This is a genomic window from Pseudomonas sp. DF5 (assembly GCF_058148225.1).
The window spans coordinates 114,237-159,676 of the sequence record NZ_JBYVYM010000014.1 but is presented as its reverse complement, the minus strand read 5'-3'; the positions used below and the strand labels follow the sequence as shown (position 1 = coordinate 159,676).

Genomic DNA, 45,440 nt, shown 5'->3' with positions numbered 1-45,440 from the left:
AGTCACTTTGGAAAAGCCCCAAAGTAACCAAAAGGCTCTTGCCCCTTTCGTTCGGTGCCTCGCTTAGGCTCGGCATGCCCTCGCTCCGGTCCTGCTCCGTGGGCCCGCCGCCATCGGCCATCCATGGCCGGGGGCGGCTAACCCGGCATCCATGCCGGGTTGCCCACTGCGCAGAACCTCCACTCGGCCTCACGAGGGGGCGTGCACCGCAAAAGCAAAAGCGAGGCGGCCTACCGGCCGGCCTGACTTCAAGTGAACGTGTCCCCTATAGAATCTGCCGAAGGCTGCGATCTTTTGATCTTGCTTTTGCTTTTGCTTTTGCTTTGCTTTGGTTTTTGATCTTGATCTGAACGCCCCTTTCCCAGAGGCCGAACGCAGGCGTTGCGCAGGGGGCACCGCGGCATGGATGCCGCGGTAGCCGCCCCCGGCCATGGATGGCCGATGGCGGCGGGCCCCCGGAGCAATGCCGGAGTGAGGGCATGCCGAGCCTAGGCGAGGCACCGAATGGCGGGGCAAAAGCGCTTTGGTTACTTTCGCGCTTTTCGAAAGTGACTCGCTGTAAGAGCGAAACCATAAGTCGCCGTTACCGCAGAAACGGATATGTACACTACACAATCAAAACCGGGCCCTTAAGGCCGATACATGAGATACGCCTCGCCCGTCACCCGAATCATCGGATGGGGAACAACCTGACAGGTTTTGACGATCCCAAAACCATGGCGCTCATAAAAACGCCGAGCCCCGGTATTCGCCGCATAGTCGATCAGGCTCAGGCCGTTGAGTTCCATTTGATCGGCGCGATGCTGAGCGTGCTCCAGAAAGCGCACACCCAGCCCCTTGTTTCGCCACCCCTCATGCAGGGCCAGGCTCGAAATATAGAGGGTATCGGGGACTTCCATGTCGGCGTAAGGCGCCAGCACCGGATCAGTCACGGGAGCCGCCGACGGATCGTGACGCATCACATAGCTGTGCATCATGCCGATGACCTGTCCGTCAGCCTCTGCGACAAGGCAGTTCTGATAGGAGAAATCGACATCTTCACGGGCGTAACGAATGGCCCCCACATCCAGCAGATCCTGCCCGGGCTCCGCCAGCTGGCTCCAGATGTAATCCGAAGCACCCTCTGACGAAATCTGGAACAAACGAGCAATCTCTCGCGCATCCGTGCGCAGAGCCGGACGAAATTCAACTTCCATTGGTGTAACTCCCCAGAATACGAGCGACCTTCTTAGCGTGCAGGTTGATGCGTCACAACCGGCCAGGCCAACGGTTTTATGACCGGTTGTCGCTGTCGCTCAACCCTGACGAACCACGCCTTCTTCAATCAGCAACTTGAGGATGGCTTCAGCGCCCGCCTGCGCGGTCACGCCCTTGAGCACTTGCCCACCGCCGCCACTGGCCTTGGCCGTCGCGGCCTTCATGCGGTCTGCACCGCTCTTGGCCTTGATCACTTTCAGGCGCTTGGGTCGTGGCTTGGCCGGTTGCAGCGTGGCCACCGCCAGCAGTTCATCGTCAACCACTTCCACTTCATCCGCCTGCAACACTCCGCGTCGCGCCGGGCCGTAGGCACTTTGCCGAGGCTTGGGCGCTGCGTTATCCACAGTCGCCAGAAACGGCAGGCGCACTTTCAAGCGACGGCGCTGACCACGCGGCAAGGCCTGCAGCACCAGCGCCGAACCACCGTCGATGGATTCGACTTGCGCCAAGCCCACCACCAGCGGCCAGCCGAGGCTTTCGGCGAGCAAGAACGGCAACATGCCCGAGCCTTCACCGGTTTCCGCCTGGCTGCCGGTCAGTACCACCTGCGCCCCGGCGTCACGCAAATAAGCGGTCAATGCCGGCAGCGCATCTGCGCCGACCGGTTGTTCCAGCACATGCAACTGTTCCAGGCCCATGCCCAGATAGGCACGCAGCGCCGGTTCCGCAACGTCGCCGGCGTGCAGCACTTGCAGGTTATCCCCAGCCAACTGCAGACCCAGCTCAACGGCCCGCGCGTCCTGCTCGGCGCGGCGTGGCCGGCCGGAGGTCGGGTGGGCGCCGATGGACACCAGGCTGATGATTTTCGTGCTCATAACCCTTTCCTTCCCTTAAGCCGCATCGCGCTTGGCGTCGTTGCGGTAAGCCTCTACCGCATCGATCAAGGCTTGAAGAATCTCGGCGCTCTCGCCGATCACCGACAGGTCGGCCCGTTTGATCATGTCGCAACCCGGATCGAGGTTGATTGCCACCACCTTGTCGCAGGCACCAATGCCTTGAAGGTGCTGGATCGCCCCGGAAATCCCCACCGCCACGTAAACCCGCGCGGTTACCCAGGTGCCAGACGCGCCGACCTGACGGTCACGCGCCATGAAACCATCGTCCACCGCCACCCGCGACGCACCTTCGGTCGCGCCCAACGCCTCGGCCGTCCTGTGGAAAAGTCCCCAGTCCTTGACCCCGTTGCCGCCAGAGAAGATGAACTCGGCTTCGGCCATCGGAATCGCCGCCGGGTCCACCGCCACCGCGCCCAGATCTTCGATCCGCGACAAGCTGCGAGCGACCGCTGTGGATAACTCCACCGGCAACGCTTCGTGACGGGTTTCGCTGACCGGTTCGGCGCATTCGGCAGCTGCCAGAATCAAGCGGGCCACCGGCCGCGCAAGGTCCTGCAAACCGGCACCGGCACGGCCGATGCATTCCTGATCCTTGACCTGCCAGACCCGTGTGGCCGGACGTTCGCCCAGTGCGGCAGCAAAGCGTCGACCCAGTTCGCCGCCACCACTGCGGCTGTCCGGCAGCAGCCAGTGACGCGGGCTGAACTGGTTATCCACAGCCCGCAGGCCCTGGACGCGTTGTTCCGGTGCATAACCGCTGAATTCGTCACCTTCCAGTACCAGCAAGCGGTCAACGCCCGCCGTGGCGAAGGCGTTTTCCTTGTGCTCACCGAAGACCACCGCCAGTACCGCGCCGTCCTTGCCGGCCAACTGATGGGCCAGGCCGAGCAAATCGCGGTCGTGGCTGCTCAAGCGGCCACCGACCATGTCCGGCACCACGCTGATGTAGAACGCGGGTGCAGCCACTTGATGCAGCGGCAATTGCACTTCAACCGCGGCCGAGCGTTTCGTCGCCCCGCCCTGCTGAGCGCCACTGCGGTCGATCCGTTTGATCCCGTTGGGACCGATAAAACCGATCCCGTGGGGATTCTTGCGGATGACGCCGTTAGGCCCCATCCAGCTGTGTTGCACCGGTTGCATGGCCGCGTGCAGCGGGTGCAGACGGTTGCGGGCGATCCATTCAGCGCGAGGGTCGCGGCGGATAATGTCGCTCATCAATGCACCTCCGCAGGTTCACGTTTGGCCGGTGCCGAAGGCTTTCCCGGCGCGGCGTCTTCAAGCAGCGCATCAGCCACCAGTTCGGCGATGTCCTTGATCAACGGCCGTGGTTCGACCACGCCTTCAAGCATCGCGGTGCACTGTGGACAACCCACGGCCACCAGTTCGGCGCCGGTTTCGCGGATGTCTTCCATGCGCATGTCGGGGATCCGTTGCTTGCCCGGAATGTCGGTGATCGGCGCACCGCCACCGCCGCCGCAGCAGCGCGAACGGAAGCCGGAGCGTTGCATTTCCTTGATCTCGATGCCCAGGGCGCGCAGCACTTCACGCGGCGCCTCGTATTCGCCGTTATAGCGACCGAGGTAGCACGGGTCGTGATAAGTCACGCTGCTGCCTTTGTGCTGACCGAGATTCAGAGCGCCTTCGCCAATGATCTCCGCCATGTAAGTGCTGTGGTGCTGCACGAGGTAGTTGCCATCGAAAGCGCCATACTCGTTTTTCAGCACATGGAAGCTGTGCGGGTCGCAGGTGACGATGCGGTTGAAGCGGTATTTGGCCAGGGTCTGGATGTTGCGTTTGGCCAACAGCTGGAACGTCGCCTCGTCGCCCAGACGCCGGGCCACGTCACCGCTGTCGCGCTCTTCTAGGCCCAGCACTGCGAAGTCGACCTTGGCCGCTTTCAGCACTTTGACGAAGGCACGCAGGGTGCGCTGGTTGCGCATGTCGAAGGCACCGTCGCCGACCCAGAACAGCACGTCGGTGGATTTCTTCTCGCTGAGCAGGTTCAGGTTCAAATCCGCCGCCCAGTTCATCCGCCCGCCCGGAGCAAAGCCGCCCGGGTTGTCGGTGGCGATCAGGTTTTCCAGGACTTCGGCGCCCTTGTTCGGGGTCGCGCCTTTTTCCAGGGTCAGATGGCGGCGCATGTCGACGATGGCATCGACGTGCTCGATCATCATCGGGCATTCCTCGACGCAGGCGCGGCACGTGGTGCAAGACCACAAGGTTTCAGCGTCCACCAGACCGTTGACGATCGGTTGATGCGGATTACCAGCGTGCTCACCGATCGGCTTGCCTGGGTAAGGGCTGCCGGCAAATTTGGCATCCGTACCACCGGCCAGGCCGACGACCATGTCCTGAATCAGTTTTTTCGGGTTCAGTGGCTGCCCGGCGGCGAATGCCGGGCACGCAGCTTCACATTTACCGCACTGCACGCAGGCGTCGAAGCCGAGCAGTTGGTTCCAGGTGAAATCCTTGGGTTTTTCCACGCCCAGTGGCGCGTTCGGATCATTCAGATCCAGCGGCTTCAAACCGGTGGAACGACCGCCGCCAAAACGTTCGGAGCGACGGTGCCAGGCCAGGTGCAGGGCACCGGCGAAGGCGTGCTTCATCGGCCCGCCCCAGGTCATGCCGAAGAACAGTTCCGACACGCCCCACAGCACACCGACGCAGAGAATCGCCGCCAGCACCCAGCCACCGAAGTTTTCCGGAAGAATGCCCGCCACCGGCAGGGTCAACAGGAAGAACGACGCCGAGAACGCCAGCAGGCTTTTCGGCAGGCGCATCCACGGACCTTTGGACAGCCGGGCCGGCGGATTGCGGCGGCGCAGGAAGACAAAGATCGCACCGACGAACATCACTGCCGTCATCAACAGCAGTGCATAACCGAGAATGCGGTTATGCAGGCCGAAACCGTGAACCAGAATCGCCAGCACAATGGACGCCACCGCACCACCGGCCGTGGCGACGTGAGTATTGGCGATGTATTTGTCCCGCGCGACGACGTGGTGCAAATCGACCATGTAACGCTTGGGCATGGCGAACAGACCGCCGATCAGGTCGACTTTCGAAGCCCGGCCCTGACGCCACATAGCCACCCGCCGCAATGCGCCCAGGACAGCCAGGCCCAGGGCAGCGAACAACAGGATTGGAAGAAGGGTGTTCAACATGGTGGAGCTCCCAAAGACCTCGGGGTCTTGCAGGTCGAGATGCCTTACTCGGTTCCTGTGGGAGCGGGCTTGCCCGCGATTGCATTTTGTCAGTCACATCTGCATTGACTGATCCACCGCTATCGCGGGCAAGCCCGCTCCCACAGGGTCATGTGCAAGCCGTTAGAAGTCTTTGCACAACCGCAGCGCGTCGTAGATCGCCGCGTGGGTGTTGCGCTGGGCCACGCAGTCGCCGATGCGGAACAGCAAATAGCCGTCGCCCGCCTGGCTCAGCGAAGGTTGTGGCTTGATCGCGAACAGGGCTTCGATGTCCATCTGGCCTTTGTTGCGCGAGCCTTCCTTCATGGCGTAGTAGATTTCTTCGTCCGGACGCACGCCGTTCTCGACGACCACCTGGTCAACCACCCGCTCCTCTTTGGCGCCGGTGTATTCGTTTTCCAGCACCGCCACCAGCTTGTCGCCTTCGCGATAGACCTTTTCCAGCATCATGTCGCCGGTCATGATCACTTCTTTCGGGTACATGCTGCGGTAGTAGGTCGGGAACGACGTACCGCCAATGGCCACGCCCGGCTTGATGTCGTCAGTGACGATCTCGACCTGGCTGCCCTTGTCGGCGAGGAAGTCGGCCGTCGACATCCCGGTGAACTCGCAAATGGTGTCGTAGACCAGCACGTTCTTGCCCGGCGCCACTTTGCCATCGAGGATGTCCCAGCTGCTGACCACCAGGCCTTCAGCCGCACCCCAGTGCTCGTTCTGCTCCAGGAACGGATGACCGCCGACAGCGAGCACCACCACGTCCGGACGCAGGTCGAGAATGGTCGCCGCATCCGCCGCCACGCCCAGGCGCAGGTCGACTTTCAAACGCGCCAGCTCCAGCTGGAACCAACGAGTGATACCGGCAATCTGGTCCCGTTGCGGGGCTTTCGAGGCGGTAGTGATCTGCCCGCCGATGAATTCTTTCTTCTCGAACAGGGTCACGTCGTGGCCACGTTCGGCGGATACACGAGCGGCTTCCATCCCGGCAGGGCCGGCACCGACCACCACGACTTTGCGTTTCGGCCCGGTGGATTTCTCGATGATGTGCGGCACGCCCATGTATTCACGGGAGGTCGCGGCGTTCTGGATGCACAAGACGTCCAGGCCCTGGTACTGACGGTCGATGCAGTAGTTGGCGCCCACGCACTGTTTGATCTGGTCGACCTGGCCCATCTTGATCTTGGCGATCAGGTGCGGGTCGGCGATGTGAGCACGGGTCATGCCGACCATGTCGACGTAACCGCCTTCCAGAATACGGGTCGCCTGGTTCGGGTCCTTGATGTTCTGCGCGTGCAGCACAGGAGCCTTCACCACTTCCTTGATACCGGCGGCCAGGTGCAGGAACGGCTCCGGTGGATAACTCATGTTCGGAATAACGTTGGCCAGGGTGTTGTGGGTGTCGCAACCCGAGCCCACGACACCGATGAAGTCGATCATGCCGGTGTCGTCGTAGTACTTGGCGATCTGCTTCATATCCTCATGGCTCAGGCCATCAGGGTGGAATTCGTCACCACAGATACGGATGCCGACACAGAAATCCGGGCCGACTTCCTTGCGCACAGCCTTGATCACTTCCAGGCCGAAACGCATGCGATTCTCGAAGCTGCCGCCCCATTCGTCGGTACGCTTGTTGACTCGCGGGCTCCAGAACTGGTCGATCATGTGCTGGTGCACGGCAGACAGCTCGACGCCATCCAGGCCACCGGCCTTGGCACGCGCCGCGGCGCTGGCATAGTTGCCGATCACCCGCCAGATTTCTTCCGGCTCGATGGTTTTGCAGGTCGCGCGGTGCACCGGTTCACGGATGCCCGACGGCGACAGCAGGGTTGGCCAGTGCTCGCCGTCCCAGCGGGAACGACGGCCCATGTGGGTAATCTGGATCATGATCTTGGCGCCATGCTTGTGCATGGCATCGGCCAGATTCTGGAAGTGCGGAATAATCCGGTCGTCGGCCAGGTTGACCGACTTCCACCAGCCTTGCGGGCTGTCGATGGCCACGCTGGAGGAACCGCCGCAAATCGCCAGGCCGATCCCGCCCTTGGCTTTCTCTTCGTAATACTTGACGTACCGATCGGTGGTCATGCCACCGTCGGTGGCGTAGACCTCAGCGTGCGCGGTGCTGAGCACGCGGTTGCGGATGGTCAGTTTGCCGATCTGGATCGGCTGGAACATTGCTTCGAAAGCCATGGCGGGTTCCTCGACTTACAACGGCTTGACGGTGAACAAACCGTCGTCGTGGCCTTCTTCGGAGCCACCGTAAACTTGTTCGGCGACGGTGCGGATCTTGCTGCCGCGAGCAGCCAGGATCTGGTCCATGGCGCCGGCGAACCAGCCAGTGAACATGTAGTCGACCTTGCGTCCGACCTTGCCATACACGTAGACGAATGCGGAGTGTTCGAGCTTGACGCTGGCGGTGCCTTTGTCGAGGTCGATGTCCTGGATCTTGAACAGGCCCCAGCCGCGCTGCGACAGGCGCTTCATGTAGTGCTCGAACACCGCGACGCCTTCCAGGCCGTGGCACTCAGCTTCTTTTTCACACCAGTGCCAGGCGGACTTGTAGCCGGCCTTGTAGAGGATTTCGGCGTAGGCGTCGGCGCCCAGCACTTCCTCGATGCCCATGTGGTTATTGACGAAGAAGTGACGCGGCACATACAGCATCGGCAGGGCATCAGAGGTCCAGATACCGGTTTCGCTGTCGACTTCGATTGGCAATTGTGGGGCGATCTTGGCCATGGAAACTTAACTCCAGAAAATTCGTTGTGTTGCCCCCGGCACGGACGGCCGGGGGAAAGGATTCTTCAGATGCGGCGGCTTATTCGCCCCAAACGTCTTTCAAAACGTTGACCCAGTTTTCGCCCATGATCTTGCGCACCACACGCTCGGAATGGCCGCGCTTGAGCAGGGTTTCGGTCAGGTTCGGGAACTCGCCCACGGTGCGGATGCCCAGCGGGTTGATGATCTTGCCGAAGCTGGTCAGACGGCGGGCGTAGCCCTTGTCATGGGTCAGGTATTCGAAGAAGTCCTGGCCATGGCCCTGGGTGAAGTCGGTACCGATGCCGATGGCGTCTTCGCCGACGATGTTCATGGTGTATTCAATGGCTTCGGCGTAGTCGTCGATGGTCGAATCGATACCCTTGGCCAGGAACGGCGCGAACATGGTCACGCCGACGAAACCGCCGTGATCGGCGATGAACTTCAGTTCTTCATCGGACTTGTTGCGCGGGTGCACTTTCAGGCCCGACGGCAGGCAATGGGAGTAGCAAACCGGCTTCTTGGATTCGAGGATGACTTCTTCGGAGGTCTTCGAGCCGACGTGGGACAGGTCGCACATGACACCGACGCGGTTCATCTCGGCAACGATTTCACGACCGAAACCCGACAGGCCGCCATCGCGTTCATAGCAACCGGTACCGACCAGGTTCTGGGTGTTGTAGCACATCTGCACAATACCGACGCCCAGCTGCTTGAAGACCTCGACATAGCCGATCTGGTCTTCGAAAGCGTGAGCATTCTGGAAGCCGAACAGGATGCCGGTCTTGCCCTGCTCCTTGGCCTTGCGGATGTCGGCGGTGGTACGCACCGGGATCACCAGATCGCTGTTCTCGCGAATCAGCTTCTGACTGGCAGCGATGTTGTTGACGGTGGCCTGGAAGCCCTCCCACACCGACACGGTGCAGTTGGCTGCGGTCAGGCCACCTTTGCGCATGTCTTCGAACAGCTCACGATTCCATTTGGCAATAATCAGGCCGTCGATAACGATGCTGTCGGCGTGCAATTCGGCTGGGCTCATCAGGCTGTCCCCTATTAGCGATTCATGCGCCGAATCGTCTGCCGGCGCTTTGGGGCCAGCATATGCCTGAGGGACGGGGCAGCCGGGTGCAAAAACGACAGGGGAATTGCCGAAAGCGTCAATCCACGACAAAGGGTCATCAACCGAGGTGATTACCCACCTGTTCAAGCCCGTCCGCATGGGCCAGAATTCTCCGCATCACCGGATGTTTCACTGAATTAAGGGCGGCGACGCAATGAAATCCATCTTCCTGGCTTTGGCACTGATAGCGACTGGCGTACAGGCTGCCGAAGAGGCCGACGACAACCCCTGCGACGCCGTCGAAAACGAAGTCCAGACCCTGGAATGCTCGGCCTACAGCAGAAACACCGCCGAAAAGCTGCTGAGCGAAAACTACCAAAGCCTGAACGAGCGCATGCAAACGCGCTACGGCAGCAACAAGGCGCAATTGGCCGACATCACCGCCAAAATCAAAACCGCGCAACAACAATGGCTGAAGACCCGTGATGCCGATTGCGCGGTGGAAGCGTTCCCGGCGACGAGCGGCAGCAAAGCGTTCAACATTGCGCAAAATGATTGCGTGGCACGGATGAGTGACGAGCGGTCGGAGTTTTTGGAGTCGATTGGGCAGGAGTGATCCTGAATCGTCCGTCGAAAGCTGGTAGCCCTACCAGCTTTTACCCTCAATAAAGACCTTTCCCACAAGCCTCACTGAGCAAGCCTACAATTCCCCGCCGAGCAAGGCTTAACGCAGTTTTTTCGAGCAACATGCTGACAAATTTCATTTGTTGGCCACCTGAAAAATATAAGCAAAGATTCGAAAATCTTATAAAAGACTTATAGTAGCTCGATCAAAGTGATCTGCATTCAGAGGTCAAATAACGCAATGAACGCACCTACTGACATTCAAATCATCAACGACGCCGAGGGAAAACCGGCCTTCGTGGTCATTCCATACGCGCAGTATGTGGCGCAGAAGGTCGAGCCCGATCTGATTCCCCATGAAGTGGTCAGTCGCATCGTCGATGGCGCGACGCCCATTCGCGCCTGGCGCGAACACCTGAACCTTACACAGGATGAAGTTGCCAAACGCATGGGTATCTCTCAACCGGCTTTCGCCCAGCAAGAAACGGTCTCCCAGCCCCGCAAGGCAACCCGTGAAAAAATTGCCGCAGCTTTTGGCATCACCGCCGACCAGCTTTAGGATAGGACTGCCCGTATATCGCCCGAGGTTGGCGGTAATTCTGCTTCCCCCCAGCCCAAGTGCACAGCCATCGTTTGTCACTCAACGAATACCAAGGTTGTTCATGACACTCTGGGCATAGAAATTAAAGGTGGCGAAGCATCATCGCGATGCTTCTCCGCCGGTTATTTGCTGAAACACGTCAGCCTTCCCATCTCCCTCGACGACGCAGCAAGCATCGAAGCCTTTGCTGCTCGCGTGCGCCCCGATCAAAGCTGCCATCACATATAACTTACATCAGCAACAAATAATCAGGCACCAACAAACCCACCCTCTTTGACGGGAATAGTATTAATAACCAACGATGGAATCTGAAGAAGACTGGATTTAAACTCACCTAATATATCCTTTGCGCTACACCTCAATAGAAAACTGGCAAGATCAGCAGTAGAAAGCAAACATGATATAGCTAAAAGCAGAGCCGAGACCCTATCTGAATCCGTAGCTGATGAATCCACGACTCTCAATCCTCCATCGGAAATTGCATAGCGTTTCCCCACCGACACAGTTCCCCAATGATGATAATCCGACATCGGATAATAATATTGATCATAGAGCCTTTCAAAGCCGACCTTCTTTACAATTGAATGAATACTTTCACCTTCACGCCAGGTTTGTGCATACTCTCCATTTGCACCTTTAAATAACTCATCGCATTCTGGAAGCGATTCTTCCACCATTTTTCTAACATCTAGCGGAGTAAATACACCTTGCAAATCCGCCTCATCCATTCTTTGCTTATCCACAACCATACAATACAATCGCCAACGCCTGGCCACGCGACGATCCTTTTTCGCATACATCAAGTAAAGAGCCCCTTCAAACATGCTTCGCGATATAAGCTGGCTGTCACACTCCCCCTTCAGCTTCAAAATACTTCCCATATGTTGAATCTGACGAAGAAAGAAAATTTGGCACATATACTCCAAGTCATCTATCAACCCCCCTTTCATTTCAGACACCATCCCCTCGCAGATAGCCAATAATTCTTCACACTTCGACTCAAAGCCTACCGAAGTCATAGAACACCCCCAAAACAACCCATACTAAAAGTATTACAATAGCGTTAACTTGCCGAACTCCCGCAACATCTAAAGCCTCACAAACGCAACAAATATCACAAAAACAAAATTTGCTTGATTTAACTGCTGCACTTGCCGGATAATGCCAAAATGGCATCATGCTAAATATCTAAATTTTGTTACTTTCCGACACAGGATTTATTATGGAACACAACTTAAAAACACTAGTTGAATTAGAAAAACAGATCGCTGCACGGCTTGTGGAGTTCAATGCCAAGCGCGCAGACAACCAAAAGCTGAATAGAATATTTTCATTAAGCCAGATGATTTTGACTTTTTTAACGACTCTACTCATAGCGCTCAATGCAAAGTCCTCTCTATTCGCTATTTCAATGGTTGCAATTTTCACTAGTTCGTTAGGCGGACTAGCGGGACAAATACTAAGCAAATATATGTATCAAGAGCGAATGAGCATGAACATAAAAACAGTGTGCGATCTTTATTCGCTATCTCATCTTATTACCATGGATAGAAAAAAAGAAGAAGATGACCCATCAAAACACAAAATAACACTAGAAAAAGTCGATAACTATCAAACGAAATATCAATCAATTTTAGACACGGCAAATGGGCAATGGCAAAAACAGATCACAAAAAACAAGAAACCATAAAATGGCGATTTTCTCAAAGGTTCTAACCTTAAACAAACTTCACATGCTTGAAAAAATAAATGGCAATTTGAGTGACACCAGCCAGACAGATTACTTCAATATAGGCATGCCAATTGAGAATCCCCCTCTTCTCAGAGGGTCAATTGTCATCGAAATGAATATATCCTTTCTGACGGATAACATCGACTCTTTCGAAGCTGGCAGCCCCGTCGATACAGGTGGTATAAAATTTGGATTTTTAGATCCAAAGCATGACAAAGAATTGTTTTTACAGATGCTCCATTGCGACTATGCCAAATTTCACAAGTTGACTAAAGAACTGTTCGAGCTACCCCAAAACTCGCTGAGCAAACTAGTAACTCATAATGCCTGCCCTTCATTTAAGCCCATACTGGAAAAGCACTTCACCCATTCCGTCATAGATTTTATGTATAGTGAACAAAACCCTCACGCTTGGCTTTTCGAATTCTCACTAAGAAAAGAATACAAACTCACTGAAAAGCACATTAATAGAATCCACATCCCAAACACCTACCTATCCAACAACACAATTAAAAATATAAAATATAAACTCGGAAACAAAGTCATCACGTACAACCCAAAATATGGAATAGAAAACAGGGTTCGATAATGGAAAATTTTTATGCCATCGGAGTTTACGAAGATTTTAAGCTTGATATATTCCCTACCCACACCTCCCCTATTATTGCGGAGCGTATAAACGGCGAGTATCGCAGATGGGCCTATCGAATTGAATCCCCCTATAAAATAACCCTCACACACTCCATTGGTGGATTTTACAAAACACCTACCTCGATGTTTCCATACCTTACTTACAACCTTAACAAACCCGTACGAATAAGGCACAACTCTCAAATAATAGCGATATCAAAATATGCATTACTCGTTGAAAACAACAAAACAATACTCTGCCTTAAGATAATGAAGTCAGCTCTAAAAAATATAAAAAACCCCAGCTTTATCTACCGCTCATACATGACAATAAAAAATGTTTTTTCTTAATAAACCTCTGCTTTAGAGGTTAATCTAGCTCAACAGTTTCGAATCAAAATTCTCACTCTTCCAACGCTGAGGGTACGCCATGAAAATCTGCGGCATCGAAATCAAAGGCAGCGAAGCAATCCTTGCCGTGGCCTCCCTCGACGATCAGGGGCCGACACACGTCGCGCTGGCCACCAAGAAAATCGCCCTCGACGATGACGACGAAGCCGCCAACGTCAAAGTCTTTGCCGCTCAGGTGGCGTCGTTTATTCGTGAGAATTCAATCGACCGCATCGCGATCAAGAAGCGCAGCAAGAAAGGTGAGTTCGCCGGCGGGCCGACCACGTTCAAGATCGAAGGGGTTTTCCAGTTGCTGGAAAATTGCGAGGTGACGCTGCTGTCGCCGCAAACCATCAATGCGCAGAACAAAAAGTTCGACTTTGAACTGCCAGCCACGCTGAACAAGTATCAGCACGAGGCCTACAAAGCGGCCTGCTCGGCGCTGATGAAGAAGTAAAAACGACACATCTCCTGTAGGAGCGAGGCTTGCCCGCGAAGGCGTCGTGTCAGACAACAATGATTTCGAATGTGCCGGCCTCTTCGCGGGCAAGCCTCGCTCCTACAGGGGTCGGTTTCAGGCCTTCTGGCTTTGTCGGCGATCCTCCCGCGGGCACCGTTCAAACCTCGCCCGATAACTGCGGGTGAAATACGATGGCGATTCAAACCCGCAGGCGATGCTCACCTCCAGCACACTCATGTCCGTCTGGCGCAGCAGCTGCCGCGCCTTCTCCAGCCTTAGTCGCAGATAGAAATTGCTCGGTGTGTCGTTCAGGTGCAGGCGAAACAGGCGCTCCAGCTGACGTCGGGTCACTTTGATCGATTCCGCCAGCTCCAAAGTGCTGAGCGGCGGTTCGCTGTGCTGTTCCATCTCCCCAATGACATGCACCAGTTTCTTGTTGCTGATGCCATATCGCGTGGCGACTTCCATGCGTTGGTGGTCTTTGCGCGGGCGAATGCGCCCGAGTACGAATTGTTCGCTGACCTGAATCGCCAGTTCCGGGCCATGGGCCTGACCGATGAGGTCAAGCATCAGGTCGATCGAGGCGGTGCCGCCGGCGGAGGTGATACGCCGTCGGTCGATCTCGAACAGTTCCTGGGTGACGCTCAGCTGTGGATAAGATTCCTTGAAGGCGTCGATGGCTTCCCAGTGCAGGGTCAGGCGATGGCCGTCGAGCAGGCCGGCCTCGGCGAGGATGAAGCTGCCGGTGTCGATGGCGCCTAGCGTCACGCCTTCGTTGTCCAGACGACGTAACCAGTGTTCCAGGGCCGGGGTGGCGAACTTCAGCGGTTCGAAACCGGCGACCACCAACAGGGTTGCGCCTTTCTTCAGCGGCTCCAGCGCCGCATCGGCATTGACCGACATGCCGTTACTGGCCAGAACCGCCCCGCCATCGGCGCTCAATACATGCCAGCGGTACAGCTCGCCACGAAAGCGATTGGCGACCCTCAGCGGCTCGATCGCCGAGATAAAACCGATCGCCGAAAAACCCGGCATCAACAAGAAGTAGAAATCCTGGGACATGGAGCGCACTCGACTGGCAAGTAACGAGAGGGCGGGAAGCGTGTGGACGTTGATACGCCACTTGCAAGCGGCATTCAAGTGCGCAGGTCGCCGCAGTGCAAGAGCTGGTCGCCGCAGTGCGTTTTCACGGGGGCTTTGCTGCGTAACTTGGGCATCACCGGAGCATCAGACACCGGAACCCACAATAACGACCTGCCGAGGAACCCCGACATGAAACGACTGATCAGCAGCTGTGTTCTTGCACTCAGCGGTACCGCTTTCTTGAGCGCCAGTGTCATGGCGGCCGAACCCGCGTCGTGCCAGAACGTGCGCATGGGCGTAGTGAACTGGACCGACGTGATCGCCACCAGCGCCATGACCCAGGTCCTGCTCGACGGCCTCGGCTACAGCACCAAACAAACCAGCGCCTCCCAGCAAATCGTCTTTGCCGGCATTCGCGACCAGCGCCTGGATTTGTTCCTGGGCTACTGGAACCCGTTGATGACCCAGACCATCACACCGTTTGTCGATGCCAAGCAGGTCAAAGTGCTTGAAGCGCCAAGCCTCAAGGATGCCCGCGCCACCCTGGCAGTACCGACTTACCTTGCCGACAAGGGCCTGAAAACTTTCGCCGACATCGCCAAGTTTGAAAAAGAACTGGGCGGCAAGATTTACGGCATCGAACCTGGCTCGGGCGCCAACACCCAGATCAAGGCGATGATCGCCAAGAACCAGTTCGGCCTCGGCAAGTTCCAGCTGGTCGAGTCCAGCGAAGCCGGCATGCTCGCGGCAGTAGATCGCGCGGTACGCCGCAAGGAAGCCGTGGTGTTCTTCGGCTGGGCGCCGCACCCGATGAACGTCAACGTGAAGATGACCTACCTCACCGGCAGCGACGACGCCCTCGGCCCGAACGAAGGCATGGCCACGGTCTGGACCGTCACCTCGCCGAACTACGCGCAGCAATGCCCGAACGTCGGTCGCCTGCTAAGCAACCTGACGTTCACCGCCGAAGACGAGAGCCGGATGATGCAGCCGCTGCTGGATCACAAGGACGCTTTCGAATCGGCCAAACAGTGGCTCAAGGATCACCCGCAAGACAAGCAACGCTGGCTTGAAGGCGTGACCACATTCGATGGCAAGCCGGCCGCTGAAAACCTGAAGCTGACCAGCAAATAGAACCGAAATGAACCACCGATTCGCAGCCCGATGCGGGCTGCGAGCGGGATCGCCACGCCCAAGCTCTGCCAAAAAAACTCAAGCCTGAAGGAAACCGCCTCATGAACCACGACGTCATCATCACCTGCGCACTCACCGGTGCTGGCGACACGACCGCCAAGAGCCCACACGTGCCGGTCACCCCGAAACAAATCGCCGCGGCCGCCGTGGAAGCCGCCAAGGCGGGCGCTACCGTGGTCCACTGCCACGTTCGCGATCCACAAACCGGCAAGTTCAGCCGTGACGTGGCGCTGTACCGCGAAGTGATGGAGCGCATCCGCGAGGCGGACGTCGACATCATCGTCAACCTCACTGCCGGCATGGGCGGCGACCTGGAAATCGGCGCAGGCGAAAACCCGATGGAATTCGGCCCGAACACCGATCTGGTCGGCCCACTGACCCGTCTGGCCCACGTTGAAGAATTGCTGCCAGAAATCTGCACCCTGGATTGCGGCACCCTGAACTTCGGCGACGGCGACACCATTTACGTGTCCACCCCTGCCCAGCTGCGTGCTGGCGCCAAACGCATTCAAGAGCTGGGCGTTAAGCCTGAGCTGGAAATTTTCGACACCGGTCACCTGTGGTTCGCCAAGCAGATGATCAAGGAAGGCCTGCTGGATAACCCGTTGTTCCAGCTGTGCCTGGGCATCCCTTGGGGCGCGCCGGCTGATACCACCACCATGAAAGCCATGGTCGACAACCTGCCGGCCGACGCGGTCTGGGCCGCGTTCGGCATCGGTCGCATGCAGATGCCAATGGCCGCACAGGCCGTGCTGCTCGGTGGCAACGTGCGGGTCGGCCTGGAAGACAACCTGTGGCTGGACAAGGGCGTACTGGCGACCAACGGCCAACTGGTCGAACGCGCCTCGGAAATCCTCAGCCGCCTCGGCGCCCGCGTTCTGACCCCGGCAGAAGGCCGCAAGAAAATGGGCCTGATCCAGCGCGGCTGACCAGAACCTACACCTAACCCTGTGGGAGCGGGCTTGCCCGCGATGACGGTATACCAGCCGCAGAAGATGCATTGGATGTACTGACGTCATCGCAGGCAAGCCAGCTCCCACAGGGATCATCGAATTCTTTTAGGAAGTCGCCATGAGCTTTATCACTGATATCAAAACCTTCGCAGCACTGGGCAGCGGTGTCATCGGCAGCGGCTGGGTGTCCCGCGCCCTCGCCCACGGCCTCGATGTGGTGGCCTGGGATCCGGCACCCGGTGCCGAAGCGGCGCTGCGCAAACGTGTCGCCAATGCCTGGGGCGCGCTGGAAAAACAAGGCCTGGCACCCGGCGCATCGCAGGATCGGCTGCGCTTTGTCGCCACCATCGAAGAATGTGTTCGCGACGCGGATTTCATTCAGGAAAGCGCCCCTGAGCGTCTGGAACTGAAACTGGAACTGCACAGCAAAATCAGCGCGGCGGCCAAGCCCAATGCGTTGATCGGTTCCAGCACCTCGGGACTGTTGCCGAGCGAGTTTTACGAGAGTTCGACGCACCCGGAACGCTGCGTGGTCGGGCACCCGTTCAACCCGGTTTATCTGCTGCCATTGGTGGAAGTGGTCGGCGGCAAGAACACCGCGCCAGAAGCGGTGCAAGCGGCGATGAAAGTCTATGAATCCCTGGGGATGCGCCCGCTGCATGTGCGCAAGGAAGTACCGGGATTTATCGCCGACCGTTTGCTCGAAGCCTTGTGGCGTGAGGCGCTGCACCTGGTCAACGACGGCGTGGCGACCACGGGTGAAATCGACGATGCGATTCGTTTTGGCGCGGGTCTGCGCTGGTCGTTCATGGGCACCTTCCTGACTTACACCCTGGCAGGCGGCGATGCCGGGATGCGGCACTTCATGGCGCAGTTCGGGCCAGCGTTGCAGTTGCCCTGGACGTACCTGCCGGCACCGGAGCTGACCGACAAGTTGATTGACGATGTGGTGGATGGCACCAGCGATCAGTTGGGCACACACAGCATCTCGGCACTGGAACGCTATCGTGACGATTGCTTGCTGGCGGTGCTGGAGGCGGTGAAAACCACCAAAGAAAAGCATGGGATGGCCTTCAGCGAATAAACACACACCCTGTGGCGAGGGAGCTTGCTCCCTCGCCACACATGTGTACACCAGCGATTATCTGTGGAGTTCCACCATGCCCACCCTCACCACCTACCAAACCAGAATCATCCCCGACTGGGTCGACTACAACGGCCATCTGCGCGATGCCTTCTACCTGCTGATTTTCAGCTACGCCACTGACGCGTTGATGGATCGGCTAGGTATGGACAGCAACAACCGCGAGGCTAGCGGCCACTCGCTGTTTACCCTCGAACTGCACCTTAATTACCTGCACGAAGTGAAACTCGATGCCGACGTCGAAGTGCATACGCAGATCATCGGCCACGACCGCAAGCGCCTGCACCTCTACCACAGCCTGCATCTGGTGGGCGGTGACAAGGAGCTGGCGGGCAATGAACAAATGCTGCTGCACGTCGACCTCGCCGGACCGCGATCCGCACCATTCAGCGAAGCAACCTTGAGCAAGCTGCAGGCCATTGTCGCCGAACAAGCCGACTTGCCCGCACCCGCCTGGATCGGCCGAGTGATCGCATTACCCCCCGAAAAATAACAAGGAGCCCGCCATGAACACCGCCGCCGCTTTTGCCGATTTCCGCACCTATCCGTTGATCAGCGCGTTGACTGCCGTGCACACCTTGGCGGACCGCATTCAAGTGAAGTGGGCGGACGGTCGGGTCAGCCCTTTTCATCATCAATGGCTGAGGGACAACTGCCCGTGCCCACAGTGCGTCTACACGGTGACGCGTGAGCAAGTGCTGGAAATCGTCGATGTCGCAGAGCACCTGATGCCTGAAAACGCCACCGTCGATGCCGAAGGCTGCCTGTGCGTCGATTGGCAGGATGGCCACCTCAGCCGCTTCGATCCGGGCTGGCTGCGAGCCCACGCCTATGACGATGAGTCCCGCGCTGAACGCCAGGCCGGCAAACCGAAAGCCAGGCTTTGGCACAGCGATTTGCAGCTGCCAGTATTCGAAAACCAGGCCCTGATGGAGAGCAACGACGCCTTGTTGCAATGGCTGCTGGCCGTGCGCGATATCGGCCTGACTCAAGTGCGCGGCGTCCCCACCGAGCCGGGCTCGCTGAAGCTGATCGCCCAGCGGATTTCGTTCATCCGCGAGAGCAATTTCGGCGTGCTGTTCAACGTGCAATCCAAGGCCGATGCCGACAGCAATGCCTACACCGCCTTCAACCTGCCACTGCACAGCGATTTGCCGACCCGGGAGTTGCAACCGGGGCTGCAATTTCTGCATTGCCTGGTGAATGACGCCGACGGTGGCGAGAGTATTTTCGTCGACGGTTTTGCCATCGCCCAAGCCTTGCGTCAGGAAGATCCAGAGGCGTTTCAAGCCTTGTGTGAAATCCCCGTGGAGTTCCGCAACAAGGACCGCCACAGCGACTACCGCTGCCTGGCGCCGATCATCGCGCTGGATGCATTCGGGCAAGTGTCGGAAATCCGCATGGCGAACTTTCTGCGTGGGCCATTCGATGCTTCAGTGGAGCAGATGCCCAGGCTGTATCGCGCTTACCGGCGCTTCATTGCGATGACCCGCGAGGCGCGTTTCCGGGTAATGACACGGCTCAACCCCGGCGAGTTGTGGTGCTTCGACAACCGCCGCACCCTCCACGCCCGCAACGCCTTCGACCCCGCCACCGGCGCCCGGCATTTCCAGGGTTGCTATGTCGACCGGGATGAATTGCTGTCGCGCATTTTGGTGTTGCAACGCTAGACCGCGTCATCGTTCATCGCGGGCAAGCCACGCTCCCACAGAAACGGGGTTACCGTAGATTTGGCGAACAGCGCCAAACCTGTGGGAGCGTGGCTTGCCCGCGATGGCGTCTGCACAGGCAACATTAAACTTCTGGATTCACAGGCAAAAAAAACCCCGATCAAGCCGTGACAAGATCGGAGCTGAGGAGGGTACTGTTGAGGAGCTGTTGCGCGAGGGTGACCAAACCTTCGTGATGCCAGCTGAGTCCAGTGTGCCTACTCCCATCCTTAGCAAGTTAGCCGAAAGCGACCTGTTCATAGGTATTGCGGCCATTGCGACAAATCGTCCTTGCCGACACCCACAGCCCCTACCAGAATCGAACCACGACACCGTTCCCTGAAGAAGGATTGCGTCATGATGTACGCCGATTTGATAGACCAGGAAGACCTGTTGGGCCAGCTGAAATCGTTGGGTTTTCAAGTGCCGAGCGGCTCTACAGCCGAACAGGCTTGCGAGTGTGCGGTGCGAGGCTTGAACGATGAGCGGGCGATGACGCTGCGGACCATGGTCAAGCAGATGTACACCAGCAGAGCGACCATCCTGCCGGCCGTGCGCCAGGCGATCGACAAGCAATTGCTGCCCGCGTTGGCGGAGTATCAGCAAAGCCGTAGCGCCTGATAGACCCAATCGCGGGCAAGCCCGCTCCCACAGTGATTTGCGTCGTATACACAATTAATGCATCGACACAGAATCTGTGGGAGCGGGCTTGCCCGCGATGAAGGCGCCTCGGTTTAGAGCCTTACACTGGCAAACGTCGACTCATTGCGCGCCTGGCTCAACGCCGACAGCGGCCCGGACAACGGCGACAGCACCAGTGCTTGCGGCAGCGGCATCATCGCCACTTGTTGCGTGGTATTGGAGCCTACGCGCTCGTCACGCGGTGGAATGCCGAAGTATTCGCGGTAGCACTTGGAGAAGTGCGGCGTGGACACGAACCCACACACCGACGCCACTTCGATGATCGACATCGGCGTTTGCTTGAGCAGTTGCCGAGCACGGATCAGGCGCAGTTTCAGGTAGTAACGCGACGGCGAGCAGTGCAGGTATTTCTGGAACAGCCGCTCCAGCTGACGACGCGAAACGGCGACATAAACCGCCAGTTCATCAAGGTCGATCGGCTCCTCGAGGTTAGCCTCCATCAGCGCCACGATTTCCTGCAGTTTCGGCTGGTTGGTGCCGAGCATGTGCTTGAGCGGCACGCGCTGGTGATCCTGCTCGTTGCGGATGCGCTCGTAGACGAACATCTCCGAAATCGCGGCCGACAGTTCACGGCCATGATCGCGGCTGATCAGGTGCAGCATCATGTCCAGCGGCGCGGTGCCGCCGGAGCTGGTGAACCGGTTACGGTCGAGAGTGAACAGACGGGTGCTCATGGCCACCCGCGGGAAAGCTTCCTGCATAGCGGCCAGACATTCCCAGTGCACGCTGCAATCGAAACCGTCCAGCAGGCCGGCGCACGCCAGGGCCCAGCTGCCGGTGCAGACCGCACCGAGACGACGGGACTGACGCGCCTGGCTTTGCAGCCACGACACATGCTCACGGGTTACGGTGCGCTGAATGCCGATACCGCCGCAGACAATGACGGTGTCCATGGGTGGTGCTTTGTGCATGGAGGCGTCGGGGGTGATCTGCAGGCCGTCACTGGCCCAGACCTGACCGCCATCGACGGTGAGCGTGGTCCAGCGGTACAGCTCGCGACCGGACAATTGGTTGGCCATGCGCAGGGGTTCTACTGCGGAGGCCAGAGAAATCAGCGTGAAATTGTCCAGCAGCAGAAAGCCGATGGATTGAGGCGCACGGTTCTGGGGTTGGGCCCCGGAGTTGAACGTCGTCATCGCGGTATCTCCTCACACAAAGCGGGTGATGGCCTCAGGCGGAGGCTCTTTTTATTGCCATCGTTCTCGCGTGGGAGACGGGCTTTGTAATGACAGAGCAATTGCCATGCCTAAATTGAATGCGCGTTCAATAACTCCTGAAAACGACGTCGCGATGCGTCTAGATATGGCGCGCAGAGATAAGAGGTTAAAAGTGCCATCAAAGGCCCCAAACCCGTGCCCCCGTTGCGTGTGAGCAAATCGGTAGCACTTGTGGGAACAGGTCTGCGACGCGGCGGTCAAGAGTGTCACCGCTGGCACAGGTGACGAACGGTCAGGGTTTGAATTTGATCCCCGACCGGGGAGCCGGGCTTGCCTGTTTGCGACGCGCCAAAACGTGGCGCGTTTTAGTGCGCGTGTTCACTTGGTGCGCAGTTTTGACTGGTCTGGTGTAGCACATGAGGTCTTTGTGGAGAGCAGGCTTGCCCCCTCTCCACAGGTCAACTCGGTTTCAGCACTCCACCGCGCTAACCGCCAACCCACCGCGCGACGTCTCTTTATATTTGTCGTGCATGTCGGCACCGGTATCACGCATGGTGCGGATCACCCGGTCCAGCGAGATAAAGTGCTGGCCGTCACCGCGCAGCGCCATCTGCGCGGCGTTGATCGCTTTCACCGCAGCAATCGCATTGCGCTCGATGCACGGCACCTGCACCAGCCCACCCACCGGGTCGCAAGTCAGGCCGAGGTTGTGTTCCAGGCCGATTTCCGCCGCGTTGCACAACTGCTCCGGTGTAGCACCGAGAACCTCCGCCAACCCGGCCGCCGCCATGGCGCAAGCCGAACCGACTTCGCCCTGGCAACCGACTTCGGCACCGGAAATCGAGGCGTTCTTCTTGCACAAAATCCCCACCGCCGCGGCACTGAGGAAGTAATCGACCACGTTGGCGTCGGTCACTGCCTCGCTGAATTTCATAAAGTAGTGCAACACCGCCGGAATGATCCCCGCCGCACCGTTGGTCGGTGCCGTGACCATGCGCCCGCCGGCTGCGTTTTCTTCGTTGACCGCTAATGCGAACAGGTTGACCCACTCCATCGCGCTCAAGGTCGAGCCGATCACGTTGGGCTTGTTCAGCTCTTGCAAGCTGCGGTGCAACTTGGCCGCGCGACGGCGCACATTGAGACCGCCGGGCAGGATGCCTTCGTGCTTGAGGCCTTGCTCCACACAATCCTGCATGGCGCGCCAGAGCTTCATCAGGCCGCTGCGGATTTCTTCTTCGCTGCGCCAGACCTTCTCGTTGGCCATCATCAATTCAGCCACGCGCAGGTTGTGCTTCTGACACAGACTGAGCAATTCAACGGCACTGGAGAAGTCGTAAGGCAGCACGGTGCGATCCAGATCCACCACACCGCTGGAAGCTTGCGCCTCGTCGACGACAAAGCCACCGCCGATGGAATAGTAGGTGTCGCGATGCAGCTCGCCGTGATCGCCTTCGGCAACCAGGGTCATGGCGTTCGGATGGAACGGCAGGTTCTCGTCGATCAGGCGCATGTCCCGAGCCCAGATGAACGGGACCGACAAGCGGCCGTCAAGCAATAGCGTGTGAGTTTCACGCAGGGCTTCTATACGAATGCCGATTTGCGACGGATCGATCGCGTCGGGCCACTCGCCCATCAACCCCATGATCACCGCGTTGTCGCTACCGTGGCCGATGCCGGTGGCCGAGAGCGATCCATAAAGCTGAACTTCGACGCGACACACCTGCTCCAGAAGCCCCCGCTCGCGCAAATCTTGCACGAACAGCGCCGCGGCGCGCATAGGCCCCACGGTGTGCGAACTGGAAGGGCCGATGCCGATTTTGAACAGGTCGAAAACGCTGATAGCCATTACTGCTGAACTCCTGGGTGTGCCTGCTCCAGGCGCAAAAGCGCCCAGTGACGGAGCTGCTACGCTGAAGCTGCAATCCGTCGAGATGGCCGCATCATCAGGCTTTTGTCATGTCGTTCAACGTCTCACACCGACGCACTCATGCCCACGAACGCCGCAGGTCTCTTACGCCGTGTTTTCGCCGTTTTTTTGCGGATCAAGAGGCCAAACTGGGCTGAAAAAAGCTGTAAACGACGTCACCGACACTGGATGCGACCATCCCTGTACTGGTTACGACGCACCCTGTAGGCGTCAGATTTTCACTGGTACATGATCGTATCGACTCGATTGCAAGGCGCCGTGGTAGAGCTGTCTCCAAAACGCCATCCAACCGCAACAGATAAGTGCGGTGGTCCCAGTCGGAACACTGCCAAAAAAAAACACTTAGGAGTCGCCCGTATGAAAGGTTCCCCGTCGTTGTTGTTGGCCGCCATGCTGAGTCTGCCGTTCCTGGCTCAAGCCGCAGAACCGGCCCAATGCAGCACCGTAAACTTCTCCGACGTCGGCTGGACGGACATTACCGCCACCACAGCAACCACCAGCGTTGTACTCAACGCCCTCGGCTACAAGACCAAAACCACGATGATTTCCGTGCCGGTGACCTACAAGTCCCTGGCCGACGGCAAGAACATGGACGTGTTCCTGGGTAACTGGATGCCGACCATGGAAAACGACATCAAGGCCTATCGGGATGCCGGCACCGTGGAAACCGTGCGCACCAACCTCAAAGGCGCCAAATACACCCTCGCCGTGCCACAAGCGCTGTACGACAAAGGGCTGCATGACTTTGCCGACATCGCCAAATTCAAGAAGGAACTCGACGGCAAGATCTACGGCATCGAGCCAGGCAACGACGGCAACCGTCTGATCCAGAGCATGATCGACAAAGACGCCTTCGGTCTCAAAACCGCCGGTTTCAAAGTCGTCGAGTCCAGCGAAGCGGGCATGCTGTCGCAAGTCGATCGTGCGCAAAAACGCGACACCGCGGTGGTGTTCCTCGGCTGGGCACCGCACCCGATGAACAAGCGCTTCAAGATTCAATACCTGACTGGCGGTGATGACTACTTCGGCCCGGATTTCGGTGCTGCCACCGTTGCGACCAACACTCGCAAGGGGTATACCCAAGAGTGCAGCAACGTCGGCCAACTGCTGAAAAACCTGGAGTTCACCGTCGACATGGAAAGTACGCTGATGGGCAACATCCTGGACGACAAGATGAAGCCTGAAGCGGCTGCCAAGGCCTGGCTGAAAAAGAACCCACAGGTGCTCGATACCTGGCTCGCTGGCGTGACCACCATTGACGGTAAACCAGGCCTGGAGGCCGTGAAAGCCAAGCTCGCGCAGTAATCGCTTACGCCGGGCGGGTTCGCCCGCCCGGGCTGTTTATTTCCTTGCATGCGGACGTTCACTACCATGCTGATTGATCAGAAAATACCCTTAGGCCAGTACATCGCGAGCTTTGTTGAATGGTTGACGCAACACGGCGCCAGCACCTTCGACGCCATCGCCGTGTCACTGGAAACGATGATCCACGGCGTGACTTTTGCGCTGACCTGGTTCAACCCGCTGGCATTGATCGGCCTCATCGCGCTACTGGCACACTTCATCCAACGCAAATGGGGCCTGACCGTTTTCGTCATCGCCTCCTTCCTGCTGATCCTCAATTTGGGGTACTGGCAGGAAACCATGGAAACCCTCGCCCAGGTGTTGTTCGCCACCCTGGTCTGCGTAGTGATCGGCGTGCCGTTGGGCATCGTCGCCGCGCACAAACCGATGTTCTACACAATGATGCGGCCGGTGCTCGATCTGATGCAGACCGTACCGACTTTTGTGTACCTCATTCCTACCCTGACCCTCTTCGGTCTGGGTGTGGTCCCGGGTCTGATCTCGACGGTGGTGTTCGCGATTGCCGCGCCCATCCGCCTGACCTACCTGGGTATCCGCGATGTTCCGGACGAACTGATGGACGCCGGCAAAGCCTTTGGCTGCTCCCGCCGTCAGTTGCTCTCGCGCATCGAACTGCCCCACGCCATGCCAAGCATCGCGGCCGGTATCACCCAGTGCATCATGCTGTCGTTGTCGATGGTGGTGATCGCGGCACTGGTGGGCGCCGACGGCCTGGGCAAACCCGTGGTCAACGCACTGAACACTGCTGATATCGCACTGGGCTTCGAAGCAGGCCTGGCGATCGTACTGCTGGCGATCATGCTCGACCGTATCTGCAAACAACCCGAAGCCAAAGTAGGGGGTGACGCATGAGCATTATTCGCTTCGAAGACGTGGACGTGATCTTCTCCAAAGATCCACGCGCCGCTCTCAAACTGCTCGACCAGGGCATGACCCGCAACGAGATTCTGAAAAAGACCGGGCAAATCGTCGGTGTCGAAAAGGCCAGCCTGGACATCGAGAAGGGTGAAATCTGCGTACTGATGGGTTTGTCCGGCTCCGGCAAATCCAGCCTGTTGCGCTGCATCAACGGCCTCAACACCGTTAGCCGTGGCAAGCTGTTCGTCGAGCATGAAGGCCGGCAGATCGACATCGCGTCCTGCACCCCGGCGGAACTGAAAATGATGCGCACCAAGCGCATCGCGATGGTGTTCCAGAAGTTCGCCCTGATGCCTTGGCTGACGGTGCGCGAGAACATCAGCTTCGGCCTGGAAATGCAGGGTCGCCCCGAAAAAGAACGCCGTAAACTGGTGGATGAGAAGCTTGAGCTGGTGGGCCTGACCCAGTGGCGCAACAAGAAACCCAATGAGCTCTCCGGTGGCATGCAGCAGCGTGTCGGCCTGGCCCGTGCGCTGGCGATGGACGCCGACATCCTGCTGATGGACGAACCGTTCTCAGCCCTCGACCCATTGATTCGCCAAGGTCTGCAAGACGAACTGCTGGAACTGCAAAACAAGCTGAGCAAGACCATCGTCTTCGTGAGCCACGACCTCGATGAAGCCCTGAAGCTGGGCAGCCGTATCGCGATCATGAAAGACGGCCGGATCATCCAGTACAGCGTGCCGGAAGAAATCGTCCTGAACCCTGCGGACGATTACGTGCGCACCTTCGTCGCCCACACCAATCCGCTGAACGTATTGTGTGGTCGCAGCCTGATGCGCACCCTGGACAACTGCAAACGCATCAACGGTTCGGTGTGCCTGGATCCGGGCGGCGATTCGTGGCTGGACCTGGCCGAAGGCAACACCATCAAAGGCGCGCGCCAGAACGGCTCGAGCCTGGACCTGCAGAACTGGATACCGGGGCAAGCGGTTGAAGCCCTGGGCCGTCGACCAACGCTGGTGGACTCCAACATCGGCATGCGCGACGCGCTGCAGATTCGTTATCAGACCGGCAACAAGCTGGTGCTGCACGACAACAACAAAGTGGTCGGAATCCTGGGCGACAGCGAGCTGTACCACGCGCTGCTCGGCAAGAACCTGGGGTAAGCAAGACAGCAGACACAAAAACGCCGCGAGATGATCGCGGCGTTTTTGTTTGTGCAGATATCAGGTTTGGAATACCGACAACTGTGGCGAGGGAGCTTGCTCCCGCTGGGTTGCGGAGCGACCCCAATCCAGACACCACGGTATTTCAGATAGATCGCGTAACCAGGATCTACGACTGCTTCGCAGCCGAACGGGAGCGAGCTCCCTCGCCACAATGGAGATGCGGTGCATTCGCTGCACCGCATCACCTCAAACCTCAGCTATAAACCCGACCAAGCAACTGCCGATGGCTTTCAAACTGATCGAGCACGTCACGGGTGATCTGATCCTGAGTGAAGCCCATCAAGTCGTAGTCCTGGCTGCCGTTGTGCAGGTACACCTCGGCGCGGTAGTAACGTGCGCGTGGTTCATCGGCACTTTCGGCCGACACCGTTTCGCTCGCCGCCGCCAGATAACCGTCCAGGCTCACTTCGTAGACAAAAGGATTGCCCTCTTCCATCTCGATCCGCAGGCCCATGCAACGCTTGGCTTTGCCCAACAACGTTTGCACGTCCAGGCCCTTGCCACGCAGTTGAAGCACGGCCTCTTCCAGCGCCGGGCTGACTTGCTTGTCCATGAAACGCTGAACAATCGACTGATTCGGCTGCAAATCCAGCTGGGTCAGACGCTCGCTGAAACCACGACGACCACGTGCTGCCAGTTCCGCTTGCTCCTGTTCGATCTGCACGTCCTGGCGCATGGCCTTGTGCAGGCCGAACATGAAGAACACCAGCACTACCGAGAACGGCAGTCCCGCCAACACCACCATGGTTTGCATGGCTTCGAAGTTACCGGCGAACAGCAGACCGATGGTCACCAGGGTGATCACCACCGACCAGAAAATCCGCAGCCAGTGCGGCGCGTCTTCGTCGACGTTGCCGCCCTTGCACGAAAGGTTGGCCATCATCACCGCGCCGGAGTCCGCCGGGGTCAGGAACAACACGAAGCCAACAAAAATCGACACGCCAATGACAACTTTCGACGCAGGGTAATGCTCAAGCAACTGGTAGATCGCCATCGATGGCTGTTCCAGCGCCGTCTTCCCGAGCTCCACCGCCCCATGGTTCATCACCAGGTCCAGGGCCGAGTTACCGAAGATCGACAGCCATGCCAGGGTGAAACCCAGCGGGATCAGCAGCACACCGGCGACCAGCTCACGCACCGTACGACCACGGGAAATACGCGCGATGAACATGCCGACAAATGGTGCCCAGGAAATCCACCAGGCCCAGTAGAACAGGGTCCACAGGCCCAGCCAGCGGTCAGACTTCTCACTGTCGCCTTCATACACGTAGAGGTCGAAGGTCTTCAGCACCACGCCATTCAGGTAGTCACCGATGTTCTGCACAAAGCCGTTGAGCAGGTGCAGGGTCGGGCCGAACAACAGCACGAAAATCAGCAGACCGCTGAACAGCACGATGTTCAGGTTGGACAGACGGCGAATACCGTTTTCCACCCCGGACACGGCAGCGATGGTCGCCACGGTGCTCATCACGATGATCACGATCAGCAAGTTGGTGTTGCTGTGCGCCATGCCGAACAGGTTTTCCAGCCCCGACGACACTTGCAGCGAACCGATCCCCAGGTTCGTCACCAGCCCCAGCAGGGTCACGAACATACCGAAGCCGTCCACCGCATGACCGGCCGCGCCTTTGACCCAACGCTCGCCGACCAGCGGATACAGCGCCGAACGCAGCGCCAGCGGCTGGTTATGACGATAAGCAAAGTACGCCACGGCCAGGCCGACCAAAGCGTAGATCGCCCAGCCATGCAGGCCCCAATGCAGGAACGTCAGTTGCACTGCCTGACGCGCGGCAAGGTTGCTGCCGGCAACGCCTTCCGGCGGATTGAAGTAGTGGTCCAGCGGCTCGGACGCACCGAAGTACAACAGCGAGATGCCGATACCCGACGAGAACAGCATCCCCGCCCAGGCGCCGTAGCTGAAGTCCGGGGTATCGTCCTTGCTGCCCAGCTTGAGCTTGCCATAAGACGAAAACGCCAGGCCAACCACGAACACCAGGTAGGCGGCGATCACCACCATGTAGTACCAGCCGAAGCTGCGGGACAACCACGCCTGGGCAATGCCGAGCATTCTGCCGGCCTCTTGCGGGGCGATGATCAGAATGGCAGTCAACAACAGAATCAACGCGGTAGAGGTGTAGAACACCCAACCGTTGACCGTCACCTTCTCGGGTGGGGTCTTTATTAGAGAGGCAGAACTCATGGCACAGATGCTCCGGGCAGTGCGAGAGAAGAACACAAGGCAACGCGATACCCGACCAATCGATTAGTTGGCAGCCGACCGGCGGGTGATATAAAGACACCCCGAAAAAAGCCCGAAACCCCTGGAACGCGTCTGCGTATGGGTTTCGAGCATTTTTGGATGTCGGTTTATCGTCATTTACACGTAGGAAAAATCTGTAAGCAGCGACGAATTGTCGCAGATCTTATTCTTTGTTGATTGAACGTTCAATCAAAACAAAATAGACTGGCCCTCAATCCGGTAGCCGTATTTCGTCCACCGGAAGGCCTAAGGAGATGTGCAAGATGCCCAAGGTCGGTATGCAACCCATCCGCCGCCAGCAATTGATCGAAGCCACGTTGCAGGCCGTCGATCAGGTCGGCATGGGGGACGCCAGCATTGCGCTGATCGCCCGTTTGGCCGGTGTCTCGAATGGCATCATCAGTCACTATTTTCAGGACAAGAATGGCCTGATCGCCGCCACGATGCGGTATCTGATGAGCGTCCTCAGCGAGAATGTCACCGCGCGCCGTCAGGCGATGGCAGATGACAGCCCACGGGCGCATCTGCAGGTGATTATCGAAGGCAACTTCGACGCCAGCCAGGTCAATGGCCCGGCAATGAAAACCTGGTTGGCCTTCTGGGCCACCAGCATGCACCAGCCGTCTTTGCACAGGTTGCAGCGGATCAACGATCACCGTCTGTATTCCAACCTGTGCTGCCAGTTCCGCCGTGCGTTGCCGCTTGATCAAGCGCGCAGCGCCGCCCGGGGCCTGGCAGCCCTCATTGACGGTTTGTGGTTGCGCGGCGCGCTGTCGGGAGATGCTTTCGACACCGAGCAGGCGCAAAGAATCGCTTACGAATACATGGATATCCAATTGGCCAAGCAGGTGAGTTAGAGCACACATAAAACCGCTCAGCCCCTGAACGCCACTGATCAGCGTCGCCAACGCTACACGGCACGTCCCAGTGGTTAACGCCAACCAACTTATGCACTTGCGAGGACTTTATGGCCCGTTTCGAACTGCAAAAACTCTACATCGACGGCGGCTACAGTGACGCCAGCAGCGACGCCACCTTCGAAGCCATCAACCCGGCTAACGGTGAAGTCCTCGCAACCGTACAGCGTGCGACCAAGGAAGATGTCGAGCGTGCAGTGGTCAGTGCCGAAAAGGGCCAGAAAATCTGGGCCGCGATGACCGCCATGGAGCGTTCGCGCATCCTGCGTCGTGCCGTCGACATCCTGCGCGAGCGCAACGACGAACTGGCCGCCCTGGAAACCCTGGATACCGGCAAGGCGTACTCCGAAACCCGTTACGTCGACATCGTCACCGGCGCTGACGTGCTGGAGTACTACGCAGGTCTGGTACCGGCCATCGAAGGCGAGCAGATTCCGCTGCGCACCACCTCTTTTGTCTACACCCGTCGCGAGCCGCTGGGCATCGTGGCCGGTATTGGCGCGTGGAACTACCCGATCCAGATCGCCCTGTGGAAATCCGCGCCAGCCCTGGCGGCCGGTAACGCGATGATCTTCAAGCCAAGCGAAGTCACCTCGCTGACCACTCTGAAACTGGCCGAGATCTACACCGAAGCTGGCCTGCCGGCTGGTGTGTTCAACGTGTTGACCGGCAGCGGCCGTGAAGTCGGCACCTGGCTGACCGAACACCCACGCATCGAAAAAGTCTCCTTCACCGGCGGCACCGACACCGGCAAGAAGGTCATGGCCAGCGCTTCCGCCTCCACGCTCAAAGACGTGACCATGGAACTGGGCGGCAAATCCCCGCTGATCATTTTCGACGACGCCGACCTCGATCGCGCCGCCGACACCGCGATGATGGCCAACTTCTACAGCTCCGGTCAGGTCTGCACCAACGGCACTCGCGTGTTCGTGCCGAGCCACCTGAAAGCCGCATTCGAAGCCAAGATCGTTGAGCGCGTTGCGCGCATCCGCGTTGGCAACCCGGAAGATGAAAACACCAACTTCGGCCCGTTGGTCAGCTTCGCCCACATGGAAAGCGTGCTGGGTTACATCGCCAAAGGTAAGGAAGAAGGTGCTCGCCTGCTGTGCGGCGGCGCTCGTCTGACCGACGGCGAATTCGCCAAAGGCGCATTCGTCGCGCCGACCGTGTTCACCGACTGCACCGACGAGATGACCATCGTGCGCGAAGAAATCTTCGGCCCGGTGATGAGCATCCTGAGTTACGAAACCGAAGAAGAAGTGATCCGTCGCGCCAACGACACCGACTTCGGTCTGGCTGCCGGCGTCGTCACCAAAGACCTGAACCGCGCGCACCGCGTGATTCATCAACTGGAAGCCGGTATCTGCTGGATCAACGCCTGGGGCGAGTCCGACGCCAAGATGCCGGTCGGTGGCTACAAGCAGTCGGGCGTGGGCCGTGAGAACGGCATCAGCTCGCTGAACAACTTCACACGCATCAAATCGGTACAGGTCGAACTGGGCGATTACGCCTCGGTTTTCTAAGGCACCCGCGCACAACCTGTAGCAGCTGCCGAGGTACGAGGCTGCGTTGCGGTCCGAAGGGCCGCCCTCGGGGCCGCTACGCAGCCCAACGCAGCCTCGTACCTCGGCAGCTGCTACGGGCGACCTGACCAACTTCAAAGAGGGTGCATTCAATGTCCCAAGTATTCGATTACATCATCATCGGTGCCGGCTCCGCCGGTAACACCCTGGCGACCCGTCTGACTGAAGACGAAGGCGTCACCGTCCTGCTGCTCGAAGCGGGCGGCCCGGATTACCGTCTGGATTTCCGCACACAAATGCCAGCGGCTTTGGCGTTCCCGCTGCAAGGTCGTCGCTACAACTGGGCGTACGAAACCGATCCAGAGCCACACATGGACGGTCGCCGGATGGAATGCGGTCGCGGCAAGGGCCTGGGTGGTTCTTCGCTGATCAACGGCATGTGCTACATCCGCGGCAACGCCATGGACTACGACAACTGGGCGAAACTGCCAGGCCTGGAAGACTGGACCTACCTCGACTGCCTGCCGTATTTCCGCAAGGCGGAAACCCGTGACATCGGCCCGAACGACTACCACGGTGGCGACGGTCCGGTCAGCGTGACCACGCCCAAAGCCGGCAACAACCCGCTGTTCAGTGCGATGGTTGAAGCAGGCGTGCAGGCCGGTTACCCGCGTACCGAAGACTTGAACGGTTACCAGCAGGAAGGTTTCGGCCCGATGGACCGCACCGTGACGCCGAACGGCCGTCGCGCCAGTACCGCTCGCGGTTACCTGGACATCGCCAAGAAGCGTTCGACCCTGACCATCGTCACCCACGCCCTGACCGACAAGATCCTGTTCGAAGGCAAGCGTGCGGTTGGCGTGCGTTACTTGATCGGCGCGGCTGAAGAGCGCGTCGAAGTCCGTGCCCGCAAAGAAGTGCTGCTGTGCTCCGGCGCCATCGCGTCGCCGCAGATCCTGCAACGTTCCGGTGTCGGCCCGGCCGAGCTGCTGAAAAAGCTTGATATTCCGGTGGTCCACGACCTGCCGGGCGTCGGTGAAAACCTGCAGGATCACCTCGAGTTGTACCTGCAATACGCCTGCACCCAACCGGTCTCGCTGTACCCCTCGCTGCTCCTGCACAACCAGCCGGCCATCGGTGCCGAGTGGCTGTTCAAGGGCACCGGTATCGGCGCCAGCAACCAATTCGAAGCCGGCGGTTTCATTCGTACCCGTCCGGAATTCGAATGGCCGAACATCCAGTATCACTTCCTGCCGGTAGCGATTAACTACAACGGCAGCAACGGCGTGAAAGAGCACGGTTTCCAGGCGCACATGGGTTCCATGCGTTCGCCAAGCCGCGGTCGCATCCAGGCCAAGTCCAAGGATCCGCGTGAATACCCGAGCATCCTGTTCAACTACATGGCCACCGAGCAGGACTGGCAGGAATTCCGCGATGGCATCCGCCTGACCCGTGAAATCATGCAACAGCCGGCGCTGGATGCCTTCCGTGGTCGCGAAATCAGCCCCGGCATTGACGTGCAAACCGATGAGCAACTGGACAAGTTCATCCGCGAGCACGCCGAAACCGCGTTCCACCCGTCCTGCTCGTGCAAGATGGGCACCGACGAAATGGCCGTGGTCGATGGCGAAGGTCGTGTACATGGCATGCAAGGCCTGCGCGTGGTCGATGCCTCGATCATGCCGATCATCACCACCGGCAACCTGAACGCACCAACGATCATGATGGCCGAGAAAATCGCCGACAAGATCCGCGGTCGCAAACCACTGCCGCGCAGCAAGGCCAAATACTACGTGGCCGGCGATGCGCCGGTGCGTGGCAAGCCGTTGCGGGATGTGAGCCTGGTCGCGCACTGACACTAAGTCCGCGTTATCAAAAAACCGCCACCTCGTTATGAGGTTGGCGGTTTTTTTATGCCTTCATCATCAACAACGACAAAGGCATATTCGCAACACAACAAAACCCGCAACAATTATGAAGCCGACAAAGTTAAAACTTACATTATCATTCGCGCCACAAAACCAACTATCAAGGACGACAATGAAAAACCCAAGTATCAACCCGCACATTTCCGCCGAACTATTTCGCGAAGAGATTTCCAGGGAAACAACAACAAACCTGAACTTCAACTATCTCAGCGGCGTTATCGAAGCGTGGTGGATAAAGAATCAAAACCTGGGCATTCACGAACTAAAAATCCAGCTTATCAATATACTCTCGACTTACTTGCACCCCGAAGACACTTATTACTTTGACAAGGTCGGTCGTGCCAGCAATAGCGTCGCCGCGGTGTGCATCAAGAACTTATTCCACCTCGACTCCCCCAGACTGGCCTTGGTCGTACATGAAGCACTGGCCGACCTGTTCCACCTGATCGATATCAAATACGAGTACGAAGAACACAAAGCGCTATACCTGAAACCGGCCGCTGAAAAATATCGGGAGTGGGGAAATGGCTATGGTGACATTACCCCTCACTCCGATGATCTTTATGAAAGCCTGAACGTAGACTTTCTGGCCTTGACGGTGTGTCGAGACACCACTAATACGCCGACGGCTTATTACTTCCCGGCCGATCTTCTCTGCGAACTCAGCGACGGAGAAATTCAGACTTTGCTTGGCATGCAGGCAATATTTATCTCAGGAAAAAACGTCGACGGATCGAAAGAGCGAATCCGCAATGTTGTCGAATACGACGATATTTACGGCTATCGGTTTTGCCTGGATTTCCGAATTGATCCTCACCACGGGGAACGAATGCGCGCAGTCAACGGCGGCCAACACGTCCTCGACAAGATAAGGGCCATGCTGCCAACGGCCAGGCACAGTGTTTCAATCGCTGAAACCGGCACGTTCCTGATTGTGGCCAACCACAAAATACTGCACGCACGTCCCGTGCTGAACATGACGGAGGATGACGTGCGCACCCAGGCCACCACGTCTACGTTTTCCACCACGCCACGCCTCTTGTTTCGTAGCAAAGGTCCAAGGAAACAGTACTACGCCCTGAATGAATCCAACTGCCCGCAGGAAACCTGCTGATGGTCGCCGGGAAACCACCCATCGCGTTGTCATCAGGCCAGGTATTCAAGGAAGGCGCACGCGATGCAATCACCTTCGGCGTTGCGTTTGTCTTCCTGTATTTATCGATCGGAATGGTGGGCGCCGCTCAATCGTTATCCTTGAGCCAGACCCTGGCGACCACCGTATTGATTTTTTCGACACCCCTGCAATTTCTGCTGCTGCAAAACCACGGTGATGGCTGGCTGTTGATACCCGTCATCCTGGCGCTCAACGCTCGATTCGTACTGCTTTCGGCGACGCTTGCACCGCACTTCAGGGATGTAGCGACAAGTAAAATCCTGCCCTCACTGATTCTGATCACACCGTCGATTTTCACGGCCTGTACAACCCGCTTCAAACAGCGAGCCGAGCGCCCTTTCATGTACATGATTGGCGTGGGCTTGCCGATATTCGTCGTGTCGATTGCCTGCACCAGCATCGGTTTCATTGCCGGTGCGGGGCTGGCGTCGCAGGTAATTTCCGCGATGATGACGATGCTGTTGCCGCTTCAGTTCACGGCATTGGCGGGCAAGCACTGGCCGCACTACGCCGAGGTGTCCGGCTACTGGCTCGGCTTCGTCGGGGCGCCATTGCTTGTGCTGCTCTTCAAGGACTACAGCCTGCTCATCACACCCTTTGTGATCGGCGGCGTGATCGTGCTGATTGAAAATGCCTGGACGGAAAAAGGAGCGCACGCGCAATGACACTCTGGCTTTTGATCGGCTTTGCCGCCATCAGCGCACTGGCGTTTCGCGCCTTGCCCTTTGCCTTCAAAAACACCCCGGCATTGACCCGGACAAAGGGCTCTTTTTATCGGTTTATCAGTTACAGCGCACACGCCATGCTGGGGGTGATTATTTACGACACCGCCTTCAATAAACGGGACGCGCCGAGCCTGATACAACAGTTTGAAAGCCTGGATGCACTGAAGCTTTCCCTGCTGATGGGGACCTTCATCGCAGTCGCCAGAACCCGAAAAATACTTCCCGCATTCTTGGCCTGCCTGATGATTTATCTCGCAGCGCTCATTTACCTGCATGGCTGGAACTGAGCCCCAGCCCATTCGTCACCGAAGTCTTTGGCGCTTGATCCTGCTCCGGCGCAAGCCTAATCTAGCGCCACGCAAACGTTTCACCCCCCCTTCGCAACACCGCTGCACCGTCACTCCATTCCAAGGAGGTTCCCGAATGTTCGATTTCCACCCCCAGCTCAAGCAGCGCTTCGCTGCGTTGCGCACGGGCGCTGAATTCTTTTCGCTGCGTTATGTTCGCGAATCCGGCCAGTATCTGTCAGTGCGCAAGAACGTTGCCGAACCGCCGAGCCTGAGCCGGGACGAAGGTGCGATGCTGACCGTTCGGGTCAACGGCGTCGAAGCCTATGCCGCGACCAACGACTTGTCCCAGTCCGGGCTGCAAGCTGCGCTGGAGAAGGCCGAGCAACAAGCCCGTCGACTCAAGCCACACGCCCTCCTCGACTTGCGTGAGCAAGCGGTTTCCAGCGAGCGCGCCGACTATTTCTCGCCGAGCCTCGACCAGCCCTTCCCGTCTCTCAGCGATTGCTACCAACTGCTCGGCGCCGAATCTGCCGCCGTGCCCAAGGACGAACGCCTGGTGAACTGGCAGGCGAGCATCGGTATCACCAACGTCGAGCAGATCTACCTCAACAGCGCCGGCGCCGAACTGCGCCAGGCCCAGCGCTTCGTCTACCCGAGCATGGACGTCACCGCCTACGACGGTAGCGACAGCCAGACCCGCACCCTCGGCCGCGAGAATTTCGGTCAGCAGGGCGGCTTTGATGTGATCAGCCGTTGCGGCCTGATCGGCGCCGGCCCAAAAATCGCCGACCAGGCACTGCAATTGCTGCTGGCACCGAACACCCCGCAAGGCCCACGCGACCTGTTGCTGATGCCCGACCAGATGATGCTGCAGATCCACGAGTCCATCGGTCACCCGCTGGAACTGGACCGCATCCTCGGCGACGAGCGCAATTACGCCGGCACCAGTTTCGTCAAGGCGCAAGACTTCGGCCGCCTGCAATACGGCTCCGAACTGCTCAACGTGACATTCGACCCGGACATCCCCGAACAGCTCGCCAGCTACGGCCATGACGACGAAGGCACCGCCGCCAGCAAGCAATTCCTGATCAAGCAAGGTTTGCTGCTGCGACCATTGGGCGGCGCGCTCTCGCAGTTCCGGGCCAGCCTCGACGGCGTGGCCAACAGCCGCGCCTGCGGCTGGAACCGTCCGCCGATCGACCGCATGGCCAACCTCAACATCGAGCCCGGCGATCAGCCGCTTGAGCAACTGATCGGCAACATCGAGCACGGTATTTTGATGAGCACCAACCGTTCGTGGTCCATCGACGATGCGCGCAACAAATTCCAGTTCGGTTGCGAATGGGGCCAGTTGATCGAAAACGGCGAACTCAAAGGCGTGGTGAAGAACCCGAATTACCGGGCGATTTCCGCGCAATTCTGGAAGAGCCTGAGCGCCGTCGGTGACGCCAGCACCTTCAAGGTGCTGGGGACGCCGAACTGCGGCAAGGGCGAACCGAACCAGGTGATCCGTGTCGGCCATGCGTCGCCGGCCTGTGTGTTCAGCAATGTTGATGTGTTTGGGGGAGATGCCTGATGAGTACGTCCACGAGCACTTCAAAAAACCAGGCCGATTCGTTCAAGGCCTTGGTCGACTGGCTGCGCGATGCACTGCGCACGCCTGAGCAGTTCACCCTCAGCTACGCCGCCGAATCGTCGGCCTTCGTGCGTTTCAACCACGCCAAGGTGCGTCAGGCCGGGCAGGTGCAACAGGCGAGTGTCGGTTTCAAACTGATCAACGATGGCCGCCACGCCGACCTCGACATCACCTTGTCGGGCGATGCAGAAGTCGACCTTCAGCGCTTGGCCGAGGGGCTGCAACAGTTGCGCGAAACCCTGCCGTTGCTGCCTCAGGATCCGTACCTGCTGCTCAACCCAAACGACTGGCAGAGCAACAACGTGCAGGAGCATCCGCTGCCGGACACCGAGCAGGTGGTCGCTGAAATCACTCAGGCCGCCGAGGGGCTGGATCTGGTCGGTTTCTATGCCGCCGGGCCGATCAGTCGTGGTTTCGCCAGTTCTTCGGGCGCGTTCGGCTGGCATCAGGCCAACAGCTTCAACTTCGATTTCAGCCTGTTCCATGAAAACGGTCAGGCGGTGAAAGCCAGCTACGCCGGGCACGACTGGAACAGCGCAGGCTTTGCCCGGCGTTTCCAGCAAGCCCGCGAGCAGTTGGCGTTTCTCGGGCGGCCAACGCGCACGCTGGCGCCGGGTCAGTACCGCGCGTACCTCGCGCCGGCGGCCCTGGAAGAAATCATGGGCATGCTCAGTTGGGGCGGGTTCTCGGCGCAGTCGATTGCCAGCAAGAGCAGTCCGTTGCAGAAGCTCTACGGTGGCGACAGCTCGTTCAGCCCGTTGGTGTCTCTGGATGAAAAAGTCAGCGGCTCCCTGAGCCCGGCGTTTTCGGGTGAAGGTTATCCGCGCAGCGATCTGAAGCTGATTGTTGATGGCAAGGCGGGCGAGCGATTGGTCGGTTCACGCAGCGCCGCCGAATACGGACTGACCGCCAACGGCGCCGGCGGCGGTGAAGCGCCAAGTGCGTTGAACATGGCGGCCGGCGCGTTGCCTGACGCCGAGATTCTCAAGCAATTGGGCACCGGTTTGTACATCAGCAACCTGTGGTACCTGAACTACTCCGACCAACCGGCGGCGCGCCTGACCGGCATGACACGGTTCGCGACCTTCTGGGTCGAGAACGGCGAGATTCAGGCGCCGGTCAGCACCATGCGTTTCGATGACAGCGCCTACAGCCTGCTCGGTTCGCAGCTGGAAGCGTTGACCGAGGAACGCGAGCTGATGTTGTCGGCCAGCACCTACAGTCAGCGCAACACATCTTCGGCATTACTGCCGGGCGCGCTCGTCAGCCGATTGACCTTGACCCTGTAAACACAAAAACCTGTGGCGAGGGAGCTTGCTCCCGCTGGGCTGCGAAGCGGCCCCAGACCGGCAAATGCGCTCTGTCAGACAGACCGCATTCACCGGATTTACGACTGCTACGCAGCCGAGCGGGAGCAAGCTCCCTCGCCACAGGGTTCAGCGCCAGCCACGAATCTGCATTAACCCACAAGAGGTCCCATGCCCAACCGCCCACCTCTCGACGCTGTCACCGCCCGCTGGTTGCCGTGGGTCGTCGCCATTGCCTTCTTCATGCAGTCCCTCGACGGGACAATCCTCAACACCGCCCTCCCCGCCATGGCCCGGGACCTGGCCGAAGACCCGCTGCGCATGCAGGGTGTGATCATCGCCTACATGCTCACCGTCGCCTTGCTGATCCCCGCCTCAGGCTGGATCGCCGACCGTTTCGGCACCAAGAAAATCTTCTTCGGCGCCATCCTGTTGTTCAGCATCGGCTCATTGCTCTGCGCCTTGTCGAGCACCCTGAGCATGCTGATCGGCGCCCGGGTGATCCAGGGTTTGGGCGGAGCCTTGATGTTGCCGGTCGGGCGATTGGTGGTGCTGCGCGCCTATCCGCGCTCGGATCTGGTGCGGATCATGGGGTTCATCACCATTCCCGGCCTGCTCGGTCCGCTGATCGGCCCGACCATGGGCGGCTGGATGGTGCAATACCTGACCTGGCACTGGATCTTTCTGATCAACCTGCCGGTGGGTGTTCTCGGTTGCTACGCGGTATGGAAATTCATCCCCGACTTGCGCGGCAGCGAGCGCACCCGCTTCGATAGCCTGGGCTTTTTGCTGTTCGGCGCGGCGATGGTGCTGATCACCATCGCCATGGAAGGCCTCGGCGAACTGCATCTGCCGCACTTGCGGGTGATGTTGCTGCTGTTTGCCGGCATGGCCTGTCTGGCGGCCTATTGGCTGCGGGCCGGGCACACCGACAATCCACTGTTTGCGCCATCGCTGTTCAAGACCCGGACCTTCGCCGTGGGCATCCTCGGCAACCTGTTCGCCCGGTTGGGCAGCGGCGCATTGCCGTTCCTGGTGCCGTTGCTGCTGCAAGTGGCGCTGGGCTATTCGCCGTCTCAGGCCGGGATGAGCATGCTTCCCCTGGCCGCAGCGGCGATGGTCGCCAAATCGGTGGCGCGGCCATTGATCGAACGTTTCGGCTACCGCATCGTGCTGACCGGCAACACCCTGGCGCTGGGGATCATGCTGGCGAGCATGGGCCTGGTCAGCGAGCAGACACCGTACTGGCTGTTGCTGGCCCAGTTGGCGATTCTGGGGGCGATCAACTCCTTGCAATTCACCGCGATGAACACCGTGACCCTGATCGATCTCGACGACGCCAGCGCCAGCAGCGGCAACAGTTTGCTGTCGGTGGTAGCGCAATTGTCCCTGAGCCTGGGCGTGGCGTGCGCCGGTGCGCTGCTCGGCGGATTCACGGCGGAGATGGGCAATGACGACGTGGACACGGTGCTGGGTGCGTTCCAGCTGACGTTTGTGACGGTAGGAATCATGGCGATGCTGGCTGCAACCATCTTCTCGCAGCTATCGAGAGAAGACGGACGGCGCGTCAAACGTCCGGAACAACACATAGAGCCTTAGGGCGAATGGCCATCGGGCTGGTACACTGCGCGACATTTTGTTTTGCAGGCCAGTCCCGTGACCACCATCGCCACCGCTTTTAATACTTTGCCGCTGTCCGCCGCCATGCTGGCTAACCTCGACTCCCTCGGTTATGCCCAGATGACGCCGATCCAGGCGCAAAGCTTGCCGGTGATCCTCAAGGGGATGGACCTGATCGCCCAGGCCAAGACCGGCAGCGGCAAAACCGCCGCCTTCGGTATCGGCCTGTTGAACCCGATCAATCCGCGCTTCTTCGGTTGCCAGGCACTGGTCATCTGCCCGACCCGTGAGCTCGCCGACCAGGTCGCCAAGGAAATCCGTCGCCTGGCCCGCTCCGAAGACAACATCAAGGTGCTGACCCTGTGCGGCGGCGTGTCTTTCGGCCCGCAGATCGGCTCGCTGGAGCACGGCGCGCACATCATCGTCGGCACGCCTGGGCGTATCCAGCAACACCTGCGCAAGGGTTCGCTGGTGCTTCACGGCCTGAACACGCTGATCCTCGACGAAGCCGACCGCATGCTCGACATGGGTTTCTACGACTCCATCGAAGAAATCATCGCCCAGTGCCCGGAACGTCGCCAGACCCTGCTGTTCTCCGCCACCTACCCGGTGGGCATCAAGCAGCTAGCGTCGAAGTTCATGCGTAATCCGCAGCAAGTGAAGGCCGAGGCGTTCCACGACGACACGCAGATCGAGCAGCGTTTCTACGAAATCTCCCCGGAAGAGCGCATGAGCGCGGTGACCAAGGTGCTCGGCCACTTCCGCCCGGCGTCCTGCGTGGCGTTCTGCTTCACCAAGCAGCAGGTTCAGGAAACCGTCGATCACCTGACCTCCAAAGGCATCTCCGCCGTCGGCCTGCACGGCGATCTGGAACAGCGTGACCGCGACCAGGTGTTGGCGATGTTCGCCAACCGCAGTACGTCGGTACTGGTCGCCACTGACGTCGCCGCACGCGGCCTGGACATCGATGCGCTGGACATGGTGATCAACGTCGAACTGGCCCGTGACTCGGAAATCCACATTCACCGTGTCGGCCGTACCGGTCGTGCCGGCGAGAAAGGCATCGCGATCAGCCTGGTCGCACCGTCCGAAGCGCATCGCGCCCAAGCCATCGAGCAACTGCAGAAGTCGCCGTTGAATTGGGATCAGGTGGATAACCTCACGTCTCAGGGTGGCGGTCCGCTGCTGCCGCTGATGAGCACGCTGTGCATTGGTGCGGGCCGTAAAGACAAAGTCCGTCCGGGTGACATTCTCGGTGCTCTGACCGGCGATGCCGGCATCCCGGGTGCCCAGGTCGGCAAGATCGCGATTTTCGACTTCCAGTCCTATGTGGCCGTGGAACGCGGGATCGCCAAGCAAGCCTTGCAGCGCCTGAACGACGGTAAAATCAAAGGCCGTTCGCTGCGCGTGCGCATTTTGTAAAACCGCACCGCCCCCCTGTAGGAGCGAGGCTTGCCCGCGAAGAACGAAAACTCGGTACACCTGATGCAACGCGTTATCGTTCTTCGCGGGCAAGCCTCGCTCCTACGGGATCGCCGTTAGCTCTGAGATTTATGTGAGGACACCGTTTTGCGCTCTACCGAAGTCGTGATCATTGGCGCTGGCGCCGCAGGGTTGATGTGTGCGCTGACCGCCGCCGGGCGCGGGCGCAAGGTGATGTTGCTTGACCACGCCAACAAGGCCGGCAAGAAAATCCTCATGTCGGGCGGTGGGCGCTGCAATTTCACCAACATGTACACCGAACCAAGCAACTTTCTCTCGCAGAACGCCCATTTCTGCAAATCTGCGTTGGCGCGTTACACCCAGTGGGACTTCATCGGCCTGGTGGCTAAACACGGCGTGCCATACCACGAGAAAAAACTCGGCCAGTTATTCTGCGATAACAAATCCAGCGACATCCTCGAAATGTTGCTCGACGAATGCCAGCAGGTTGGCGTCAGCCTGCACCTGGACACCTCGATCCAGACCATCGAGAAGCTCGAAAGCGGTTATCTGCTGGATACCACGCTGGACCAGATCACTTGCCAATCCCTGGTGATCGCCACCGGCGGCCTGTCGATTCCGACCCTCGGCGCCACCGGTTTCGGCTATCAGGTGGCCAAGCAGTTCGGCCACGACCTGCTGCCGACCCGAGCCGGCCTCGTGCCGTTCACCATCACCGATCAGCTCAAGGAACTGTGCACCGAGCTGTCCGGTACGTCGGTGGATTGCCTGGTGAGCTGCAACGACCAGAGTTTCCGCGAGAACATCCTGTTCACCCACCGCGGCCTCAGCGGCCCGGCGATTTTGCAGATTTCTTCGTTCTGGGAATCCGGCGACACGGTAGAGATCAACCTGATGCCGGATCACGACGTACCGAGCTGGCTGCAACAACAGCAAGCCGAACGCCCGAACAGCGAGTTGAAAACCCTGCTCGGTGAGATTTTCACCAAGAAGATGGCCAACCTGCTGGCGGATAACTGGTTCGTCTCCAAACCGATGAAGCAGTACACCCACGCGGAAATTGCAGACATCGCCGAAAAACTGGCGAGCTGGAAAGTCGTGCCGGCCGGCACCGAGGGCTACCGCACGGCCGAAGTGACCCTGGGTGGCGTCGACACGCGCGAAGTGTCGTCCAAGACCATGGAATCGCTGAAAAGCCCCGGCCTGTATTTCATCGGCGAAGTGCTCGACGTCACCGGGCACCTGGGTGGTTTCAACTTCCAATGGGCCTGGGCGTCCGGTTACGCGGCGGCGCAGTACGTCTGACCGATCGCGTTATCGTTCTTCGCGGGCAAGCCTCGCTCCTACAAGGGTCACCTAAATCCCTGTAGGAGCGAGGCTTGCCCGCGAAGACGTCCTGACAGGCAACACAGAACGAGGAAGGAACAGATTTTGCTGTCTGATGTGATCGGCGCCATTGCGTCGGCGTCATTAGTGGCTCAATTTAGCGTCATTGCCTCGGAAGGCCTTCGCACTTCATGTCATCGACCACATTTCGGCAGTCTCTGCGTCGCCTCTGGGCGCTGGATAAATTCAGTTACAGCGTTCGGGTATTCATTGCCCTGACCGGCACTATGGCGCTGTGTTGGTCTCAGGATCAAATGGGGCTGCTGATCCCGTTGTTCCTGGGGATCATCGCCAGCGCCCTGGCCGAAACCGACGACAGTTGGCAGGGTCGTCTCAACGCACTGGCCGTGACGCTGGTGTGTTTTATGGTCGCCGCCCTGTCCGTCGAACTGCTGTTCCCCTACCCCATCCTCTTTATCATCGCCTTTGCCCTGGCCAGCTTCTGCCTGACCATGCTCGGTGCGTTGGGCGAACGTTATGGCGCGATTGCGTCGGCGACGCTGATTCTGTCGGTCTACACCATGATCGGCGTGGACCAGCGCGGCGGCGCGGTCACTGATTTCTGGCACGAGCCGGTGCTGCTGGTGGCCGGTGCGGCGTGGTATGGCTTGCTCTCGGTGCTGTGGCAGGCGCTGTTTTCCAACCAGCCGGTGCAGCAGAGCCTGGCGCGGTTGTTCCGTGAGCTGGGTTATTACCTGAAACTGAAATCGTCGCTGTTCGAACCGATCCGGCAATTGGACGTGGAAGCACGCCGCCTGGAACTGGCCCAGCAGAACGGTCGGGTGGTGGCAGCCCTGAACGCCGCCAAGGAAATCATTCTGCACCGGGTCGGCGATGGCAGGCCGGGTGCGAAACTCAGTCGTTACCTGAAGCTGTATTTTCTCGCTCAGGACATCCACGAGCGCGCCAGCTCCTCGCACTACCCTTACAACGCGCTGGCCGAGGCGTTCTTCCACAGCGACGTGCTGTTCCGCTGTCAGCGCCTGCTGCGCCAGCAAGGCAAGGCGTGCCGCGCCTTGGCCGAATCAATCCAGATGCGCCAGCCGTTCACTTATGACGCCAGCTTCGCCGAAGCCCTGAACGACCTGCACGCCTCCCTCGAACACCTGCGCATCCAGAGCAATCCGGCCTGGCGTGGTCTGTTGCGCTCGTTGCGGGCATTGGCCGCCAACCTCGGCACCCTCGACCGTTTGCTCAGCGACGCCAGCAACCCCGATGCGCTTGCAGATGCCACCGACAGCAGCCTGCTCGACCGTTCGCCACGCAGCCTCAAGGATGTGTGGATTCGCTTGCGCACACAGCTGACGCCAACGTCCTTGCTGTTCCGCCACGCCCTGCGCCTGCCCCTGGCGTTGAGCATCGGCTACGCGATGGTGCATTTGATCCACCCCTCGCAAGGTTACTGGATCATCCTCACCACGTTGTTTGTCTGTCAGCCGAACTACGGCGCCACCCGCCGCAAACTGGGTCAGCGGATCATCGGCACCGCCATTGGCCTGACCGTGGCCTGGGCGCTGTTCGATCTGTTTCCCAACCCGTTGATCCAGTCGAGCTTCGCCATCGTTGCCGGGGTGGTGTTCTTTACCAACCGCACCACGCGCTACACCCTGGCGACTGCCGCCATTACGGTCATGGTGCTGTTCTGCTTCAACCAGGTGGGCGACGGTTACGGGCTGCTTCTGCCGCGACTGTTCGATACCCTGCTCGGCAGCCTGATCGCCGGCCTCGCGGTGTTCCTGTTCCTGCCGGACTGGCAGGGCCGACGCCTGAACAAAGTGCTGGCCAATACCCTGACCTGCAACAGCGTTTACCTGCGCCAGATCATGCAGCAATACGCTGCCGGTAAAAGCGATGACCTGGCTTATCGCCTGGCCCGACGCAACGCGCACAACGCCGACGCCGCGTTGTCGACAACGCTGGCCAACATGCTGATGGAGCCGGGGCACTTCCGTAAGGAAGCCGATGTCGGGTTCCGATTCCTGGTGCTCTCGCACACCCTGCTCAGCTATTTGTCGGGACTTGGAGCACACCGTGAAACCCAACTGCCGCCGGATGTGCGCGAGCACTTGATCGACGGTGCGGGCGTGAGCCTGGCGGCCAGCCTCGACGACATCGCCCAGGGCCTGGCGAGCAAACAGCCGGTGGCAATTCAGAGTGACGAGGAAGAAGCCCTGGCCAATGAGCTTGAGCAGATGCCGGATGAAATCGATGAAGGGCAGCGGCTGGTGCAGACGCAACTGGCGTTGATCTGTCGGCAACTGGGGCCGCTGCGGACGCTGGCGGCGCATCTCATTAAAGACACCAGCGAAGCCTGAGATGTGTTGTGACTGGGCGGGCCTCTTCGCGGGCAAGCCTCGCTCCTACAG

38 protein-coding genes are annotated in these 45,440 nt (G+C 58.9%); 26 read left to right on the top strand and 12 right to left on the bottom strand.

Going from position 1 to position 45,440, the window contains the following annotated elements; all coding sequences use genetic code 11:
• Positions 1–629: 629 nt before the first annotated feature.
• The 7 genes from AC30D7_RS15320 to AC30D7_RS15290 form a co-directional block, all read right to left on the bottom strand.
• Positions 630–1,196, bottom strand: a complete 567-nt coding sequence (locus tag AC30D7_RS15320) for a GNAT family N-acetyltransferase (RefSeq protein ID WP_490134622.1) — start codon at positions 1,194–1,196, stop codon at positions 630–632.
• A gap of 99 nt (positions 1,197–1,295) precedes the next feature.
• Complete coding sequence (etfB, locus tag AC30D7_RS15315) at positions 1,296–2,072, bottom strand: electron transfer flavoprotein subunit beta (protein WP_490134621.1); 777 nt, start codon at positions 2,070–2,072, stop codon at positions 1,296–1,298.
• Between the two features lie 15 nt (positions 2,073–2,087).
• Positions 2,088–3,308, bottom strand: coding sequence for an electron transfer flavoprotein subunit alpha (etfA, locus tag AC30D7_RS15310; RefSeq protein WP_490134620.1), 1,221 nt, complete (start codon positions 3,306–3,308; stop codon positions 2,088–2,090).
• The gene (dgcB, locus tag AC30D7_RS15305; protein WP_490134619.1) at positions 3,308–5,257 is read right to left on the bottom strand and encodes a dimethylglycine demethylation protein DgcB; all 1,950 of its coding nucleotides are present in this window, start codon (positions 5,255–5,257) and stop codon (positions 3,308–3,310) included. The genes etfA and dgcB overlap by 1 nt, the downstream gene beginning before the upstream one ends.
• A 162-nt stretch (positions 5,258–5,419) precedes the next feature.
• Complete coding sequence (gene dgcA, locus AC30D7_RS15300; protein ID WP_086944436.1) at positions 5,420–7,480, bottom strand: dimethylglycine demethylation protein DgcA; 2,061 nt, start codon at positions 7,478–7,480, stop codon at positions 5,420–5,422.
• 15 nt (positions 7,481–7,495) lie between these two features.
• On the bottom strand, positions 7,496–8,026 hold the full coding sequence (locus AC30D7_RS15295) for a DUF5943 domain-containing protein (RefSeq protein ID WP_052967365.1): 531 nt from the start codon (positions 8,024–8,026) through the stop codon (positions 7,496–7,498).
• Positions 8,027–8,105: 79 nt separating this feature from the next.
• Positions 8,106–9,083 (bottom strand): dipeptidase, encoded by a 978-nt coding sequence (locus tag AC30D7_RS15290; RefSeq protein WP_007907542.1) that lies wholly within the window; start codon positions 9,081–9,083, stop codon positions 8,106–8,108.
• 235 nt (positions 9,084–9,318) lie between these two features.
• On the opposite strand from AC30D7_RS15290, the gene AC30D7_RS15285 reads away from it, so the two are divergent.
• The gene (locus tag AC30D7_RS15285) at positions 9,319–9,720 is read left to right on the top strand and encodes a lysozyme inhibitor LprI family protein (RefSeq protein ID WP_490134618.1); all 402 of its coding nucleotides are present in this window, start codon (positions 9,319–9,321) and stop codon (positions 9,718–9,720) included.
• A 249-nt stretch (positions 9,721–9,969) separates the two neighbouring features.
• Complete coding sequence (locus AC30D7_RS15280; protein ID WP_490134617.1) at positions 9,970–10,287, top strand: helix-turn-helix domain-containing protein; 318 nt, start codon at positions 9,970–9,972, stop codon at positions 10,285–10,287.
• A gap of 290 nt (positions 10,288–10,577) precedes the next feature.
• On the opposite strand, the gene AC30D7_RS15275 is transcribed toward AC30D7_RS15280, so the two are convergent.
• On the bottom strand, positions 10,578–11,348 hold the full coding sequence (locus tag AC30D7_RS15275; protein ID WP_490134616.1) for a DUF5677 domain-containing protein: 771 nt from the start codon (positions 11,346–11,348) through the stop codon (positions 10,578–10,580).
• A gap of 203 nt (positions 11,349–11,551) precedes the next feature.
• On the opposite strand from AC30D7_RS15275, the gene AC30D7_RS15270 reads away from it, so the two are divergent.
• From AC30D7_RS15270 to AC30D7_RS15260, 3 genes are all read left to right on the top strand, one after another.
• Positions 11,552–12,019, top strand: a complete 468-nt coding sequence (locus AC30D7_RS15270; RefSeq protein ID WP_490134615.1) for a hypothetical protein — start codon at positions 11,552–11,554, stop codon at positions 12,017–12,019.
• Positions 11,976–12,650, top strand: coding sequence for a hypothetical protein (locus tag AC30D7_RS15265; RefSeq protein WP_490134614.1), 675 nt, complete (start codon positions 11,976–11,978; stop codon positions 12,648–12,650). Before AC30D7_RS15270 ends, AC30D7_RS15265 begins: the two co-directional genes overlap by 44 nt.
• Before the next feature lie 471 nt (positions 12,651–13,121).
• Complete coding sequence (locus tag AC30D7_RS15260) at positions 13,122–13,538, top strand: DUF3010 family protein (protein ID WP_490134613.1); 417 nt, start codon at positions 13,122–13,124, stop codon at positions 13,536–13,538.
• Between the two features lie 117 nt (positions 13,539–13,655).
• Here AC30D7_RS15260 and AC30D7_RS15255 read toward each other — a convergent pair whose 3' ends face one another.
• Entirely contained in the window at positions 13,656–14,603 is a 948-nt protein-coding gene (locus AC30D7_RS15255) for a GlxA family transcriptional regulator (protein WP_019650277.1), read from the bottom strand.
• Positions 14,604–14,813: 210 nt separating this feature from the next.
• Here AC30D7_RS15255 and AC30D7_RS15250 point away from each other — a divergent pair, with 210 nt between their 5' ends.
• From AC30D7_RS15250 to AC30D7_RS15225, 6 genes are all read left to right on the top strand, one after another.
• Positions 14,814–15,758, top strand: coding sequence for a choline ABC transporter substrate-binding protein (locus AC30D7_RS15250; RefSeq protein ID WP_007937989.1), 945 nt, complete (start codon positions 14,814–14,816; stop codon positions 15,756–15,758).
• A 101-nt stretch (positions 15,759–15,859) separates the two neighbouring features.
• The gene (gene cdhC, locus AC30D7_RS15245; RefSeq protein WP_490134612.1) at positions 15,860–16,747 is read left to right on the top strand and encodes a 3-dehydrocarnitine:acetyl-CoA trimethylamine transferase CdhC; all 888 of its coding nucleotides are present in this window, start codon (positions 15,860–15,862) and stop codon (positions 16,745–16,747) included.
• Positions 16,748–16,889: 142 nt separating this feature from the next.
• Positions 16,890–17,855 carry an L-carnitine dehydrogenase gene (locus tag AC30D7_RS15240; RefSeq protein WP_258612770.1) on the top strand — a complete coding sequence of 322 codons (966 nt, stop codon included), beginning with the start codon at positions 16,890–16,892 and terminating at the stop codon, positions 17,853–17,855.
• A gap of 76 nt (positions 17,856–17,931) precedes the next feature.
• The gene (locus AC30D7_RS15235) at positions 17,932–18,408 is read left to right on the top strand and encodes a thioesterase family protein (protein ID WP_019580669.1); all 477 of its coding nucleotides are present in this window, start codon (positions 17,932–17,934) and stop codon (positions 18,406–18,408) included.
• Between the two features lie 13 nt (positions 18,409–18,421).
• Positions 18,422–19,585, top strand: a complete 1,164-nt coding sequence (locus AC30D7_RS15230; protein ID WP_490134611.1) for a gamma-butyrobetaine dioxygenase — start codon at positions 18,422–18,424, stop codon at positions 19,583–19,585.
• Positions 19,586–19,981: 396 nt separating this feature from the next.
• Positions 19,982–20,245, top strand: a complete 264-nt coding sequence (locus tag AC30D7_RS15225) for a hypothetical protein (protein WP_490134610.1) — start codon at positions 19,982–19,984, stop codon at positions 20,243–20,245.
• Positions 20,246–20,358: 113 nt separating this feature from the next.
• On the opposite strand, the gene gbdR is transcribed toward AC30D7_RS15225, so the two are convergent.
• Together gbdR and AC30D7_RS15215 are read right to left on the bottom strand one after the other, a co-directional pair.
• On the bottom strand, positions 20,359–21,462 hold the full coding sequence (gbdR, locus tag AC30D7_RS15220; protein WP_007975492.1) for a choline metabolism transcriptional regulator GbdR: 1,104 nt from the start codon (positions 21,460–21,462) through the stop codon (positions 20,359–20,361).
• Between the two features lie 490 nt (positions 21,463–21,952).
• Positions 21,953–23,329 carry an L-serine ammonia-lyase gene (locus AC30D7_RS15215; protein ID WP_490134609.1) on the bottom strand — a complete coding sequence of 459 codons (1,377 nt, stop codon included), beginning with the start codon at positions 23,327–23,329 and terminating at the stop codon, positions 21,953–21,955.
• A 438-nt stretch (positions 23,330–23,767) separates the two neighbouring features.
• Here AC30D7_RS15215 and AC30D7_RS15210 point away from each other — a divergent pair, with 438 nt between their 5' ends.
• The 3 genes from AC30D7_RS15210 (at position 23,768) to choV (ending at position 26,802) form a co-directional block, all read left to right on the top strand.
• Positions 23,768–24,715: a choline ABC transporter substrate-binding protein gene (locus AC30D7_RS15210; RefSeq protein ID WP_490134608.1), complete on the top strand. Its 948-nt coding sequence runs from the start codon at positions 23,768–23,770 to the stop codon at positions 24,713–24,715.
• Positions 24,716–24,781: 66 nt separating this feature from the next.
• Entirely contained in the window at positions 24,782–25,627 is an 846-nt protein-coding gene (choW, locus tag AC30D7_RS15205) for a choline ABC transporter permease subunit (RefSeq protein ID WP_007937964.1), read from the top strand.
• Entirely contained in the window at positions 25,624–26,802 is a 1,179-nt protein-coding gene (gene choV / locus AC30D7_RS15200) for a choline ABC transporter ATP-binding protein (protein WP_007937962.1), read from the top strand. The genes choW and choV overlap by 4 nt, the downstream gene beginning before the upstream one ends.
• A 256-nt stretch (positions 26,803–27,058) precedes the next feature.
• On the opposite strand, the gene AC30D7_RS15195 is transcribed toward choV, so the two are convergent.
• Positions 27,059–29,008 carry a BCCT family transporter gene (locus AC30D7_RS15195; RefSeq protein ID WP_490134625.1) on the bottom strand — a complete coding sequence of 650 codons (1,950 nt, stop codon included), beginning with the start codon at positions 29,006–29,008 and terminating at the stop codon, positions 27,059–27,061.
• A 380-nt stretch (positions 29,009–29,388) separates the two neighbouring features.
• Here AC30D7_RS15195 and betI point away from each other — a divergent pair, with 380 nt between their 5' ends.
• The 12 genes from betI (at position 29,389) to yccS (ending at position 45,389) form a co-directional block, all read left to right on the top strand.
• Entirely contained in the window at positions 29,389–29,982 is a 594-nt protein-coding gene (betI, locus tag AC30D7_RS15190) for a transcriptional regulator BetI (protein ID WP_018928769.1), read from the top strand.
• Positions 29,983–30,092: 110 nt separating this feature from the next.
• On the top strand, positions 30,093–31,565 hold the full coding sequence (gene betB, locus AC30D7_RS15185; protein ID WP_019580664.1) for a betaine-aldehyde dehydrogenase: 1,473 nt from the start codon (positions 30,093–30,095) through the stop codon (positions 31,563–31,565).
• A gap of 152 nt (positions 31,566–31,717) precedes the next feature.
• Positions 31,718–33,421, top strand: coding sequence for a choline dehydrogenase (betA, locus tag AC30D7_RS15180; protein WP_490134607.1), 1,704 nt, complete (start codon positions 31,718–31,720; stop codon positions 33,419–33,421).
• 184 nt (positions 33,422–33,605) lie between these two features.
• The gene (locus AC30D7_RS15175) at positions 33,606–34,607 is read left to right on the top strand and encodes a hypothetical protein (RefSeq protein ID WP_490134606.1); all 1,002 of its coding nucleotides are present in this window, start codon (positions 33,606–33,608) and stop codon (positions 34,605–34,607) included.
• Positions 34,607–35,332 (top strand): AzlC family ABC transporter permease, encoded by a 726-nt coding sequence (locus AC30D7_RS15170; RefSeq protein WP_490134605.1) that lies wholly within the window; start codon positions 34,607–34,609, stop codon positions 35,330–35,332. Before AC30D7_RS15175 ends, AC30D7_RS15170 begins: the two co-directional genes overlap by 1 nt.
• On the top strand, positions 35,329–35,679 hold the full coding sequence (locus tag AC30D7_RS15165; RefSeq protein ID WP_490134604.1) for an AzlD domain-containing protein: 351 nt from the start codon (positions 35,329–35,331) through the stop codon (positions 35,677–35,679). Before AC30D7_RS15170 ends, AC30D7_RS15165 begins: the two co-directional genes overlap by 4 nt.
• A 136-nt stretch (positions 35,680–35,815) precedes the next feature.
• Entirely contained in the window at positions 35,816–37,258 is a 1,443-nt protein-coding gene (locus AC30D7_RS15160; RefSeq protein ID WP_490134603.1) for a TldD/PmbA family protein, read from the top strand.
• Complete coding sequence (locus AC30D7_RS15155; RefSeq protein WP_490134602.1) at positions 37,258–38,607, top strand: TldD/PmbA family protein; 1,350 nt, start codon at positions 37,258–37,260, stop codon at positions 38,605–38,607. Before AC30D7_RS15160 ends, AC30D7_RS15155 begins: the two co-directional genes overlap by 1 nt.
• A 189-nt stretch (positions 38,608–38,796) precedes the next feature.
• Positions 38,797–40,224, top strand: coding sequence for a multidrug transporter subunit MdtD (gene mdtD, locus AC30D7_RS15150; protein WP_490134601.1), 1,428 nt, complete (start codon positions 38,797–38,799; stop codon positions 40,222–40,224).
• A gap of 105 nt (positions 40,225–40,329) precedes the next feature.
• Entirely contained in the window at positions 40,330–41,667 is a 1,338-nt protein-coding gene (gene dbpA / locus AC30D7_RS15145) for an ATP-dependent RNA helicase DbpA (RefSeq protein ID WP_490134624.1), read from the top strand.
• Between the two features lie 147 nt (positions 41,668–41,814).
• Positions 41,815–42,993, top strand: a complete 1,179-nt coding sequence (locus AC30D7_RS15140) for a BaiN/RdsA family NAD(P)/FAD-dependent oxidoreductase (protein WP_490134600.1) — start codon at positions 41,815–41,817, stop codon at positions 42,991–42,993.
• Between the two features lie 212 nt (positions 42,994–43,205).
• Entirely contained in the window at positions 43,206–45,389 is a 2,184-nt protein-coding gene (gene yccS, locus AC30D7_RS15135; protein ID WP_490134599.1) for a YccS family putative transporter, read from the top strand.
• Positions 45,390–45,440: the final 51 nt, after the last annotated feature.

What these genes read in the sequence shown, in the direction of transcription:
- AC30D7_RS15320 (WP_490134622.1), bottom strand. Translation starts at nt 1,196, where the DNA reads ATGGAAGTTGAATTTCGTCCGGCTCTGCGCACGGATGCGCGAGAGATT.
- etfB (WP_490134621.1), bottom strand. Translation starts at nt 2,072, where the DNA reads ATGAGCACGAAAATCATCAGCCTGGTGTCCATCGGCGCCCACCCGACC.
- etfA (WP_490134620.1), bottom strand. Translation starts at nt 3,308, where the DNA reads ATGAGCGACATTATCCGCCGCGACCCTCGCGCTGAATGGATCGCCCGC.
- dgcB (WP_490134619.1), bottom strand. Translation starts at nt 5,257, where the DNA reads ATGTTGAACACCCTTCTTCCAATCCTGTTGTTCGCTGCCCTGGGCCTG.
- dgcA (WP_086944436.1), bottom strand. Translation starts at nt 7,480, where the DNA reads ATGGCTTTCGAAGCAATGTTCCAGCCGATCCAGATCGGCAAACTGACC.
- AC30D7_RS15295 (WP_052967365.1), bottom strand. Translation starts at nt 8,026, where the DNA reads ATGGCCAAGATCGCCCCACAATTGCCAATCGAAGTCGACAGCGAAACC.
- AC30D7_RS15290 (WP_007907542.1), bottom strand. Translation starts at nt 9,083, where the DNA reads ATGAGCCCAGCCGAATTGCACGCCGACAGCATCGTTATCGACGGCCTG.
- AC30D7_RS15285 (WP_490134618.1), top strand. Translation starts at nt 9,319, where the DNA reads ATGAAATCCATCTTCCTGGCTTTGGCACTGATAGCGACTGGCGTACAG.
- AC30D7_RS15280 (WP_490134617.1), top strand. Translation starts at nt 9,970, where the DNA reads ATGAACGCACCTACTGACATTCAAATCATCAACGACGCCGAGGGAAAA.
- AC30D7_RS15275 (WP_490134616.1), bottom strand. Translation starts at nt 11,348, where the DNA reads ATGACTTCGGTAGGCTTTGAGTCGAAGTGTGAAGAATTATTGGCTATC.
- AC30D7_RS15270 (WP_490134615.1), top strand. Translation starts at nt 11,552, where the DNA reads ATGGAACACAACTTAAAAACACTAGTTGAATTAGAAAAACAGATCGCT.
- AC30D7_RS15265 (WP_490134614.1), top strand. Translation starts at nt 11,976, where the DNA reads ATGGGCAATGGCAAAAACAGATCACAAAAAACAAGAAACCATAAAATG.
- AC30D7_RS15260 (WP_490134613.1), top strand. Translation starts at nt 13,122, where the DNA reads ATGAAAATCTGCGGCATCGAAATCAAAGGCAGCGAAGCAATCCTTGCC.
- AC30D7_RS15255 (WP_019650277.1), bottom strand. Translation starts at nt 14,603, where the DNA reads ATGTCCCAGGATTTCTACTTCTTGTTGATGCCGGGTTTTTCGGCGATC.
- AC30D7_RS15250 (WP_007937989.1), top strand. Translation starts at nt 14,814, where the DNA reads ATGAAACGACTGATCAGCAGCTGTGTTCTTGCACTCAGCGGTACCGCT.
- cdhC (WP_490134612.1), top strand. Translation starts at nt 15,860, where the DNA reads ATGAACCACGACGTCATCATCACCTGCGCACTCACCGGTGCTGGCGAC.
- AC30D7_RS15240 (WP_258612770.1), top strand. Translation starts at nt 16,890, where the DNA reads ATGAGCTTTATCACTGATATCAAAACCTTCGCAGCACTGGGCAGCGGT.
- AC30D7_RS15235 (WP_019580669.1), top strand. Translation starts at nt 17,932, where the DNA reads ATGCCCACCCTCACCACCTACCAAACCAGAATCATCCCCGACTGGGTC.
- AC30D7_RS15230 (WP_490134611.1), top strand. Translation starts at nt 18,422, where the DNA reads ATGAACACCGCCGCCGCTTTTGCCGATTTCCGCACCTATCCGTTGATC.
- AC30D7_RS15225 (WP_490134610.1), top strand. Translation starts at nt 19,982, where the DNA reads ATGATGTACGCCGATTTGATAGACCAGGAAGACCTGTTGGGCCAGCTG.
- gbdR (WP_007975492.1), bottom strand. Translation starts at nt 21,462, where the DNA reads ATGACGACGTTCAACTCCGGGGCCCAACCCCAGAACCGTGCGCCTCAA.
- AC30D7_RS15215 (WP_490134609.1), bottom strand. Translation starts at nt 23,329, where the DNA reads ATGGCTATCAGCGTTTTCGACCTGTTCAAAATCGGCATCGGCCCTTCC.
- AC30D7_RS15210 (WP_490134608.1), top strand. Translation starts at nt 23,768, where the DNA reads ATGAAAGGTTCCCCGTCGTTGTTGTTGGCCGCCATGCTGAGTCTGCCG.
- choW (WP_007937964.1), top strand. Translation starts at nt 24,782, where the DNA reads ATGCTGATTGATCAGAAAATACCCTTAGGCCAGTACATCGCGAGCTTT.
- choV (WP_007937962.1), top strand. Translation starts at nt 25,624, where the DNA reads ATGAGCATTATTCGCTTCGAAGACGTGGACGTGATCTTCTCCAAAGAT.
- betI (WP_018928769.1), top strand. Translation starts at nt 29,389, where the DNA reads ATGCCCAAGGTCGGTATGCAACCCATCCGCCGCCAGCAATTGATCGAA.
- betB (WP_019580664.1), top strand. Translation starts at nt 30,093, where the DNA reads ATGGCCCGTTTCGAACTGCAAAAACTCTACATCGACGGCGGCTACAGT.
- betA (WP_490134607.1), top strand. Translation starts at nt 31,718, where the DNA reads ATGTCCCAAGTATTCGATTACATCATCATCGGTGCCGGCTCCGCCGGT.
- AC30D7_RS15175 (WP_490134606.1), top strand. Translation starts at nt 33,606, where the DNA reads ATGAAAAACCCAAGTATCAACCCGCACATTTCCGCCGAACTATTTCGC.
- AC30D7_RS15170 (WP_490134605.1), top strand. Translation starts at nt 34,607, where the DNA reads ATGGTCGCCGGGAAACCACCCATCGCGTTGTCATCAGGCCAGGTATTC.
- AC30D7_RS15165 (WP_490134604.1), top strand. Translation starts at nt 35,329, where the DNA reads ATGACACTCTGGCTTTTGATCGGCTTTGCCGCCATCAGCGCACTGGCG.
- AC30D7_RS15160 (WP_490134603.1), top strand. Translation starts at nt 35,816, where the DNA reads ATGTTCGATTTCCACCCCCAGCTCAAGCAGCGCTTCGCTGCGTTGCGC.
- AC30D7_RS15155 (WP_490134602.1), top strand. Translation starts at nt 37,258, where the DNA reads ATGAGTACGTCCACGAGCACTTCAAAAAACCAGGCCGATTCGTTCAAG.
- mdtD (WP_490134601.1), top strand. Translation starts at nt 38,797, where the DNA reads ATGCCCAACCGCCCACCTCTCGACGCTGTCACCGCCCGCTGGTTGCCG.
- dbpA (WP_490134624.1), top strand. Translation starts at nt 40,330, where the DNA reads ATGCTGGCTAACCTCGACTCCCTCGGTTATGCCCAGATGACGCCGATC.
- yccS (WP_490134599.1), top strand. Translation starts at nt 43,206, where the DNA reads ATGTCATCGACCACATTTCGGCAGTCTCTGCGTCGCCTCTGGGCGCTG.